The organism is Corynebacterium guangdongense, from assembly GCF_030408915.1.
Taxonomy (GTDB): domain Bacteria; phylum Actinomycetota; class Actinomycetes; order Mycobacteriales; family Mycobacteriaceae; genus Corynebacterium; species Corynebacterium guangdongense.
Window position 1 is genome coordinate 1,528,528 of sequence record NZ_CP047654.1, and the last position, 55,591, is coordinate 1,584,118.

The window sequence follows — 55,591 nt, forward strand, 5'->3', positions numbered from 1 at the left end:
ACGTGTGCGCGTGCGTGAGAAGGCCAGGCGTTGCTTCTTCCAGGCCACGGCGGTGTCCGGCGATGTCGTGTTCGGGGCCGTCGCGGATTCTCGGGCATAGGAGCAAGCATGGTATCCCGGGCGGTCATGGGGTTCGGCGCAGATACAGCGCGGCGATGCGGGTGCGGAACTGGTGGGCGATGAGGTTCCCGTCGTCCTGGTGGAGCATGCCCGGCGCGACGTAGTCCACCAGGGTCGCGAAGCCGGCGGCCCGGTTCCCCCGGGGTGTGGCGGCCATGAGGGCGACCGTCGCCTGCGAGCGTCCGCGCGGGACAGCGGCGAGCGCGGTTCCGGCTCCGTTTACACTCCCTGGTTGTCATGAGCGGTCATTGTGCCAGAGCCGCGGGCACGGACCTGGCTAACCTGGGCGCCATGAGTGAAACCCCCATCAACCGGGCGGTGGCTTTCCTGGCCGCCTACAACGACATCGAACAACACCTGCGTGACTACGTCGACGGCAAGAACTGGGTGAACTTCCCGAGCCTGGTGAAGATCGCCAAGAAGAAGAAGTTGATCAATAACGCCCAGGGCGACGATCTGCTCGAGTTCAATGAGCTGCGCAACGCCATCAGCCATGGCGAGTACCGGGACCTGCGGCCCATCGCTGAGCCGCTGCCGGAGACCGTGGCCGAGATCGAGGCGATTCGGGACGTCGTTCTGCACCCGCCCCTTGCGACGGAGGTGCTCGGGCACCAGGAGGTCAAGACCTTCGACGTCGGCGACGACGTCCGGGAGGCGCTCAAGCTCGTGCGCTCGACGCTGATCTCCCAGTTCCCGATCTATCACCGGGGCCGCTACGTCGCCCTGCTGACGACCAACACCATCGCCCGGTGGGTGGCGGCGGATCTGGACGACAACGACCATCTCGACGCCCGCACCATCGGCGAGGTGCTGCGCTTCGCGGAGGACAACGACCGGGCGGTCTTCCTGCCCCGGACAGCTACGGCGCTGGAGGCGATCGACGCCCTCACCCACCCCGACGGGAACGGGGCCATTCCGCGGGCGGTGATCGTCACCGAGCACGGCACCCACGAGCAGCGCCCCTTCCGCGTGATCGGCGGCTCCGACATCGTGGCGCTGCTGGCGGCCGTCGGCAGGCACTGACGGGACAGGGAACCCCCGCCGCCACTTTGTTGACACGTCACTATGGGGGTGGCAGAGTGTTCAGGGAACACGATTAGTTGGACACAGGCACACACAGGAGCAGACCATGCAGTTCGGCATCTTCACCATCGGTGACGTCACCACGGATCCCACCACCGGAACCACCCCCACCGAGGGCGAGCGCATCAACGCCATGACCCAGATCGCCCTGAAGGCCGAGGAGGTCGGACTCGACGTCTTCGCCACCGGCGAGCATCACAACCCGCCGTTCGTGCCCTCCTCCCCCACCACCCATCTGGCCTATATCGCGGCACAGACCAAGAACCTGAAGCTCTCGACGGCCACCACCCTGATCACGACCAATGACCCGGTGAAGATCGCCGAGGACTACGCCTTCCTGCAGCACCTGTCCGGCGGGCGCGTCGACCTCATGATGGGCCGGGGCAACACCGGCCCGGTCTATCCGTGGTTCGGCAAGGACATCCGCCAGGGCATCCCCTTGGCCATCGAGAACTACCATCTCCTGCGCAAGCTGTGGCGTGAACCGGTCGTCAACTGGGAGGGCAAGTTCCGTACCCCGCTGCAGGCCTACACCTCCACCCCCGCCCCGCTCGACGGGGTGCCGCCCTTCGTGTGGCACGGTTCCATCCGCTCCGTGGAGATCGCCGAACAGGCCGCCTTCTACGGAGACGGCTTCTTCCACAACAACATCTTCTGGAACAAGGAGCACACGGCGAAGATGGTGGGCATCTACCGGCAGCGCTACGAGGCCTACGGCCACGGCCGGGCCGATCAGGCCGTCGTCGGCCTGGGCGGCCAGTTCTACGTCGCCGAGACCGAGGAGCAGGCCAAGAAGGAGTTCCGCCCCTACTTCGACAACGCCCCGGTCTACGGCCACGGGCCGTCGCTGGAGGATTTCTCCGAGATGACCCCGCTGACCGTGGGCACAGTCGAGCAGGTCATCGAGCGCACCATGCAGTTCGCGGACTGGGTGGGCGACTACCAGCGCCAGCTCTTCCTCGTCGACCACGCCGGCCTGCCCCTCGAGGTCGTCCTGAAGCAGGTGGAGATTCTCGGCACCCAGATCGTGCCGGAGCTGCGCGAGCGCATGGAGGCACGGCGCCCTGAGCACGTCCCCTCCGAGCCGCCGACCCACGCCTCCCTCAAGGAGAACCGTTCCGCCCCGCACTTCCGCGTCACCCCGGGCGAAGACGGCACCTCCGCCGAGTACCGAATCTAGGCCCGGACCCACGTCAGACAGTCCCGTATATGACGCTTAGACCACTTGGTCTATGCTGGGCTGGATACCACGCTCGCCCATTTTCAAGAAGGTGAAGATTTCATGCGCACTCTGGTCGTCGTCACCGCTGGCCTGTCCAACCCGTCCAGCACCCGCAATGTCGCTGACCGCATTGCCCAGGCAGTCCAGACGGCCGTGAGTTCGCGCGGTGAGGCCCTGCAGGTCAGGGTCGTCGAGGTCCGCGAGTACATCAACGACCTCGCCCACGTGATGTCCACCGGCATGTCCACGGAGAAGCTCGACAAGGTCAAAACCGAGCTCTCCGACGCCGACGCCCTGATTGCCGTCACCCCCGTCTTCCAGGCCAGCTACTCGGGCCTGTTCAAGATGTTCTTCGACGTCCTCGACACCGAATCACTCAACGGCATGCCGACCATCATCGCCGCCACCGCCGGCAGCTCCCGCCACGCCCTGGTCCTGGAATACGCGCTGCGCCCGCTCTTCGTTTACCTGCGCACCCGCCTGGTCACCACCGGCCTGTTCGCCGCCACCGAGGACTTCGGCAGCTCGGAGGGCGCGGCCTTTGAAAAGCGCGTCCAGCGCGCGGCCGGCGAGCTCGCAGACATGATGATCACCTCCGACAGCTACACCCCCGGTTTTGGCGGCGCCACCGTCGAGGAGACCCGCCGGCCGCGCAAGAGCGGCGTCGACGTGACCGAGAACCTCACCCCGTTCTCCCAGCTGCTCAAGGGGCTCGACGGCTCCGGGAAGTAGCCCCCGGGGGCTTGTCGACGCCCGGTAAATCAGGATAAAACACACAGCGGCCCGCCCCCGGACACCCGGGGAGCGGGCCGCTGCACCTTTTCCGCCGGGCTACACCGACAGCGCGGCGCGGACCGCGGTGACCACCTCAGCCAGCGGCACCGGCTGCTGGGACTGATCGGCCATGTTCTTGACGGAGACGTTGCCGTCGGCAAGCTCCTGGTCGCCCAGGACGAGCGCGAGGCGCGCGCCGGCACGGTCGGCGCCCTTCATGGCGCCCTTGAGGCCACGATCGCCGTAGGCCATGTCGCAGGCGACGCCATTGGAGCGCAGCTCGTCGATGAGCAGCGCCATGCGGCGCTTGGCCTCGGCGCCCATGGCAACCCCGTAGACGTCGACGCGGCGCTCGGTGCCGTCAAGGACGACACCCTCCGCCTCCAGGGCGAGGACGGTGCGGTCGACGCCGAGGCCGTAACCGATGCCGGAGAGATCCTGGCCGCCGAGCTGTCCCATGAGACCGTCATAGCGGCCGCCGCCGCCGATGCCCGACTGCGCACCGAGGCCGTCGTGGACGAACTCGAAGGTCGTCTTGGTGTAGTAGTCCAGGCCCCGGACCATGCGCGGGTTGATGACGTACGGTACGCCCATGTCGTCGAGCAGGCCGGTGACGGTCTCGAAGTGCTCACGGGCCTCGGCGCTGAGGTGGTCCTTCATCAGGGGCGCGTCGGCGGTCATCTCCCGGACCTCCGGGCGCTTGTCGTCGAGCACTCGCAGCGGGTTGATCTCCGCCCGCCGGCGGGTCTCCTCGTCCAGGGGGAGGTCGAACAGGAACTTCTGCAGCGCCTCGCGGTAGGCCGGCCGGCAGGTGTCGTCGCCCAGGCTGGTCAACTCGAGGCGGAAGTCCCTGAGGCCGAGGCTGCGGTAGGACCGGTCCGCCAGGGCGATCACCTCCGCGTCGAGCGCCGGATCATCGACGCCGATGGCCTCGATGCCGACCTGCTGGAGCTGACGGTAGCGGCCGGCCTGCGGGCGCTCGTAGCGGAAGAAGGGACCGTAGTAGTTGAGCTTGACCGGCAGCTGGCCGCGGTCCAGGTTGTGCTCGATGACGGCCCGCATGACGCCGGCGGTGCCCTCCGGACGCAGGGTGACGGAACGGTCACCGCGGTCGGCGAAGGTGTACATCTCCTTGCTGACCACGTCGGTGGACTCACCCACCCCGCGGGCGAAGAGGTTGGTGTCCTCAAAGACCGGCAGCTCGATGTGCTGGTAGCCGGCGAGATGGGCCTGACGGACGAACTCGTCGCGCACGGCGAGGAAGGTCGCCGAGACGGGGGGAACGTAGTCGGGCACGCCCTTGGGCGCCGACAGGGCCTGGAATTTCTTGTTCTCGCTCACGAGCGATCAGTTTAGCGCCTGGCCTATCGATCGTGGTTGGCAGCCTTGAGGAAGGGGTTGCCGGCGCGTTCGGCGCGCATCACCGTCGTGGGCCCGTGGCCGGGAAGCAGGGCGAGGGCGTCGTCAAGATCCCAGACGGGCCCGCGCAGGGTCTCGTCCATGGCGGCGGGGTCCGCGGTCGGGAAATCGGTGCGGCCGATCGAGCCGCGGAAGATGACGTCGCCGACGATCGCGAAATCCTCGGCGACCAGCAGGACCGATCCCGGCGAATGACCCGGGGCATGACGGACGGTCAGCTCGGTCTCTGCGAAGGTGTAGGTCTCGCCGTCGCGCAGGAAGCGCAGATCGGCCGGGTGGATCATCTGGTCGGCGGAGAAGAGGAACTGCGTCTCCGCGGCGCCCCCCTTGCCCTTCTCGAGCATGAAAGCGTCGTCCTCGTGAATCCAGACCGGCACGGAATGCGCGGCCGCGAGATCGCCCGCCTCACGGGTGTGGTCAAGATGGCCGTGGGTCAGGACGATCGCCTCCAGGGCCAGGCCCTTGTCCGCCAGGAACGCGTTGACCCGGTCGGCGGCGTGCAGACCGGGGTCGACGACGACCGCGCGGGTGTCCGTCGCCAGGAGATAGGTGTTGGTTTTATAGGGCCCGGCCGCGAATCCAGAAAGCTGCATGGCGGAAAAGTCTAGCGCCCGCCGGGAAGAAAGCACGCTTCTCGACGGGCGCCCCAATACCGGGCTTAGGAGTTGAGCGCGGCGACGGCGGCGTCGTAGTCCGGCTCGGTCTTGATTTCCTCCACCAGCTCCGCGTGGACGACCTCATGGTTTTCATCGGCCACCACGACGGAGCGGGCCAGCAGGCCGTTCAGCAGCCCGCCCTTGGCGTGCTCGCCGTTGAGCACGACCCCGTAGTCCTCACCGAAGGAGGTGCGGAAGGCCGAACCGACGGTCACGTTCTCGATGCCCTCGGCACCACAGAAACGCTCCTGGGCAAAGGGCAGATCCTGGGAGACGCAAATGACGACGGTGTTGTCGAGATCGGCGGCGAGCTCGTTGAACTTGCGGACCGAGGCCGCGCAGACGCCGGTGTCCATGGACGGGAAGATGTTCAGGACGACTCGCTTACCCGCGAAATCCTCGAGGGAGAACTGGTGGAGGTCGGTGCCCGTCAGCTCGAACTCCGGAAGTTTGCTGCCGGGGGCCGGCAGTTCACCGGTGGTGCTGGTCGGGTGACCTGAAAGAGTTACGTTAGCCATGCCGACCAGCATAGGCACAGAACCCGGCTCCGTGGCGCCGCGTCACCCCTCCCGGTGGGTGCGCGGGCGGGGCGTTAGACTGTTCCGGAATTGTCAGAACACCCGAGCAACGAGTGAGGAAGTACCCCCGGTGAGCGACAACAAAGAGCGTGGTGAGCAGGCGCTGAGCCGGCTCGACAAGGAACTCAAGGCCCGCGACCGCAAAAGGAAGCGGGGCCCGGCCATGGTGGCGGTGGCCTCCGCCGTCGTCGTCCTGGCTGCCGCCGGCGGCATCATCTTCGCCTCCACCCGCGGGGGCGAGGAAACCGTCACCGCCCAGGACGAGACCGCCACCACTGAAACCACGCCGGAGCTCCCGGAGGCCCAGCCCCTCGCGATGCAGCGTGCCGAGGCCCTGCCGTCGACCGTCACCTGCGAGTACCCCGCGGATGGCCGCGAAGCCAACGGCGCCACCGTCCCGCCGACCGAGGACATCTCCACCGAGGGCACCGCCACGGTCACCCTCGAGACCAACCGCGGTGACATCGGAATGGAGCTCGACCGCGCGGTGGCCCCCTGCACCGTCAACGCGATCACCCACCTCGCCGCGGAGGGTTATTACGACGACACCGTCTGCCACCGCATGACCGACCAGGGCATCTTCGTCCTGCAGTGCGGCGACCCGACCGGCACAGGTTCCGGCGGCCCAGGCTTCCAGTTCGCCAACGAGTACCCGACTGACGAGGCCACGGCCGAGACGATGAACACCCCGGTCCTCTACCCGCGTGGCTCCATCGCCATGGCGAACGCCGGCCCGGACACCAACGGCTCCCAGTTCTTCCTCAACTACGAGGACTCCCCGCTGCCTCCGCAGTACACCTACTTCGGCCAGATCAGCGAGGAGGGCCTGACGACGCTCGACGCCATCACCGAGCCGGGCGCCATCGCCTCCCCCGAGGTGCCCAACCTGACGACCCCGTCGGAGGAAGTCCGCATCGAGAAGGCCACCGTCTCCTAACCACCGGCGACGGGGGCACCACCGCGGTCACCGCGAACCCGGAACGTTTCTCAGGAAAAGTTCCGGGTTCTCTTCTGCCCCCGTTAACTAGGAATTCACCAGGTAACGATTGATTCTTGCGGAGACCTCCGGCTAAACTGCCGATAGTCTTCAATACACCTTTTGATTGGATTGGAATCCCATGAAGAACATGCGCAAGGGCCTCGTCGCCGCTGCTACCGCCCTGACCGTCTCTTTCGCAGGCGTCTCTGTCGCCAACGCCCAGGACGCCCCCGCCGGTGAGATCTCCATCACCACCACCGTCGACGCCGATACGAACTCCGAGGCCCCGGCGGCAGATGAGAACACCGACACGGAGCCGGCTGAGGACTCCTCCCTGTCCTCCATGTCCTCCGACATGGAGCCCAAGGAGATCCGCGACTGGATCGCCGTCTTCACCGCCATCGTCGGTGCCCTGAGCACCCTCTTTGCCTTCGTGAACAGGATCTAAGGCTGCGCTGACCCGCTCAGCACACCGGACATTCGCCCGTCGCCCTGCCCGCCGCAGGCCGACGGGTTGACCGTCTTTCTGGGCCGTGTCCTGACCCACCACACGAAAATATTCACAGTAAACCCATATACTGGGGTGCGTTTCCTGGAGAGCGCCACCACCGCTCTTCGCAACTTCTCCCCAGATTGGATCGTGCTGACAATGAACTTCCGGAAGACCCTTCTCGCGGGAACCGCCGCCACCGCCATCGCTTTCAGCGGCGCCCCCGTGGCTTCCGCAGAGTCGGAACCCATGGTCGTGGACTCCCAGATCACCACCGCCCCTACTGAGGAAGAAGTGGACACCTCCTCCGATCCGGCGGAAATCCGGGAATGGATCAGCGTTTTCACCAGCGTCATCAACGCCATGACCACGACCTATAATTTCGTGGACCGCTATGTCCTGGACTAGGACTCCTGGACCAGGGCGGAGAAACAGGTCGTGATTCGTTTCCCACCCGCCCGGGCAACCACAGGACCCCGGCCCACCGAGCGAATGCGCGGTGGGCCGGGGTCCTGTGGTCGGTGGGTCAGTCCCGCTGAACCCTCCGGAGCCTAGAAGCGGCTGACGAAGGCATTGAGCTCGGCCGGGAATAGGTAGGCGACGGCACCACCGATGGCCGCCAGGATGGCGGCGACGGCGGCGACCAGGCCGAAGTTGTCGGAACCGGTGGAGGACCCGCGGGAATCAGCCCCGGGAGTCTGCCCCTCGGCGACAGTGACCGGAATGGAGACATTGGTTCCGGCGTCGGTGGTGATCGTCAAGGTCTGAGCACCAACCACGTCGGCCGGCATGTCCAGGGTGACGGTGGCGCGGCCGTTCTCTCCGAGGCCGTTGTCGGTGTCAGTGAGCGAATTGTCGATCTCAGCGGTCTGGGTGACGCCGCCCAACCTGACGGTGACGGTCGTTGCCATCGGTTCGCCGGCGGAGGAGTAGTTGAGGGAGGAGAGGTCGAGGGTGACCTCCTCGCCAGCCTTGAGGTTCTCCAGACCGACGACGCCCACCTCCGCCTGACCCTCGCGGAGTTCGGCGCTGTCGGACGCGAGGAAGTCGCTGAACGCGGTGACGTCAAGGTAGCCCACGTCTGTCAGGTCGCGGACGTCAGCGGGGTCGATGAAGCCGTCGCCGCCCTCGAAGAGAAACGTCGCGGTCGCGACCTGGTAGTCGGCGGCCGGGTCGAGTGCCTCACCGTCGATGGTGACGTTGATGATGCGCTCCCCCTTTGGCTGGGACGGGTCGTAGCTGTAGCTCACGTTGTCCGAGACACCCAGCGACAGGCGCGGGCGGGAGTTGCCGGTGCCCTCGGTCCACTGGTTCTCGAGGGCGTCGATGATCGCCTGACCCGACAGGGTGGCGTAGGCGAGGTTGTTGCCGAAAGGCTGCATGTCCTTGGCGTCCTGGACGGTGACCTTACCGGCAGGCAGGTCGGAGCGGACGCCGCCGGCGTTCATCAGGCCCAGGTCGATGACGTCGCCGCCGAGGAATTCGTCCATCGCCCACCGGTTAGACTCGGCCAGCATGTTGTTGGCGGTGGATTCGACGCCACGGTTCGAGCCTGGTTCTGCGCCCGGGTTGGAGCCGCGGTAGAAGGAGTCCTCCGTGGTGGCGAGGACCTCGGACCCCAGGGCCGTCGCTTCGGCCGTCGCAACGGCCACGGTCTCGGTGACGGTGGCGTCCGGGACCAGGGCGGCGATCGCCTCGTCGGAGTAGTCGAACTGGCTGATCGATTCGGAGCCCTCGACGATCTCGCCGGTGCCGGTGTCGAAGGTGAACTCGTACTCCGAGATGACCTTGCCGTAGTCCTGGGACTGGGCGGTGAAGGTGCCGTTGTCGTCGCCCTGCGGGTGGCGGGCGTGGGAGTCACCGCCGAATGCTGCGTCGACGTGCTCGTTGAAGCCCTGGACGTTCTCGATGTCGTCGTGCTGCAGGACGATGACCACGTCGGCTTTATCCGTCGTCTTCAGCTCCTCGGCGTAGGAGTTGGCGGTGGCGACCGGGTCAGCGAAGGTCAGACCCTCGACACCGGCCGGCGACACCTTGTTCGGAACCTGGGTGGTGTTGGTGCCGATGACGGCGACGCGGACACCATCACGCTCGAAGATCTCGTACGGCTTCAGCGCCGGGTTGTCGTCTGCGTCGAGGACGTTGGCGTTGAGGATCGGGTAGTCGGACTTGACCTGGATGCGGTTGACCAGGTCGTCGTAGCCCCGGTCGAACTCGTGGTTGCCGGCGGTGGAGACGTCGATGCCCATCTCGTTGAGCGCCTTGAGCGTGTACTCGTCGTCCGAGATCGCGGAGACGAAGGCGGAACCGCCGACGTTGTCGCCGCTGGTGGTTCGGATCTGGTGGTCGTTGTCCTCGCCGACGAAATCCATGATGGCCGCCATCAGTGCCGCGCCCATCTGGGTGTTGGCCGGGTCATCGGCGTCGACCGACTGTTCCAGGTACCCGTGGAAGTCGGTGAAGTTGGTGATGGAGAAGGAGACCTGGCCGGCCTCGGCCGCGCCAGCCACCGAAGCGCCGGAGAAAACGAGTGAGGTGGCGGTGGCGGCAGCGAGCAGCTGGCCCGCGCGACGGAACTGGAACACGAGAGAACTCCTGAAAAGGTGACGGAAGAATAACGATCCTGTCCAGATGTAGTGCAAGAACGCTGAGAGTTCTCTGTCATAATTTTTCCGGCGCTGGGGCTTTACCGGTTCGTGGGCAGAAATTCATGGTGACGTAACCACCATGTAGTTGGGCGGACACCCCGGCCACCGGGCCGACACCTGGGCGCCGCAGACTGCAACAGGGATCGCTATCCGGCGTCGAGAAGCCCGCACGCCCGGAAGAAGCCGACCATTTCCCCGGCGATACGCTCGCGGCTGGCCGGTTTGACGAACTGATGCCCCTCCCCCTCCAGCAGCAGCGTGACCGGGTCCTGCCCCCTCGCCCGCAGCGCCTGCGCCATCTGTTCGGACTCGCTGGGCGGGACGTTGGTGTCGCCGTCGCCGTGAATGAACATCACCGGCGAATCCAGATGCTCGACCTGGTTGAGCGGCGAGATCTGGGCGAGCAGCTCACGGTCCTGCATCGGGTAGCCGTACTCCGGGTACGCCGCGGAGGCCAGCCACGGCTCCGTCGCCTGGAAATAGGTGTCGAAGCTGGTCATCCCGCAGGCGTCGACCACGGCGGCGAACATCCCGGGGGCCAGGCAGCCCACGAGGAGCGAGAGGTAACCGCCGTAGGAGCGCCCGCCCACGGCGACACGGGCCGGATCGGCGATCCCCGCCTCCACGAGGAAGGCGGCGGTGTCCGCGACGTCGCGGGCCGCGGCGAAGCGGCCGTAGCGGTCGTCGGCGTGGTGGAAGGAGCGGCCCTGGCCCTTGGATCCGCGGATATTCGGGGTGAACACCGTCATCCCGTGATCGACCAGGAACTGGAGGATGTCGTGGTGGACCGGCCGGGACTGGTTCTCCGGTCCCCCGTGCAGATGGATGTAGACCGGCTGGGGGCCGTGCAGGCCGTGGCCGTCCTCGGCGAGGGCGTCCGTCCCCAGATAGAGCCAGCCCGAGAGCTCCAGTCCGTCGCTGGCCGTGTAGTACACCAGCTCCGGGCCGCGGGCGGTCTGGGCCCGGTGCACGAGCTGGGCGCTGCGCTCCGGGTCAAGGGATTCGGCCTGACCGAAGTCGGTACGCAACACCTCGACGTGGCGCGGCAGGTTCGGCCCCTGCACGGTCAGCGCGACCAGGGTGCCGTCGTCGGTGATGCTCAGGTCGGAGGCAACCATGCCGGGCAGCTCGACGCTGCGCCGGACGTGGACGTTGAGGTCCTCGTCGAGCGAGAGCAGCTCCAGTGCGGAGATGCCGCCCTGGTTCCACAGCACGGCGGCGGTGGAGGCGTCCTCGCTGATGACGAACTCCTCGACGTCGGCGTCGTGGTTGGCGATGATCTCGGTGGCGGTGGCCTGCTCGCCGTTGACCCCGAGCCGGACGACCCGGGTGCGCTCGCCGCTGTGGTCGGTGCACACGATGATGGCGAGTTCGTCGTCCCCGGATCGATTGGACGGCAGGATCACCCCCCGCTCCGTCATGGAACCCGGATCCGGCGACTGGAGCGGAACCCAGCGCCCGTCCGGGGCGACCAGAAGCAGCTCGCGACCGCCGCGGGGACCGACGCGCATGAGGGCGTGGCCGCCTTCGGCGGCGACGAGCAGGGCGTCGGTGCGCCGATCCAGCACGCGGTAGGTGTTCGTGCGCGGATCGATGGATCGCGCCTCGGTCACCCCGTCCGCCATGACCGCGTCGACGGCGAGGTAACGCCGGTCCCACTCCACGAGAGTGGTCTTGACGTCCGCGTCTATGTGCAGCCGGCGGGGTGCGGAGTCCGGGGCGAGCGGGGAAACGATCCAGGTCTCGGTCCGCTCGGAGCCGCGGGGGGCGATCTCGCAGGCGATGAATTCGCTCGAGGGTGAGTGCAGGACACGCGTGACCGGGCCGTCGACCGGCAGCGGGATTGGTCTGGGCTCCCCCAGGACCCCGCCGTCGAGGATTTCCCTGCGCATCGCGTAGGGATAGTCCCCGTCACTGACGATGTAGGCGATCGCGGCACCGTCCGGCGCGAGCGAAGGTCCGAAGGTCTCTCTCAAAGCCATGGGAGATCGGGGAATCTTTCCGGTCGGAGGCGGGCGGGGTCAGGCGGTGACACGGTAGACGTCGAAGACGCCCTCGGTGTTGCGCAGGGTGGTCATGAGCTGGCCCAGCTGCTTGGTGTCGGAGACGGTCACCGAAAGCCGGATGGTCGCGATCCAGTCCTCCGATATCTGCGAGGACAACGCCGTCACCGAGAGCCTCTGCTCGTTGAGCACCTTGGTGATCTCGAACAGCAGCCCCTGCCGTTCCAGGGCCTCCACCTGCAGCGTCGCGGTGAAGGCGCCGGAGCTTCCGTCGCTGGCCCAGGACACGTTGATGAGGCGCTCCGGCTCATCGCGGAGCTTACCGGCGTTGGTGCAGTCCGCCCGGTGCACCGAGACGCCGCCGCCGCGGGTGACGAAACCGAAGATCTCGTCGCCGGGCACGGGCTGGCAGCACTTGGCCAGCTTCGCCATGACGTCGGGGCTGCCTTCCACGAGAATGCCGGCGCCGGCGTCGGCAAGGCGCGTCTTGGTGCCCATGATCTCCGAGAAGGGGGTGCGATCCGCCAGGGCGTCCGCGGCGTCCTCCTCCCCGCCGAACATCGCCATGAGGCGGTTGGCGACATGCTGCGCGGAGACGTGGCCGGCGCCGATGGCGGTGTAGAGGCCGTCGACGTCGGGATAATGCAGCTGCTTGGCCACCTGCTTCATCGAGTCCGGGGTGAAGAGGCGGTGCATGGGCAAGCCGCCGCGCTGGACCTCGGCCGCGAGCGCGTCGCGGCCGGCCTCGAGGTGCTCCTCCCGCCGCTCCTTGGCGAACCACTGGCGGATCTTCGCCTTGGCGCGCGGGGAGACGACGAACTCCTGCCAGTCCCGCGAGGGGCCCGCGTTCTCATCCTTCGAGGTGAAGATCTCGACGCGGTCGCCCGAGTTGAGGGTGGTCTCCAGGGCGACGAGCTTGCCGTTGACCTTGGCGCCGATGGTGCGCTGGCCGACCTCGGTGTGCACGGCGTAGGCGAAGTCCACCGGTGTCGAACCCGCGGGAAGCGTGATGACGTCGCCCTTGGGGGTGAAGGCGAAGATCTGCTTGCTGGACAGGTCGTAACGCAGCGAATCGAGGAACTCGTTAGGGTCGGCCGCCTCCTTCTGCCAGTCGAGGAGCTGGCGCATCCACGCCATCTGGTCGACCTCCGCCTGTTCACCCTTGTGGGATCCCTTCGACTCCTTGTAGCGCCAGTGCGCCGCGACCCCGAACTCCGCGTTGTAGTGCATCTCGTGGGTGCGCACCTGCACCTCCAGCGGGCGCCCGCCCGTCGACATCACGGTGGTGTGCAGCGACTGGTAGACGCCGAAACGCGGGTTGGAGATGTAGTCCTTGAAACGCCCGGGCAGCGCCGCGTAGATCGAGTGGACCACGCCGATCGCGGCGTAGCAGTCGTTGACCGAGTCGACGAGAATCCGGATGCCGACGAGGTCGAAGATCTCGTCGAAGTCGCGCCCACGAACGATCATCTTCTGATAGATCGACCAGTAGTGCTTCGGCCTGCCCTGCACCTCCGCGGCGATGCCGTTCTCCCGCAGCGCGCCGGTCACCTGCTGGTTGATCTCCGCCAGCGCACGGTCCCGCGAGGGGGCGCGGTCGGCCACGAGACGGACGATCTCGTCGTATTTCTTCGGATACAGGATGGCGAAGGAGAGATCCTCGAGCTCCCACTTGACCGAGGCCATGCCGAGGCGGTGGGCCAACGGCGCGATAACCTCCAGGGTCTGGCGGGCCTTCTTGGCCTGCTTCTCCGGCGGGAGGAATCGCATCGTGCGCATGTTGTGCAGGCGGTCGGCGACCTTGATCACCAGGACGCGGGGGTCGTTGGCCATCGCCACGACCATCTTGCGGATGGTCTCGGCCTCCGCCGCGGCCCCGAGGGCGACCTTGTCCAGCTTGGTGACCCCGTCGACGAGCCGGGCCACCTCGGGCCCGAATTCCGCGGTCAGGTCCTCGAGGCCGTAGTCGGTGTCCTCCACGGTGTCGTGCAGCAGCGCCGCCACCAGCGTAGTGGTGTCCATGCCGATCTCCGCGCAGATGGTCGCCACCGCCAGCGGGTGCGTGATGTAGGGCTCGCCGGACTTGCGGCGCACCCCCTCGTGGAGGCCCTCCGCACGCTCATAGGCGCGGGTGAGCAGCTCGGCGTCGGCCTTGGTGTGGAACTGGCGGTGCACCGACAGCAACGGGTCCAGCACCGGGTTGGTCCTGGTCCTCGATCCGGTCAGGGAGCGGGCCAGCCTGGCGGACATGCTGCGTAGACCGCTGCTGTTGCGGTTCTGCTGCCTTCCATTGTCCGTTTTCTCGACGGTCATGGTCCTGCGACCTCCCTCTCTGTGGAGTCTTGCCTCTCAAGTCTACGCGGGCAACCGCTCGCCCCCGCGCCTGTTCGGGCTCATTCCGGCTTGTTGAGCACGACCAGCGGCGCGTCGTGGAGATGCTCGCGCCCGCCGAGCCCCTCCACCTCGAGAACAACCACGTAGCCGGTCACTTCCGCGCCCACGGACTCCACCAGACGGGTGGCGGCGAGGAGGGTGCCGCCGGTGGCCAGGACGTCGTCGACGAGCACGATGCGCTTGCCGCCGAGCGCCTCGCCGTTGGCCGGGATCTCCAGTGCGGCGGTGCCGTACTCGAGGTCGTACTCCTGACGGTAGACCGGCGGCGGCAGCTTGCCCTGCTTACGGATCGCGAGGATGCCGAGGCCGAGCTCGTAGGCGACTGCGGACCCGAGCAGAAAACCACGGGCGTCGAGACCGCCGATCATGTCGGCGCCCATCTCGCGGCAGGCGTCGGCAAGCGAGCGCACGAGCATGTTGAAGGCATCGGGGTCGGCGAGCACCGGCGTCAGGTCCTCGAAGAGGATGCCCTCCTCCGGAAAATCCTTGACGTAGCGAATCTTGTGCTCGATGGCCTCCCGGGCGGTCGTGTACTTGTTCTGTTCAGCCCTGCTCTGCGGGTTCTGCGGTGCCATCGGCGGTCTTTCCATTCTCATTCCGTACGTTCCAACGATCCATGTTCCAGCCGATGCCGGCCAGGCCCGTATACGCCACCACGTTACCCACCCGGTCGTCGATGACGAACGAACGGGGCTGCGCCGCCAGCGGGATGTAGTTGAGCTCCTCCCAGGCACGGGTCTCGGCCTCGCGGATCTCGCTGACGTCGGAGTCCCGGGCGCTGACCGCGCCGTACTCCGACATCGGGTCGACCGCCCCCAGGAAGGCGTCGATCGTGCCCTCGCTGTAGACGTCCTCGCCCCACTGGCCGGTGGTGATCCGGCCGAGGTCCTTGACGCTGGTGCCGTCGCTGGCGGCGTCCTCGACAGTGATCCCGGCGTCGCCGCAGCTCGCGGCGATGACGTCGACCATCGCCGCCTTGCGCTCGTCCGGGCCGTTGTAGCCGATGCGGATGGTGGTGCCGTTGAGGGCGCGCGCCTTGTCGTGGTCGATGGCCAGGTGCGTGTCCGAGATGTCGGCGACGTGGCGGCGCATCGGGTCGAAGTGGGTGACGACCTGCGTGGCCACCGGCGGGACCTCGACGCCGGAGAGCTGGGAGGACACCGCGGCGGCCCAGTTCTGGTCGACGCAGGCGGCGAAGGCCTCCCGGGCCCACGGCTGTCCGAGCACGCCGGTCTGCGAGATCTTGAGCGACTCGGTGAGATCGCCGACCCGCGACTCGACGGTGTACGGGTTGCTGGCGTCGTCGCGGTCGATGAACTCCGGCTCCGCGTTCTCGACGTCGGCGATGCGCAGCGCCCCCAGCTCGGCGAGCTCCCGGGAGTCGGCCGACTCCGGCCACACGACGATCGTGTCCTGGTGCGCCGGGTCGCCGTAGTAGTTCTGGTTGCGGGTGAGCACGGCCTCACCCTGCGGCCCGACCTCGCTGAGGACGTAGGGGCCGGAGGACACCTGCAATTCCGGATCGAAGGAGTCGAGCGCGAATCCCTCATTCCAGATCCGGGCGACCTCCGCCAGGGCGGCGGCGTCCCGGGCGTGGAGTGCGTCGCTGAGCTCCGCCAGGCTCATCCCGGCCTTCCGGGCGATGGTGTGGGCGGGCATGACGGTGCCCGGGCCGAAGACCTGGCGCCAGCGGCCGCCGTCACCCGGGGCGAAAACGGCGGTGAACTGCCGGTCGCCCGCGTCGCAGTCGATGCGCTCGATCTGCTGCATCATCGGCAGGTGGGAGTCGAATAGCGAGGTCATGGTTCCGGCGGTGTGCGCCAGGAGGAAATCGACGCAGGTGATGGGCTCACCGTCCGAATAGGACGCGTCCGCGTTGAGCGTGTAGACGACCTGGCGCTGCTTGCCCGGCAGCGCCTGGGCGGTGGCGAGGTCGGTGTTGGGGATCATCTCCCCCGCCGGCCCCGGCACGTAGACCGAGGGGTAGAGCCGGCCGGCCAGCACCTCAGCGTTGTTGGCGACGCCGTCGATGGAGCCGGCGTTGGTGGTCACCAGACGCTGGTTGACCTGGTAGCCGAAGTACTGGGTGTTGGCCGGCTGCTCCGGGGTCGCGGGCGCCTCGGTCCCGGACTCCCCGGGTGAGCAGGAACTGAGCAGCAGGGCGGCGGCGGTCAGCGCCGCGACCGCCCTCCCCCGTGTCCTTCTGGTGGTGGCTGTGCGGGGCGTACGGCGGGATTCTCCCACGGTGGCCTCCTTCAGGCGTCGGGCTGACGTGGTCGGTGGGTGTGTCGTGTTATCGCTGATTGGGTCGCCAGGTGGAGCCGGTGCTGCGCGGTGGCAGCGGCGACTGGGCGGGCGCAGTGGGCTGGGTGGCCCGGGGGGCCGACACCGTGCGCTTGCCGACGCCCTCGTCCTCTTCACCGGCCTGCGCGGCGGACTCCTCGGTGGCCGACTGACCGGTCTTTGCCGCCCGGTACTCGGCGACCTGCTGGTTGTGTCGCCGGATGTCCTTGCGTCGGTTGACGATGGTCACCAGCAGCGGGGTGGCCAGGAACAGCGAGGAGAAGATGCCGACGAGGACGCCGATCAGCTGGATCAGCGCCAGGTCGCGCAGCGTGCCCACGCCCATCAGCCAGACCGCGACCACCAGCAGGGCGATGATCGGCAGCGCCGAGATGACGGAGGTCGACAGGGAGCGCATGACCGTCTGGTTGACGGCCAGGTTGGCCTGTTCCCCGTAGGTCGAGCGTCGGGAATCGAGGATCCCGGTCGTGTTCTCCTTGACCTTGTCGAAGACGATGACCGTGTCGTAGATGGAGAAGGTCAGCACCGTCAGCAGGCCGATGATGACGGCCGGGGAGACCTCCAGCCCGAACAGGGAGTAGATGCCGCCGATGACGATGCCGTCGATGGCCAGGCCCGCCATGGCGGCCACGGCCATCTCACGTTCCAGGCGCAGCGCCACGTAGAGGGCGGCGGCGATGAGGAAGACGACCAGCGCGAGGAGCATGCGCTCGGTGATCGTCGAACCCCAGGACTCGGAGACGGTGGTATCGCCGATGGCGTCCGGGGAGGGATCGCCGGCGGAGTCGAGCGGCTGGTGCTCGACGAAGATGGCCTCGCGCGCCGCGTCGATCTGCTCCTGGCTCAGGTGCTCGGACTGGAGCTCCAGCGTGCGGGAGTCACCGGAGCCGACGATCTGGGTCAGTTCCGGGGTCACGCCGGTAGCGTCGACGAAGGTCTCCTCCACCTGCTCCGCGACGAGGTCGCCTGCCTGCATGGACAGCTTGGTGCCGCCCTCGAAGTCGATGTTGAGGTCGAAGCCGCGAAACAGCATCGAGCCGATCGAGATGAGCAGGAGGACGACGGTGGCGGCGTACCAGAGCTTCGAGCGACCGATGAAGTCGACGCCGCCGACGCCGGTGTAGAGCCGGTCGAAGGTGCTGATTTTCTTGGTGGTGGTTGCGGTCGTGCTCATCGTTATTTCTCCTCCCCGTTACCGGAGTCGGTGGGGGTCTCGGTCGGTGCGGAGCCGACGGAGGCGAACACGCGGTCATCGGCGTCCTCGCCCAGTCGACGCTGTTCAGCGCGCATGAGGTCGGAGACTTCCTGCGTCTTGCCCATGCCGTTGACCGACGGTCGGGAGAAGAACGCCCGCCGCGACGCCAGCACCATCAGCGGTGCGGTGATGGTGAAGGTCACCAGCAGATCGAAGATGGTCGTCAAGCCCATGGTAAAGGCGAAGCCCTTGACCTCGCCGACGGCGAGGAAGTAGATGACGACCGCACCGATGAGGGTGACCATGTTGCCGGTGACGATGGTGGAACGGGCACGCTCCCAGCCGCGCTGCGTGGCCGAGCGGAAGGTGCGGCCCTCCCGCACCTCGTCCTTGATGCGCTCGTAGAGGACGACGAAGGAGTCCGCCGTCGCGCCGATGCCGATGATCAGACCTGCCACGCCGGACAGATCCAGCGAGTAGCCGATCCAGCGGCCCAGCAGGACCAGCATTCCGTAGACCAGGAACCCGGAGGCCACCAGGGTGAGCAGGGAGATGACGCCGAAGAGACGGTAGTAGACGAAGACGTAGCCGGCGATGAGGATGAGGCCGACCAGACCGGCGATCATCGCGACCTGCAGTGCCGCCTGGCCCAGGGTGGCCGGCACCGTTTCCGCGGTGCCGCCCGGCTCGCCGTTCTCACCGGCGAAGGACAGCGGCAGGGCGCCGTAACGGAGATTGTTGGCCAGCTCGGTGGCCTCGTCCTGGGTGAAGTCGCCCGTGATGGACGTGGCGGAGCCGAAGGGCGTCGGGCTCTGGATGACCGGGGCGGAGATGATCTGCGAGTCGAGGGTGATCGCGATCTGCTGGCCGACGGAGGCGGCGGTGAGATCCGCCCACGTCTGGGAGCCGTTGTGCTCTCCCTCGGTGGAGAAGGCGAAACTGATCTCCATCTGCGCGGTCTGCGGGTTCCAGCCGCCGGTGACCGGGCGGTCGGTGTCGATTTCCTCACCGGTCAGGCGGGGGCCCGCCGGATCGGAGACCCCGGTCAGCAGCGGAGCCGGCTGCAGCAGGTGGACCTGGCCCAGGGAGGGATCGCAGGTGACCAGTGGCAGAGCGGCGTCATCGGCGCCGGCCAGCGGGTCGAGGTTTTCCGGGGTGCACTGCAGCAGCGCGCTGGCCGCCGACTGGACGGTGGGATCGGCGGACTGGCGGTCGGCGAGCAGCATGTCGAGCTGTTCCTGGCGCAGTTCGGCGGCCTCGAGGGAGTTCTCAGCCTCGATCGGTTCCGCCTCGATGGCCGGGGCGTCGATCTGCGGGGCGTCCGGGTTCTGGGAGGCCTGCGTCTGGTTGATGGCCTGGATGATGCCGTCGACCGACTGCTGGGCCTGCTCCTGGGTGATGACGTCATACTCGACCCACCGGTTGGCCATGTCGGTGATGAGCTCCGGCAGGGTGATCATGTCTGGAATCGCCGGCTGGGCCACCGGGCGGAAGAGCAGCTGCGAGGTCTGGCCGACCGCCCGGGCCTCGGAGGTGTCCTCACCCGGCACGGTGATCACCAGGGTGGTGCCGTCGACGACGACGTCGGCGCCGGAGACGCCCAGGCCGTTGACGCGGTTCTCAAGGATGAGCCGCGCCTGGGACAGCTGCTCCTGGGTCGGCTGCTCGCCCTGCGGCACCAGGGTCACGCGGGTGCCGCCCTGGAGGTCGATGCCCAGCTTGGGGGTGTTGGCGCCCGGGGTGAAGAAGACCAGGGCGTAGACGGCGGCGAGCACGAGGAAGAACAACGCAATCGCCCGCATGGGCCATTTACGCGTGTTCCCTCCCCCGGTGCGTCGGGATTCAGCGGACAATGCGGGCACTCCTATTCGGGATCACGATGATATCCGGGTATCCCCTGCACGGGACCGGACCCGCCCCGGGGCGGTGATTCTGGCACAGACGATCATGGTAGATGATGGCGGCCCGCCTGCCCCGCCTGGCCCCGGAGGTGAACCGGAGGGGGCGGGAGCACGCGGGCCGCTGCTGCGTCCGTATGGTTTAGCGCCGGTTCTCCGGGTGCTGGAAGCCGTCGTCCTCAGGCTGCTCACCGTAGGGTCGCGGTTCCTCCAGTCGGGGCTCGACCGGGGTGTCCGTGACGGAGGCGCCGAGGGCCGGATCGGGGTGCTGGGCCGGGGTCTGGTGACGGACGATGACCGAGCGTTCGAGGGTGGCGACGACGCCCGGGGCGATCTCAAGATCGACGGTGGCTTCTCCCAGGGCCACGATCTCGCCGTGCATGCCGCCGGCGGTGACGATGCGGTCGCCCGGCTGCAGGGCGGACTGCATCTCGACGACCTGCTGCTGGCGCTTCTTCTGCTGGCGGCTCAGGAAGAAGGTCGGCAGGAGAAAGACGCCCAGAAGGAGAATAAGTAGAAGGAAATCCATAGGGGCCAAGTGTGCCAGACCGGGATTGGCCTGTCATGTCGGTCGCACGGCGCGCCCGCGGGCAATCCGCCCAGCTAGATCGTCCTGGCGCGGGCCGCCTAGTGCAGGCCGATGGTCCCCTCCGGCGGGGTGAGCCCGAGGTGGAGCCAGGCCGAGGCGGTCGCGACACGGCCCCGGCCGGTGCGCGCCATGAGGCCGGCGCGCACGAGGTAGGGCTCGCAGACCTCCTCCACCGTCGCGGGTTCCTCCCCGACGGCGACCGCCAGGGTGTTGACTCCCACGGGCCCGCCGTTGTGTCCTCTCACCAAGGCGTCGAGCACCGCCCGGTCCAGCCGGTCGAGGCCCATCTCGTCGACGTCGAAGACCGCCAGGGCGCCCTGGGCCTCAGACAGGGTGATGTTGCCGTCGGCGTTGACGTCGGCGAAGTCACGGACGCGGCGCAGCAGCCGGTTGGCGATGCGCGGCGTGCCCCGGGAGCGCGACGCGATCTCGACGGCGGCCTCCGGGGAGACCTCCACGTTGAGGATCCGGGCGGCCCGGGTGACGACCCGCGTGAGGTCCTCGACGTCGTAGAACTCCATCTGCGCGGTGAAGCCGAAGCGGTCCCGCAGCGGGCCGGTGAGCATGCCTGCCCGGGTGGTGGCGCCGACCAGGGTGAACGGCGGGATGTCGAGCGGGATGGAGGTGGCGCCCGGACCCTTGCCCACGATCACGTCGATGCGGAAGTCCTCCATCGCCATGTAGAGCATCTCCTCCGCGGGACGGGCGATGCGGTGGATCTCGTCGATGAAGAGGACGTCGCCCTCGATGATGTTGGACAGCATCGCGGCCAGGTCACCGGCGCGCTCGAGCGCCGGGCCGGAGGTCATGCGCAGGCTCGTGCCCAGTTCCTGGGCGATGATCATCGCCATGGTGGTCTTGCCCAGGCCGGGCGGGCCGGAAATGAGAATGTGGTCCGGGGTCACGGCGCGCCGTTTGGCCCCGGTGAGCACCAGCGAGAGCTGCTCGCGGACCTTGGGCTGCCCGATGAATTCCTCGATCGATTTAGGTCGCAGCGACCTTTCGACATCGTGCTCGTCGGCGGCCGCCTGGGGGCTGACGGGGGCGTCGGGCCGGCGGCCCGCCGCCTGGGGCTGCAGGTCCGCGGGAAGCTCGAATTCGGTGCGTTCGATGTCTGACATGCGCGTGTTTTCCTTCCCGCTACTTGACCCGGCCGAGTTCGCTCAGTGCGGCGCGTAGAGCGGTGGCGACGTCCAGGTCCCCCTCCGCCGCCAGGATCCCGTCGACGACCGGCTTGGCGATTCGATCCGTGAAGCCGAGGCCGACCAGCGCCTCGGTGACGTCCTCTGCCACGCCGCTGGCCTGGGCCGGGAGCGCCGGGACGAGTTCCTGTTCCTCGGCCGAAGGCAGGTAGAGGTCGAATTTCCCGGAGAGCTCGACCACCATGCGCTCCGCCATCCGCTTGCCGACGCCGGGCACCCGCTGCAGTGTCTTGGTGTCCTTCTGAGACACCGCCTGCGCCAGTTCCGGGGTTTTCAGCGTGCCGAGGATCGCCATCGCCAGCTTGGGGCCCAGCCCGGAGACGGTCTGCAGCAGGGTGAATACCTGGCGTTCGTCGTCGGTGAGGAAACCGTAGAGCAGCATCGCGTCCTCCCGCACGACCATCGTGGTGAGGATGCGCGTCTCCTCGCCCCGCCGCAGGCGACCGAGGGTGGGCGGAGTGGCCAGCACCTGGTATCCGACGCCGCCGCATTCAAGGACCACGTGGTCGAGGCCGATGCTGAGGACTTCGCCACGCAATGAAGCAATCACAGTAATGAATTCTCCCGGTTAGTTGTTTGATGCCGCCCGGCGACGCTGCGTCGCCAGTGCTTCCCATTCCTTCTGCTTCGCCGCGGCGCGCTCCTGCGCCTCCGCGGCCCGCGCAAGCGCAGGACCCCGCCAGCAGTGGCAGATCGCCAGGGCCAGCGCATCGGCCGCGTCGGCGGGCTTGGGCGCCTCGCTCAGGCCGAGGATACGGGTGACCATGGAGGTCATCTGCTTCTTGTCCGCGCGCCCGTTGCCCGAGATCGCCTTCTTGACCTCCGAGGGGGTGTAGTGGTGAACGGGAATCCCCCGCTGTTCAGCGGCCAGAACCAGCACACCCACGGCGTGGGCGGTGTACATGACGGTCGAGACCTCGCCGCGCTCGAAGACCCGCTCGATGCCGACGACGTCGGGCCGGTAGTCGTCCATCCATTCGCTGACGGCCTCGAAGAGCCGGTGGAGACGCTCCCCGAGCTCGGCGCCGCTGGGGGTGCGCACGACTCCGACGGCGACCGGCAGGACGGCGCGCCCGCGCCCGGCCTGCACCACGGAGAGCCCGCATCGCGTCAGGCCAGGGTCGATGCCCATCACCCGCATTCCCTCGAAGTTCATGCTCGCCAAGTCTAGACCGGGTGGCACACATATTCGAATGGGCGCGCCCGGAAATAGACGACACCCCGGCCGCGCGTGGGCCGGGGTGCGGGGCGGGAGGTCTAGGCGTGCAGCGCCTCAGCGACCTCGTCGGAGAGATCCATGTTGGTGTAGACATCCTGGACGTCGTCGGACTCCTCCAGGGCGTCGATGAGCTTCTGCACCTTCTGGGCGTCGGCCAGCTCGAGGGCGACGGTGACGCCGGAACGGAAGTCCTGGCCGGAGTCCTCAACTTCGTAGCCCTCGGCCTCCAGCGCCTTGCGGATGGCCGGGACGTCGGTCGGGGCGGAGGTGATCTCGAAGAAGTCGCCCTGGTCGGTGACCTCCTCGGCGCCAGCGTCGAGGACAGCCATGAGGACGTCATCCTCGGTCAGTTCACCCTTGGGGATGACGACGTAGCCGATGCGGCTGAACATGTAGCCCACGGAACCGCTCTCCCCCAGGTTGCCGCCGTTCTTGTTCATCGCACCGCGGACCTCGGCGGCCGCGCGGTTGCGGTTGTCCGTCAGACACTCGATGAGCATGGCGACGCCGTTGGGGCCGTACCCCTCGTAGGTGACGGACTCCCAGTTGGAGCCGCCCTCCTCCTCGCCGGCGCCGCGCTTGCGGGCGCGCTCGATGTTGTCGTTGGGGACAGAGGCCTTCTTGGCCTTCTTGATCATGTCATCGAGGGTCGGGTTACCCGCCGGATCGCCGCCACCGGTGCGGGCCGCGACCTCGATGTTCTTGATCATCTTGGCCCATTCTTTGCTGCGCTTGGCGTCGTTGGCGGCCTTCTTGTGCTTCGTGGTCGCCCACTTTGAGTGCCCTGCCATGGGGAGCCTCCCTTTCCTCGTTTACGCTACTCGACGGTGCTGACTGGTTTCTGCGCGCTCTACCTCCGCGTTACCCTTCCCAGGGACCTGCGTGGGAGCCGCGCAGTCTCACGACGACCTACCGGTGGTCCGTGAACTTTGACCAGTATACGCAGTTGGTCAAGCCTCCGGATCCAGGGTGCGCGTAAGACCCTCCTGCGTGACGATCGCGACCAGGTCGCCCTGACGGTTGAAAATCCGGCCGTGGGTCAGACCGCGGGCGCCGGAGGCCGAGGGCGAGATCTGGTCGTAGAGCAGCCAGTCGTCGGTGCGGAACGGACGCAGGAACCACATCGCGTGGTCCAGGCTGGCCATCTGCACCTTGTGCCCCGGGTGCGGGACCAGCGCGGAGTACAGCAGGGTCATGTCCGACATGTAGGCCAGCGAACAGACGTGGAAGGTGTCGTCGTCGGGCAGCGTCTTCTTCGATTTGAACCACAGGACCTGCTGGCTGGCCGTGTAGGTGTTGTGGTCGTAGTCCTTCGGGTTGACCAGCCGCAGGTCCCAGCCCGCCCACTCCTCCATGAGCACCGGATCGCCGTAGAACTCCTCGGCGGTGACGGGCTTGAGCTCCTCCGGCTGCGGTACCCGGCGCATCGCATCCGAATGTTCCGGCCCCTGGTCGCCGCGGACGTGGAAGCTGGCCTGCATGGAGAAGATGGTCTCGCCGTTCTGGACGGCGCGCACGCCCCGGGTGGTGAAGCTGCGCCCGTCGCGGATGCGGTCGACGAGGTAGATCGTTGGCTGGTGCGGCTTGCCGCCCCGGAGGAAGTAGCCGTGCAAGGAGTGGACGTGCTTCTCGGGATCCACGGTCTTAACCGCGGCCACCAGCGCCTGGGCCGCCACCTGGCCGCCGAAGGTCCGCCTCCGGGGAGTCTCGACGGCGGCGCCCCGGTAGATGTCGTCGTCGATCGTCTCCAGCGAGAGGATGGATTCGATGTCGTGCATGATCAGCGCCCACCTTGTCTGGTTTCCCGTGCGCCCGGACTTCGGGCGCGCCGGGGACCAGGTTACCTGCACCCCGGCCGGGGCCGATCCGTAGGATGACGGCCATGTCACCCAAGAAGCTGCACCGTCTGGCCGCCTGGCTGGAGATGGCCACCTGGACCCTGCTCATCCTCGCCATGATTCTCAAGTACTCGGGCGTTTCCGACGCTTTCGTGCCGGTCGCCGGCCCGATCCACGGCTTCGGGTTCCTCTGCTTCGCCGCCATCACGGTGATCCTGTGGATCAACAATCGTTGGCCCTTCTGGCTGGGCGTGCTCGGACTCATCGTCTCTGTCATCCCCTACGGTGCGCTGCCCTTCACCGTCTGGGCGGATCGCGCCGGACGACTGGAGGGCGATTTCCGCTTCCGGGACACGACGGCCGAGGAGCAGCCCACCACGCTGCCGGACCGGGCGCTGGCCCAGCTGATGCGTCACCCGGTGCGCATGATCATCATCATTCTCGTGGTCCTGGCGATCATCTTCACGGTACTGCTCAACCTGGGCCAGCCCTACGATCCGGACGCCCTCGTCGACCAGGTGTCCTAGCACCGGGTACGCCCGTGCGCTTGCCGACGGGTGGGCGTTCCGGAAGGGCCGGTGGTGCTCAGAAGTCGAAGAACTCGGGCAGCTGCGCCGTGCCCCCCAGGCGCAGCAGCCGCACCGGCAGTCGCGTTCTCAGGGCCCGGGTGTCGGCGACGGCGTCGTTGTAGAAGCGGTGGGCCAGCTCCACGCGGACGCCGGCGTCGACAAGCTCGGGCGGGATCCCCGGCCGTGCCTCGATGGCGGCGGTGACCTCGCGTTCGACGCTGGCGCGGCGCTCGAAATTGCCGTAGTCGAGGACGATCGCCTCGGCCCGGCGGGCCGGGGCAGCCGCCTCCGGGAGCAGCGCGGCGGCGACGGCGGCACGCCTGTCGAGCATGGACTGCAGCGACGCCCGGGCGGCGTCGGTGCGGATGTGCAAGCGGTTGAGACGCTGCGCCGTAAAGTACGCCCACAGCGCCAGCATCACCAGCGCGACGATGAGGACGACGAGCCAGGACTCCAGCATCTACACCACCCCCACCGTCGTGCCGTCGACGACGGTCTCGTAGACCGTGCGCACCTTCTTCGCGACCGTCGACCAGTCGTAGTCCAGCGAGCGACGGTCGCCTGCGTCGATGAGGCGTCGGCGCAACTGTCTGTCGTCGACGAGCAGGGTCAGCTTCTCGGCCAGGTCGGCGTCAGAACCGGTGCGGAAAAGCAGGCCCGCCGGGGTCTCCGAGTCCGCCCCGACGACCGCCGCGAAGGCCTCGAGGTCGGAGGCGACGACGGCGCAGCCGGCGGCCATCGCCTCAACCAGGACGATGCCGAAGGACTCGCCGCCGGTGTTCGGGGCGACGTAGACGTCGGCCCCGCCCAGGATCCTGGCCTTCTCCTCGTCACTGACCTTTCCGACGTAGGAGACCCGGTCCGCCTCCCGCTGACGGCCCGCGCCGATGACCGTGACGTGGACGTCGCGGTCGACGCGGGTCAGGGCCCGCAGAAGGATGTCGAGTCCCTTGCGCGGTTCGTCGAGGCGGCCGAGAAACACGATCTCGATGGGACCACCCTCCCCGTGGGGGACCCGGGCCTCCCGGAAGAGCCGGGTGTCCACCCCGTTGGGGATGAGCACGGGGTCCCCGCCGAGCTGCTCTACCTGCCAGCGCCGCGCCATCTCGCTGACCGCGATACCCGCCCGAATCTTCTCCAGCCAGGGGGCGAGCATCGGCCGGAACACCGTCAGCGCCCGCGAGCGGGTGGCGGAAGTGTGGTACGTCGCGACGATCGGCCCGCTGGCCATGGCCAGTGCGTGCATCGAATAGCTCGGCGAGTTGGGTTCGTGGATGTGCAGGACGTCGAAACGCCCGTGCTCGATGAACTGACGCATCCGGCGCTTCGCCCATGGGCCGAAGAGCAGCCGGGCGACGGAACCGTTGTATCGCACCGGCACGGACCGCCCGCCGCGGGTGACGAAATCGGGGAGATTCGTCGTTGCCCGGGCCGGCCCGATCACCTCGACGTGGTCGCCGCCCTCGATGAGGACACGGGAAAGATCAAGGATGTGGGCTTGAACTCCGCCGGGTTCGTCGAAGGAGTAGGGACAGACGATGCCGATACGCACGCTCGCTCCCCCGCTACTTTCCGGCCCCGTGGCGGGCTGAACCCCGAGCCCCGCGCCGGGCCCGCCGCTCCTGAATGTCGACCGTCCACTGCGGCTGGAGCAGATGCCAGTCCGTCGGGTGCGCGGCAATGTTGGCGGCGAAGAGATCCGCCACGCGCTGCATGGTCTCCCCGAGGGTGGTGACCTCCACCTCGTCGGAGACGCTCAACCCCCAGCCCGGGCCGTCGGCGTCCTCGTAGAACCACGAGTGCGCGACATGCAGCGCCGCCCCGGTGTCGATGGCCAGCTGCGCGGACCCGGCCGGCATCGTCGTTCGCTCACCGAAGAAGTCGACGCTCACGCCGGTCTGCCTGAGGTCGCGCTCCCCCATGAGGCACACGATGCCGCCCTGCTCGAGAACCTCCCTGAGCCTCTGGAAAGGCGGTTGCGCGCCGCCGGTCAGCGGGAGCACCTCGAAACCGAGGGACTCGCGGAACCCGACGAACGCGTCGAACAGGACCGCAGGCTTGACCCGCTCGGCGACGGTGGTGAACTGCCCGTAATTGTTGACCAGCCAGAAGCCGGCCATGTCCCAGTTTCCCGAGTGCGGCAGCGTGAAGATGACACCGGCGCCTTTCGCGACGGAGGCGTCCAGCGCCTCGCGTCCCACCATGCCCTCGGTGAGTCGGGCCAGCAGCTTCTCATCCCTCGTCAGGGCCGGCAGACGGAAGGCCTCGCGCCAGTAGCGGGCGTAGGAGCGGACCGAGTCTCGGACCAGTTCGCGGGTGACGTTCTCAGCCCCGACCACGCGGGTGAGATTGCGGCGCAGCATTTCCATTCCGCGGCCATTGTCCGAGGCGCGGTCGGCGCCCCAGTCAAAGAGGCGGCGCACGAGCGGCTCCGGCAGCAGTCGAACCACCCGCCAGCCGGTGAGGTAGCCCAGGGCGGCGAGCTCGCGGTCACGGATGAGCTGGAGTGTCCGCTTCATTCAGGCCGCTCCTGCCGGCGGCGCGATCCCCTCGCCGGCCTTCGGGTCGTTCCAGGCCATGACGACGCGCTGGACAACGGTAGCGATGCTGCCGGCCGCCAGCACCCAGATCGCGACGTCGATCGCGTAGGGCACGCCCAGGCCCTGCAGCCCGACGCCCGTCAGACCGATGATGAGGCGCTCCGGGCGCTCGATGAGGCCGCCGACCATGGTGAAGCCGGAGGCCTCTCCCCGGGCCTTGACGTAGCTGATGACCTGGGAGGCGATGAGGACGATGAAGGAGGCGGCGACCAACGGCGCCCCCGCGTCGTAGGAGTAGATCAGCCACCAGGTGATGGCGGCGAAGGTGGCTCCGTCGGTGATGCGGTCGCAGGAGGCATCGAGGGTCGCGCCGAACTTCGTGCCGCCGCCCCGCAGCCGGGCCATGGTGCCGTCGACCATGTCGAAGGTGGTGGCCAGACCGGCCAGCGCCGCCGCCCAGACCAGGTGCCCGCTCGGGATGAGCGTGACGACGAGTACGACGGAGAGCGTCGCGGACAGCAGCGTGACCACGTTGGGGGTCAGGCCCAGCCTGAGCAGCCCCGCAGCCAGCGGCTCCAGCACCACGGCGGCCGGTTTGCGTCCGTGGACGCTAAGAAGCCGTGCCATCCGCGTCCTCCTCGTCGAGCTTCGCCCACTCGTCGTGGAGCAGCTGCCATGTGCGCTTGAGCGTCGCCGGCATCACCTTGGTGCCGGCGATGATCGGCATGAAGCTGGTGTCGCCGACCCACCGGGGCACCACGTGCATGTGCAGGTGGTCGCCGATGGAACCGCCGGCGGCCCTGCCCAGGTTCATGCCGATGTTGCAGGCGTCGGGTCGCGACACCCGCTTGATCACGCGCACGGCCCTTTGCGTGAAAGCCATCAGTTCGTTGGCTTCGGCCGTGGTGAGATCCTCCAGGTGGGCGACCTTGCGGTACGGGATCACCATGAGATGGCCCGTGTTGTAGGGGTACAGGTTGAGGATGACGTAGACCAGCTCACCGCGGGCGATGATGTGGTTGTCCTCGTCGGGGTGCTTCGGGGCGTCGACGAACGGATCGGCCACGGCCTCCTCGGCCGGTTCCTCCTCACCGTTGGTGCTCTCCGGCGCCACGGTGAAATATTCCTGGCGGTACGGGGCCCAGAGAATATCCAGCCGATCGGCGGCGTCGTTGCCGACGACGCCGCTGTCGACGAAACGCTCCGGTCGCTCGTTAGCGTCGTGCGGCAAGACGTTCCTCGTTCGGCTGCTCGTTGTTGCGTTCGGTGACCCAGGCGGTGACGATCTCGATGGCCTCGGCTACCGGCACTCCGTTGACCTGGGAACCGTCCAGGAAACGGAAGCTGACGGAGCCGGCCTCGACGTCCTTGCCGCCGGCGATGAGCATGAAGGGGATTTTGCCGGTGGTGTGGTTGCGGATCTTCTTCTGCATGCGGTCGTCGGAGTGATCGACCTCGGCACGAATGCCCCGTGTCTTGAGCTGGTCGACGATCTCCTGCAGGTAGCCGCCGAACTCCTCGGCGATCGGGATACCGACGACCTGGGTCGGGGCGAGCCAGGCCGGGAAGGCGCCGGCATAGTGCTCGAGCAGCACCCCGAAGAAACGCTCGATGGAGCCGAAGAGCGCGCGGTGAATCATGATCGGCTGCTTCTTGGTGCCGTCGTTGGCGGTGTACTCCAGGTCGAAGCGTTCGGGCATGTTGAAGTCGAGCTGGACGGTCGACATCTGCCAGGTGCGCCCGATGGCGTCGCGGGCCTGGACGGAGATCTTCGGGCCGTAGAAGGCCGCGCCCTCCGGATCCGGGACCAGATCCAGACCGGAGCGGTCGGCCACACGCTGCAGAATCTCGGTGGAGGTCTCCCAGATCTCGTCGGAGCCGACCGACTTCTTCGGATCGCGGGTCGACAGCTCGAGGTAGAAGTCGTCCAGCCCGTAGTCCTTGAGCAGGGAGATGATGAACTCCAGGACGGTGGTCAGCTCCTCCTCAAGCTGGTCCTCGGTGCAGTAGATGTGCGCGTCGTCCTGGGTGAAGCCGCGGGCGCGGGTCAGACCGTGGATGACGCCGGACTTCTCGTAGCGGTACACGGTGCCGAACTCGAAGAGGCGCAGGGGCAGCTCGCGGTAGGAGCGGCCGCGCGAGTCGAAGATCAGGTTGTGCATCGGGCAGTTCATCGGCTTGAGGTAGTAGTCCTGGCCGGGCTTGGTCTCGTTACCCTCCTCGTCGTACTCGGCGTCGACGTGCATCGGCGGGAACATCCCGTCCTTGTAGAACCCGAGGTGACCCGACTTGTGGTACAGGTCCTCCTTGGTGATGTGCGGCGTGTTCACAAAGGAGTACCCGGCCTCAATGTGACGGCGCCGGGAGTGGTCCTCCATCGCGTTGCGGACGATGCCGCCGGCCGGGTGGAAGACCGGGAGACCGGAACCGAGCTCGTCCGGGAAGGAGAAAAGGTCCATCTCGGTGCCCAGACGCCGGTGGTCGCGCTTCTCCGCCTCGGCGAGCATGAGCTGGTGCTCGTCGAGCCTCTCCTTGGACTCCCAGGCGGTACCGTAGATGCGCTGCAGGCCGGCGTTGGCCTGGTCGCCGCGCCAGTAGGCCGCGGAGGAGCGGGTCAGGGCGAAGGCGGGAATGTAGCGGGTGGTCGGCAGGTGCGGGCCGCGGCACAGGTCCGACCACTCCACCTCGTTGGTGCGCGGGTTGACGTTGTCGTAGGCGGTCAGGTCACCGGCGCCGACCTCGGTGGCTTCGTCGGAGTCCGGGTCAACGTTGCCCTTGTCCTGGACGAGCTCGAGCTTGAACGGCTCGTCGGCCAGCTCGGCGGCGGCGGCCTCCGCGGACTCGTAGACGCGGCGCTCGAAACGCTGGCCGGACTTGATGATCTTCTTCATCGCCTTCTCGAGGGTCTTGAGGTCCTCCGGGGTGAAGGGCTCCTCGACCTGGAAGTCGTAGTAGAAGCCGTCCTTGATGGCCGGGCCGATGCCCAGCTTGGTGCCCGGGAACTCCTTCTGCACTGCCTGGGCCAGGACGTGGGCGGCGGAGTGGCGAATGACGGCACGGCCCTCCTCGGTCCAGGCCGGGACGGCGGTGAAGACGGATTCCTCATCCGGGACGTGGGACAGGTCGCGGAGGGTGCCCTCGGCGTCCTTGACGACGACGATCGCTTCCTCGCCCTTGTTCGGCAGATTCAGCTCGCGCATGGCGGCCCCGACGGCGGTGCCGGCGGGCACCGTGAAAGGGGCCGGAATCTCGTAGGAATGGGCGGAGGTGACGTTCTCGGCGGTGGTCATCAGATGGCGCTCCTTTTGCGCTCACGCCGGTGGCGGCATACCTGGCCGCCCCGGCTTGGTCGATATCTCCACGTCCACTGCCGCCGTGACGGCGCGGGCGCTGCGGACCAATCCTAGCGCCTTATCCCCGCCGCACAGGGCTTGGGCCACGCAGAACTACACCGCCAGGAAACGCTGCGCCCAGAAGGCGTCCTCCGTGGTTCCGGGCGGAATCCAGTACACGGCCGATCCGATGTGGGTGATCCAGGTGTTGAGTCGGTCCAGGTCATCCAGCCGCTGCTGGACCGGCGTGAACTGCTCGTCCGGGTCCCGCTGGAAGCAGATGAACACCAGACCTGAATTGCTCAGCCCGTCGGCCTCCGGCGGCAGGTCGTAGTTGTAGGCGCGGCGCAGCATGCGCTGCTCGGGATGCCCTTCGGCGGGCCGGGCCCGCGCCATGTGGCTGGCCGGATCGATGACCGGCAGCCCGTACCGGTCGGTCGCCCCGTAGTCGGGGGCGTCGAATTCTCCCCCGCCGCTGAGCGGCGCACCCGTGTCGAGGGTCCGACCCATCGACTCCTCACGGGAGGTGCGGTCGAGCATTTCCCATTCGTCCATGTCCATCCTGATACGGCGCACGACCATGACCGTGGAACCGTCCTCGCGCCAGACCTGTTCGTCCTGCTCCCCGGCCGTCCTCGGATTGACGGTGCCGTCGAGCTGGCCGAAGAGGTTGCGTGGGGTCTCCCCCGGCCGGCGGGTTCCGGAGGCGTGCAGGAAACCCTGCTGCATCCAGGTGGGCGTGGCGTAGGTGGGGCTGGTGCGCACCATGTGACGGGTCGCGTGGCTGACCGTCAGCGGGTCGTCGCCGCAGATCTGCAGGACCAGATCCGTTTGCCCCCACTTCTCCTCGAGCTGGTCGCGGGAGAAGGCGGGGATCTCGGCCAGGGGGGCGGCACCGGCAAGCTCGACGGCGCGCGGACCGAAGCCCACGGTGAACGTCAGGTTGGCGGGCGCCCGGACCATTTCCGGCTCCAGGCTGCCCACCGGCGCGGCGCCGCCGGTGAGCCGGCGGGCGTCCTCGGTCCAGGAGCGCATGAGCCGGGTGAGCCCCTCCCTGTCGACGCCGCCCTCGACGAAATTGAACCCGACGAGGTTGAGGTGGGCCTGCGCGGGGGTGACCACGCCCGCCTGATGAACGCCGTCAAAATCGACGGTGGCCTCCCCCAGCGCGGGCGTAACGGTTCCCTCCGATCCCTCCTCGCCAGCGGGAGTACCGGAGGCCCCGCTCGGCACCGGAGCCGTGGAGCAGGCCGTCAGTGCCCCGGCGGCTGCCGTGGCAGAGGCGCCGGCGAGAAATTTCCGCCTGGCGATGTGTGTGGCGAACCCAGTCATGTCCTCTATCCTCAGTGACTCCGGGGGCCGGCTAGCGGGCCGTCTGCGCGGACGTCTCCCCCGCGGACTCCGGGCTGTGGCCCTGGAGGCCGCCGTCCGCGCCATAGTTCTCCTCGCCCGCGAGGACGGTGCGCACCGGGACCTCCGGAACGTCGACGGTGGAGCCGTCGGCGAACTCGAGCGTCAGGGTGACGACGTCACCGGCCGGAATATCGCCCTCCACGCCCATGATCATGAGGTGGTCGCCCCCCGGAACGAGCTCGTAGGTGCCGTCGGCCGGGATGATCATGGGATCGCTCTTCGGTCGCATGACCCCGTCGACGACCTCGTGAATCTCGTTGGTGCCGGAACCGAGGTCCGTCTGGAATCCGACGAGCTCGAGAGCCTCGCCGGTGTGGTTGGTCAGGGTGCCGAAGACCCCGGTCATCATCGAGTCCGCGGCCTTCTCACGGACGAAGCCGTCCTCCAGGGTGACGACTGGCGCCACGGCGTCCGTCGACGCCGCAGTGGTTTCCGCCACGCCGGTCGCGCTCGTGCCGGCGGCGGTGGTCTCGCCCGGCGTGTCCGCGTCGTTCGAGGTGCAGGCGCCGAGCAGCAGGGCGGTGGTGGCGAGGGCGGCGATGATGCCGGTGGTGCGGATGGTCATGGGAGGTCTCCTCAGGATGGGGGTGGGATTACTGCTCGTCGAGGGTGCCACGCAGGTTGTCGCGCCTGCGGCTCTTCGCGACGGCGGCCACGGCGGCCGCGGCAAGTGCCAGGACCGCGACGGCGGCCACGGCGATCTTGGCTCCTGCGCTCATTCCGGTCTCGTCGACCTGTTCGGGCCGGGAGGCGCCGTCCGTCCCCTCCGCCGGGGCGTCCTGCGGCTGGGTGGCCGCGGCGTCGCCGGCGACGGTGAAGGTCGTCATGCCCCGGGTGGAATGGCCGTCGGAGGAGGTGATCTGGAAACCGATCCGGTACTCCCCCGGACCCGCGTCCACCTCCTGGGGGACCCGGAGGGAAACGTTGCGGCCCTCGACGGTGGGTTCGCCGGTGAACAGGACCTCGCCGGAGTCCGCCGCGGAGACGGCCAGGGTGTTGAAGCCCTCCTTCGGAATTCCGGAAAACTCCAGAACCACTTCCTCCGGGAACTGCTCCACCGTCTCACCGTCGGCGGGATTTCCGCCGAGCACGACGTCATGCGCCAGCGCAGCCGGCGTGGCCAGTGCAGCGAGACCGAGGGCGCCCAAGGTGGCGACGGTGCGACGAAGTGGCAGTGGCATCAGATGGTTTCCCCTCGACGAGTGAGTTGGTGCGGTGGGTGCGCGAGCACCTCATGAACGGCAGTTTACGTGGGCCGAAGCATTCGGCCCTGTAGCATTAGTCGCCTGTCACCCTACGAAAGTTCCAGACGAACCACACCATTGGATGGAATCACCCCGCACAGGGGTAGACGGTCCAGGGGCGACTCTTTCCCGTCGGCCGGTATGGCGACAGTGCCGCGCCCCACGCATCAACGTCGCACGCCGGAAACGACGAAAAACCGCCCGGCGTGAGCCGGGCGGGAAATGAGAGCGGATGACGAGACTCGAACTCGCGACCCTCACCTTGGCAAGGTGATGCGCTACCAACTGCGCTACATCCGCGTAAGCCCCGAAAGGAACTTGGTGCGCGATACAGGGATTGAACCTGTGACCCCTACCGTGTCGAGGTAGTGCTCTACCGCTGAGCTAATCGCGCAAGTATGTGGTTGAGAGGTGAGAACGGGAATCGAACCCGTGTAAACGGTTTTGCAGACCGTTGCCTAACCACTCGGCCATCCCACCGTTGAGGTTCAGCACCCTTCGGGCCCCTCAGGAGGTACTTGTTTAAGGTACCAGAGCGGATGACGAGACTCGAACTCGCGACCCTCACCTTGGCAAGGTGATGCGCTACCAACTGCGCTACATCCGCATTGTTGAGGCTTAACCCTCAGTGCGCGATACAGGGATTGAACCTGTGACCCCTACCGTGTCGAGGTAGTGCTCTACCGCTGAGCTAATCGCGCGGAACATTTCAACCGCGACCTTAACAGATCGTGACCCGGTGAAATGAGAGCGGATGACGAGACTCGAACTCGCGACCCTCACCTTGGCAAGGTGATGCGCTACCAACTGCGCTACATCCGCATTCTTTATTCTGTTGTTTCTGCTTTGCCCCGTTGCCGTGGCCAGCGAGACAAAACTTTATCCTGATCGCCGAGCCACATACAAATCGCCAGCTAAACGGTGGTTTTGGGGAGATCTCACCACCCGGTGACGAATGACAACGATGTCATTCGGCTGGTCGCGGACCTGAATCGGGGGACTAAAAGGACCGCGGCGGCGGATACCTCTTTTATACCGCGGGAGGGATGAGCGCGATTAGGAATGCCGGATGCGCCCGTGCTAACTTTGTCCGAGCAAGGTCCTATAGCTCAGTGGGAGAGCGTTCCGTTCACACCGGAAAGGTCGCTGGTTCAATCCCAGCTAGGACCACCACTTCAGGCCCGCCAGTAATGAGCGGGCCTGTTTTTCTTTGCCCCGGCAGGTGCCCGCCCGGAGCTTTTCGACGGCGTTCACCGAACTCCCGCACCCGCCGCGGTCCTGCCGGTGGGGCCGTGCCCCGCCGACCGAACAGGAGCATCACATGACCGAGCGCATCGACGTGGACGAGCTGATCGGACCGCTCGAGCCCGGGACGGTCCGCGCCATCCTGGCCACCACGCTCAACGGCTCCGCGGCCACCCCGGAAGGAACCTCTGGGGGGCTCGGCAACCGAACCGACACCGAGCTACTCCTGCGCGTGCGCGAGGTCGTCGACGTCATCATCGTCAGCGCCGGCACCGTCCGGGCGGAGGACTACGGACCGGCCCACACCGGAACTCCCATCGCGGTCGTCTCCCGCAGTCTCGACTTCGACACGTCGACGCGTTTCTTCAGCGGAGCCGGCCCCATCGTCCTCACTCCGCAGACGTGCGTCGACGACCCGGCGCTGGCGAGCAGACGTGAAGAACTTGCCGACGCCGGAGCGCGGCTGCTCAGTTCAGGTGACGGCTCCCCCGCCGCGATGCTCGAGGCGCTGCGCACGATCGGTCTCGAAGACGTCAGCCTCGAGGGCGGCCCGAGCCTCTATGAAGCGTTCCTCAGCGCCGGACTCATCGACGTCTGGCACGTCACCGTGGACCCCAGCGTCGTCGTCCCCGTTGAAACCCCCGTCCTGGCGAACACCGACGCGGCGGCGGCCCGCCACCGGCTCATCCTCGAAAGCGTGCGCGGCACCGACGACGGCTGCCTCTTCCTGCGCTACCGGCGCGCTTGAGGCCGGTCCCCGGCGGGCGTCGGCTAGCGTTGGTCAGCGTGTCCAACGTCTTGAGCCAGCTTGTCGCCACGCCCCCGCAGCACCTTCGGCCCGACGCCGCCCGCATCGCCACCGTCGCGCTGTGGCCGATCGCGGTCATGGTGGTCCTGCACAGTGTCCTCGTCCTCGCCTTCAACGGTTCGGTCACCGACGACTTCACCACCGTCTACTCCGCCATCCGGCGCATGCTCGGCGGGGTGCCCGTCTACAACGAGAACTACGCGACCGTCGACCCGCATTACCTCTACAACCCGGGGGCGACCCTGCTGCTCGCGCCGATGGGGTTGTCAGGCGACCGTGAGCTCTCCCGGGCGGTCTTCATCGTGCTCAACGCCGCGGCCATCATCGCCGCGCTGGCCGTTCTCGTGCGGCTGGTCGGCCACCGGCTCACCTCCTGGCTGTTCCCCGGGGCCGTCACCGTAGCCTTTCTCACCGAGAGCGTGCGCAACACCCTCATCTTCTCGAACATCAACGGCATCCTCCTGCTGGCGCTGTCCGGGTTCCTCTGGCTTCTGCTGCGCGGACACCGCTGGTGGGCGGGGCTCGTGCTGGGGCTCGCGATCGTCGTCAAGCCCATGTTCGCACCCCTGCTGCTGTTGCCGCTGATGAAATTCGACTGGCGCACCATCCTCGGCGGCGTCGCCGTACCGGTACTGGCCAACGTCATCGCCTGGCCGCTGGTGCCCGGAGCCGGCGACTACCTCACCCGCGTGGTGCCCTACCTCGGTGAGACCCGCGACTACGCCAACTCCTCGCTGGCCGGCTTCGCCGTCTACTTCGACATGCCCGGCTGGCTGGAGGCCGTACTGTGGCTGACGCTCGGGGTCTTCGTCGCCGTCGGGCTGGCGGCGCTGTTCTTCTACCGGGACTCCGCGCCCCTCTTCTGGGCCACGACCACCACCGGACTGCTGCTGACGGGCGTGTTCGTCATGAGTTCGCTGGGCCAGCAGTATTACTCGATGATGCTCTTCCCGATGATCCTCACCGTCGCCACCCGCCTCTCCGTCTTCCACGTGTGGCCGGCCTGGCTGGCGGCGTTCCTCTTCCTCTGGCCCGGTGACTGGCACTCTGTCCACGCCCCCGATGCGGGCCGGTGGGCCAGCTACTTCACCGCGACCGCCGGCTGGTCGATGCTCGTCGTCGTCATCGCCGTCACCGCAGTCGTCTACCTGCGCCGCGACCGGAATATTTTAACGTCCGCTACGGTTGCAGCACAGGAACCAGTGGCAGCAAATGGGAATGGAGAGACACATGTCTGAGATCGACTTCAAGAACCTCCCCGATCAGGAGTGGCGTCAGCGACTGAGCCCGGAGGAGTACTTCGTCCTTCGCCAGGCCGGCACCGAACCGCCGCACGTCGGCGAGTACACCGACACCACCACCGAGGGGGTCTACGCCTGCCGCGCCTGCGGGGCGGAGATCTTCCGCTCCACCGAGAAATTCGAGTCGCACTGCGGCTGGCCGTCCTTCTTCGACCCGGCCGCGACCGACGCCGTCTACGAGAAGGTCGACACCTCCCACGGCATGGTGCGCCGCGAAGTGCTGTGCGCCAACTGCGACTCCCACCTGGGCCACGTCTTCGAAGGCGAGGGCTACAACACCCCCACCGATCTTCGCTACTGCATCAACTCACTCAGCATGACCCTCAAGCCGGCCGAGTAACACCCCCGGCCGACCCGTGGGCGCCCGCACCCTCCCCCGGGGGTGCGGGCGCCCCGCTTTCCGGGTACCCCGGGTCCGTCTGTTACGGGAGGGCGTTGATGGCGTCACCGACGTCGGCGACGCGGCGGCCGGAGATGAACGGGGTCTCCTCGCGCACGTGCAGGCGGGCCTCGGTGTAGCGCATCTTGTGCATCAGGTCGACGATGCGTCCGAGTTCGTCGGCCTCGAAGGACAGCATCCACTCGTAGTCGCCGAGCGCGAAGGCTGCGACGGTGTTGGCACGGATGTCGGCGAACTCGGCGGCGGCCATGCCGTGGTCGCGCAGCATCGTGGAGCGCTCCTCCGGGTCGAGGATGTACCACTCGTAGGAACGGACGAAGGGGTAGACCGTGATCCAGTCCTTCGCCTCCTCGCCCATGATGAAGGACGGCAGGTGACGCTTGTTGAACTCGGACGGGCGGTGCACGCCGTTGCCCAGCCAGGAGATCTCCAGGGACTGACCGAAGGTGGTGCGGCGGAAGCCGTTGAGCGCGTCCTGGATCTGGTCGAACTCCTCGGCGTGCCACCAGATCATGAAATCGGCGTCGGCGCGGGAGCCGGAGACGTTGTAGATGCCGCGGACTTCGACGAGGCCGGCGTCGGCGAGCTTCTGGAAGTAGGCGCGCGCCTCCTCGACGACGTCGGTGCGGTCGTTGGCCAGTGCGCCGGGCACGGACTGGAAGACGGCGTACTGGAGGTAGCGCTGGACCTTGTTCAGCTTCTCGTAATCGATCTCGGTGTTGTCCGACACTGCGGTTCCCTTCTTTGACGATCAGTGACGAAGTCCATCATAAGTTGGATCTATCCCCGATGGCCATCAGTCGGGGGCACGGCGTGGCAACCACGCTGCACGCGCGCTGATCGTTAGCTTGGATTCCGTGATCAACTCCGATTCCCGCCCCACCCCCGTCGACGCTGAAATCGACGCAACCTCGCAGGGCAACACGACACCACCCGAGTTCACTGCCGCGGTGGAATCCATGCACGCGGCCCGTCTCCGCGGCGAGTTGACTCTCGGGACCATCCGTTCCCCGCAGAAGCTGGCGCCGTTCAGCCATGCCATCGGCCTGGAGGTCGACCGCGGGGACAACGACACCGAGGATCTCGAGAGCGTGCCGGTCGACGCCGCCGGCGACGCTTTCGGCCGGCTCATTCTGCTGCACGACCCCGGCGCCGAGGACGCCTGGGACGGCTCCATGCGTCTGGTGGCCTACATCCAGGCGGACATGGACGACGAGGTGGCCAATGATCCGCTGCTGCCGGACGTGGCCTGGCAGTGGCTGACCGAGGGCCTAGACGAGGCCGACGGTTACACCAACCTCGGCGGCACCGTCACGGCGACGGCCAGCGTGCGTTTCGGCGAGATCGGTGGCCCACCGCGTTCCTACCAGCTGGAGATGCGCGCGTCCTGGACCGCCGAGGGCACGGACCTCACCTCCCATGTCGAGGCTTTCGCAGCCGTCCTGGCCAATGTCGCCGGCCTGCCGCCGGAGGGCGTGACCTCCATCGGTGGTTAGGCTCAACTCACCGCGCGGGGGCCTGCCTGAACTCGCGGACACCCCCGACGCCATCCGTTTTGCCGCCGACCGCCTGGCCCGTGGCCTGGGGCCCGTCGCCGTCGACACCGAGCGCGCCTCCGGCTTCCGCTACGACGACCGCGCCTTCCTGCTGCAGATCCGGCGCGCCCGCTCAGGCACCGTGTTGATCGACCCCGAGGGCCACCGCGAGCTGATCACCGAGGTCCTGGCCCCCGTCCTCAACCCCGAGACCTGGGTGCTGCACGCCGCCGCCAGTGACCTGCCCTCCCTGGCGATGCTCGGCCTGCACCCGGCGGGACTCTTCGACACGGAGCTGGCGGGTCGCCTGGCCGGGGTCGAGAAGGTTAATTTGGCGGCCATGATTGAGGAGGTCTTCGGCTACGAACTGGCCAAAGGCCACGGCGCCGAGGACTGGTCCACCCGCCCTCTGCCCACCCCCTGGCTCGCCTACGCCGCCCTCGACGTCGAGCTGCTGTTGGAGCTCGCCGAAGCAATGGCCGAGATCCTCGACTCCCAGAACAAGCTAGGCATCGCGCACGAGGAGTTCGAGCACCTCGTCGAGACCCACCGCCAGCCCCCCGGCCCCCAGCACTGGCGCGACCTCAAGGGCGTGGGGATTCTTCGCCGGCCGGAGCAGCTGGCCGTCGCGAAGCATCTCTTCCGGGTACGAGACGCCCGCGCCCGCGAGAGCGACACCGCCGTCGGACGCATCCTGCCCAACAAGGTGCTGGTCGAGATCGCGCGCGCCCTGCCGCCCACCGCGTCGGACCTGGCGCGGGTCCGCGGCGTTCCGCGCCGGGCCGCCGGCTTCTGGTTCAGCGAGCTTGTCGACGCCCGCAACTCCGACCCCGCGACCTGGCCGCGACGTTCCGAGCGGGCCGAGATCGCCCCGCACAAGAGCACATGGCAGTCAAACTATCCGGAGAGCTGGGACGCCTACCAGCTGGTGCGCGCGGAGGTCGCGGAGCTGGCCATGGACATCGACATTCCGCTCGAGAACGTGCTCAAGCCCGCGCTGCTGCGTGACGCGGTGTGGATGCTCACCGAAGAGGCGGCGTTGAGCAGCATCGACGCGGTCGGCCACTATCTCGCCGACCGCGGAGCCCGCGAGTGGCAGATCGCCGCCACCGCGCCGATCATCTGGCGGCTGGGCGCCTAGCCTCTTTTAGTCCTCTTCCCCGAATAGCGTCTCCAGCCAGCCAAGGACCGACCCGGCGACGCCGTCGACGTCGAGGCCGGCCTCGGCCAGGACCTGGCCGCGGGAGGCGTGCTTCGGGAAGACCTGCGGGAAGGCCAGCTGACGCTGCGGGGTGTCGACCTCCGCCGCGGAACAGGCCAGCGCGACGAGACTGCCCACGCCGCCGACGAGCATGCCGTCCTCGAGCGTGACGACCAGGTCGTGGTCATCCGCCAGGGCGACGAGGGACTGCGGGACGGGGACGACCCAGCGCGGGTCGGCGACGGTGACGCCGACGCCCTCCGCCGCCAGCCGCCCCGCCGCGGCCAGGGCGGTCTCGGCCATGGCGCCGATGGCGACGATGAGGACGCTGACCCCCTCCTGCTCGTCATCGGAATCGGAGTAGCGGAGCACGTCGACGCCATCACTCATCCGGGTCTGCGCCTCGATCGGCTCGGGCAGACCGCCCTTCGGGAAGCGGACGAGGGTTGGCCCGTCGTCGACCGACAGGGCTTCCCGGAACTGGGCCGTCAGCTCCACCCCGTCGCGCGGCGCCGAGATGCGGATGCCCGGGATGACCGAGGCCAGGGACATGTCCCAGACGCCGTTGTGGGAGGCGCCGTCGGTGCCGGTGACGCCCGCACGGTCAAGGACCAGCGTGACCGGCAACTTCAGCAGCGCCACATCCATCAGCAGCTGGTCGAAGGCGCGGTTGAGGAAGGTCGAGTAGATGGCGACCACCGGGTGGTAGCCGCCCAGCGCCAGCCCGGCCGCGGAGGTCACGGCATGCGCCTCGGCGATCCCGACGTCGTAGAAGCGCTCGGGGTACTCGTCGGCGAAGGCCTGTAGTCCGGTCGGGCCGGCCATCGCTGCGGTGATGGCGACGATGTCCTCGCGCTCCGCGGCGGCGTCGAGAAGCTCGCGGGAGAAGACGCTGGTCCAGCCCGGGGCTGACGTCGAGGTCGGCGCACCGGTGACGGGATCGATGACGCCGGTCGAGTGCATCTGATCGCGGACGTCATTGACCGCCGGAGCGAAGCCGTGGCCCTTCTCCGTGACGACATGCACCAGCATCGGGCCCTCGTACTCGCGGGCGTAGCTCAGCGCGTGCTCCAGCGCGCGGGTGTTGTGGCCGTTGACCGGGCCGACGTACTTCATGCCGAGGTCGGAGAAGAGCTCCGTCGGCAGCACCTGGGACTTGACGCCCTCCTTGAAGGCGGCCAGCGCCTCGTAGGCCCGGTCCCCGATCCAGCCCATCTGGCGCAGGCGCTTCTTCGAGTGCTCCATGAGCTCGTCGTAGCCGTGATGCGCGCGGATGGCGGAGAGGTTCTGGGCGAAGCCGCCGATGGTCGGCGAATAGGAGCGTCCGTTGTCGTTGACGACGACGACCACGTTGCGGTCGCCCTCGGCGATGTTGTTGAGCGCCTCCCAGCACATGCCGCCGGTCAGGGCGCCGTCGCCGACGACGGCGACGACGTTGCGCTCGGGCGTGCCCGAGAGCTCGAAGGCCTTGGACAGACCGTCGGCGTAGGACAGGGCCGCCGACGCGTGGGAGGACTCGGTCCAGTCATGCTCGGATTCGGCGCGGTCGGTGTATCCCGACAGACCGCCCTTCTGCCGCAGGGAGTCGAAGGCGTCGGCCCGTCCGGTGAGCATCTTGTGCACGTAGGACTGGTGGGAGGTGTCGAAGATGACCGGCTCCTCCGGCGAATTGAACACGCGGTGGAGCATGATCGTCAGTTCGACGACGCCGAGGTTGGGACCGAGATGGCCACCGGTGGCGGACACCTTCTGGACCAGCAGTTCACGAATTTCCTCGGCCAGCTCGCCGAGGGCGTCCTCCGGCAGCGCCTTCAGGTCCGCCGGTCCGGACACACCACTGAGAATTCCCATCGGTGGCTATCTCACTTCCTTCACCTTGCCAGGCGACCTGTCGACGGCCGCCTCGATCCCGTCCGCCCCATGTCGGGGTGGAAATCACGTGCGGCCGGGGCCGTTGATTTCTGTCCACCGTACCCGTGGTCGGTTAGTTGTCGGCAATCTTCTTGTTCAGGCGCGCCATGACCTCAAAGTGGTGCGTACCGGGGAAGGCGTTGATGACCGCGAGATCGGTGATCCCGTACCCGGCCTCATCCCAGGCGGCGACGTCCCGGCTGAAAGTCGCCGGATCGCAGCCGACGTGAATGACCGTGACGGGCTGCGCGCGGGCGCTGAGCTCAATGACCTTCTTGCCCGCGCCGGTGCGCGGCGGATCCAGGACGATGACGTCCGGGGCCGGCAGGTTGCCGACCGCCTGGTCGACGCGCTTGTTGACGCGCACGACGTCGTAGCCCTTCAGCCCGGCCTGCTCCGAGGCGGTGGCGGCCGCGGAGTAGTCGACGGAGACGATCTGGCTCTTCTCCCCCAGGCTGTCGCCCAGCGCCGGAACAAAGAGACCGACGCCGCCGTAGAGGTCCCACGCCACCGGGCGCCGGGTCTCCACCGCGGACACCCATTCGCGAACCAGGCCGGTGTAGAGGTCCGGGGCGGCGGTGTGCGCCTGCCAGAAGGCGGTCGGCGGGAAGCGGAACTCGACGCCGTCGGCCCGTTCCACGACCTCCCCGTCACCCTCGATGACCTCGGTGTAGTCCTCGACGCGCTCGCCGCGCGGGGCCTTGCGGGTCTCCACGATGTGGCGGTTGCCCTCGGAATCCAGCACGGCGATGACCTCCGCGCCCGGGGTGAAGGTGCGTGCCCCCTCCCCGACGACGCCGGCCGCGAGCGCGGGCGCGACCTGGGTGCACGCGACGTCGGTGACCAGCTCATGGGAACCGAGCATGCGGGTGCCGGCGCGACCCTGACCGTCGACGCCGAGACGCACACGTGTGCGCCAACCGCGGTGCGGGGTCAGGTCGATGAGGCGGGCGTCGGGAAGCTTCTCGACGTCGATGACCCGGCGGAGCTGGCCCAGCAGGATGTCGTGCTTGAGCTCAACCTCGCGGCCGTAGTCGATGTCGCCGAAGTCGCAGCAGCCGGCGCCCCGCGCGGCGGCCGGGCAGGACTGCTCACCGTGGTACTCCCCGGCGGTGACGATGCGGGTGGCATCGGCGCGGCCGAATCGCTTCTTGACCTCGGTGACGGTCGCCTCGACGACGTCGCCGGGGTAGGCGCCGCGGACGAAGACCACGCGGCCGTCAGGGCCGGTGGCGATGCCCTCACCGCCGTGGGCCATCCGGGTGATCGTCAGGGTCGGGGTTTGGCCGACCTCAAGGGTGGTGTCGCTCATGCGGTGTTTCCTTTGTTTCTGCTTCTGATTCTGCTTCAGTTTGTGCTGCTGCGGGGTGGTCGGCGTCGTCCCCGACCACCAGAGTGGTCGGCACGAGACCTGCCGTCTCCGCCTCCTCGACCGCGGCGTTGGCGCGGCGGACCATCCAGACGGTCAACAGCAGTACGACACCGGTCAGCGGCCACCCCATGAGGATACGGGCAACGGCCAGCGCATTGGTCGCGTCGGAGTTGTAGAAGGCGTTCTGGACCAAGAAGCGGGAGATGAAGACGGTGGCCCACCCCAGCGTCGCCCAGGCGAAGGAGCGACGGGCCTTGACCACCCGACGCCAGACCATGTCCTCGCCGTTGAGGCCCTTCCAGATCACCCCAACGATCGGCCAGCGCACCAGCACCGACCCGATCGCCACCACCGCCAGCACCAGCGAGGCCCAGATGCCGTAGAGGAAATAGCCCTTGGCGTCGCCGACGAACCAGGCGATCGCCGCACCGAAGAGCACGCCGACCAGGGCGTTGACCGCCGGCTGCAGCGACTCCCGGCGGAAAGCGCGCCACAGGAAGATCAGGAAGGCGACGCCGAGGGCTGCTCCCAGGGCCCAGCCCAGCCCCAGGTAGTTGTTGACGGGAACCAGGACGAGAACGGGCAGGGTCGAGGCGATCAGCCCGGTGACGCCGCCCATCTGCTCCAGCAGGGTGGGTTCCGTGCCGGTACTTTCGGATGTGGAGGTCATCGCCGGGTTACTTCTGCTCCGTGTCTGCGCCGGTGTCGGTGGGGCCGTCGGCGGGGTTGTTCTTGAGCTGCTTGTTGATCGCTTCGCGGAAGGCGTCCATCGCCGCGCGCGCTTCGGCCGCGGACTCGGAGTTCTGTGCGGTGGCGACGGCCTGCTGGTTCGCCTGGGCCTGCTCCTGACGACGCTTCATCTCCTCCTGCACCTGCTGCACCAGCTGCGGGGGGATCGACACCGGCAGCGAGTTGCCCGCCAGAATCGGATCCTGGCCACGATAGACGAAGGTGCGGGCGGCCAGTTCCCGGCCGATCGAGGCCAGTTCCTCGGTCTTGTCCAGCGGGGCGGTCAGGGTGAAGCGCAGCATCCACCGCGGCCCCTCGATCCCGACGATGCGGATGGCCGCCTGCGGGCCGGAGCCGACGATCTCGCGACCCCACGGCCCCTGCTCGTAATGGACGTCCGCCATTCCCTGGGAGCGCATCCCCTCGAGAACTTCGGCGGAGGCCTGCTCCCACTGGCCGGAGGCCTTCGGCGCGGCGAAGGCGACCGGGGTGATGCGGCCGGCGGTGGTGACGATGTGGATCATCTTCGGGCCCTGCTCGCCCATCTCCACCTGAACCTGGGAGCCCTTCGGCAGGGGCAGCCTCATCGAGCCGAGGTTGAGGATGCCCGTGGAGTAGTCGGTGAAGTCGAAGTCCTCGATGGCGACGTTGTCGCCGTCGAAGGGACCGGCGGTGCCGTCGACGGCGTCATGCTCGACGACGGCCCGGATGCCCTCCCCCTCGGTCGTGGCCTGCTCCTGGACCGCGTCATCGACGGGAGTGTCCTGCTGCGCTGGGGCGGCGTTGACGGATCCGTCCTCGACGACGGGTTCGTCCTTCTTCTTTCCGAATGGCCACAGTGCCATGTTCTCTCCTCCGAAGTGTCTCTCAGTTGGTGCCGGTCGAGCCGTGCCCGCCCATGCCCCGCTCAGTCTCGTCCAGGTCGGTGACTTCCTCGACCTGAGGCAGGAGCACCTCCTGGACCAGCAGCTGGGCGATGCGCATGCCACGGGTGATCTCGATGGGCTCGGCCGGATCAAGGTTGATGAGATTGACCTTAATTTCTCCACGGTACCCGGCGTCGATGGTGCCCGGGGCGTTGACGATGCTCAATCCGTTCTTGGCCGCCAGCCCCGAGCGTGGGTGCACGAGACCGACGGTGCCGACGGGCAGGGCCATCGCGACGCCCGTGGAGACGAGGGCACGCTGTCCGGGGGCGAGGGTGACGTCCTCCGCCGCGTGGAGGTCGATGCCGGCGTCATCGGGGTGGGCACGCACCGGGAGGGGCACGTCGGGGTCGAGTCGCTTGATCTTGAGAGTCTCAGTCACCCGGACCAGCCTACGCACCCGGGTGTCACCCGGGGCAGTCGGGAGGCATCGACATCGTGTCGTCCCCGTCATCCATTAGACTGAAGTGCCGTGACTGAATCATCGAGCTCCCCGTCCCGCCCCGAGTCCGCCCCGGCTTCTCATGACGGCGGTGTGACAGAGACCGCGACTGAGGTCATCTACCGCGAACGCCAGTGGGTGCCCTGGTACTGGTGGCTGCTGGCCGCCGGTGTCGTCGCACTGATTTCCGTCCAGTTGGCCAACAACCGCAACGGGTGGTGGCTGGTCGGCTCCGCCCTCGTCTTCGGCGCCCTCGCCGCGTGGCTGCTGACCCACTGGTCCAGGACCGTCCTGCGGGTCGAGCTCGACTCCGACGGCACCCGCTGGCTGGTGGCCGGCGAGGCCAACCTGCCCGCCGACGTCGTCTCCCGCTCCTTGGCCGTGCCGGCCACCGCCAAGCGCAACGCGATGGGCCGGCAGCTCGACCCGGCGGCCTTCGTCATCTCCCACGGCTGGGTGCCGGAAATGGTGATGCTGGTTCTGGACGATCCGAACGACCCCACCCCCTACTGGCTGTTGTCCTCGCGCAACCCGGAGGCACTGCTGCAGGCCTTCCTGCCCGATCAGGCCGACGCGGCCCTCAAGCACATGCCGCGGACGTAGCCAGCCCGGTCGATCGCCCGCCGATGACGCCGACGCCCCCACGGAGAACGTTCTCCGTGGGGGCGTCGGCGTGGCGCTGTCCCGGTGGTCGCGTCAAAACGCGCTAGGCGCAGTCGCGGCAGATGTCCACACCGTTCTCGGTGTAGGCGAGGTGCTTGCGGTCCTGGACGATGAAGCACTCGCCGCAGGTGAACTCCCCCTCGCGGCGCGGGACGACCTCGACGTTGAGCTCCTCGCCGGAGATGTCGACGGACGGAGGCTCGAAAGCCTCGATGATCTCGCCGTCGTCATCCATGCCGTTGCTGTTGGAGTCAGCGGCCTTCAGCGCGTCGAGGGAATCAGTCTCGAGTTCGGCTTCCGCACCGCGGCGCGGCGCATCGTAATCAGTGGCCATGGGATCCCCAGTCTTCCTAGTGGTAGTGCCTGCGTGACATTCTCCTACGCGACATCACCCGCCCAGCGAAATCTGGACCGTGTGCCTGTATTGCGACGGATGATAAACCAGACTGGACACCTTGTCATATCCCCTGGTCAAAAGGGGTTATTCAGTCAGTGCGGAAGAGTCGGCAACGGCTGGTGGACCCCGGCAGCCTCAAGCACCGGGTCAATGACGCCCCCCAACCCCGGGGCGTAGCCGACGACGGGGCGGAATTCCTGCCCCGTCACAGACAGTGGCGGGTGAGTCACCACGGCCCCCGCCTCCCGGGCGATGATCACCCCGGCGGCGTAGTCCCAGGAGTGGATTCCGTGCTCGTAATAGAGGTCGACATGGCCCGCGGCCAGGGCGCACAGGTCGAGCGCGGCCGAGCCCATGCGGCGCACGTCGCGCACCCGGGACATGAGCCTGCCCAGGATCTCGACCTGCTGCGCGCGGCGCGCCGCGGAGTAGGAGAAGCCGGTGGCCAGCAGCGTCGTTTCGACGTCGACGGTGGCGCTGGCCTGCAGTGGAACGGTCTTTTCGCCGACCGTGACGGTCGCGCCCTCCCCCTCCGCCGCCGAGAAGATGGTTCCGGTGGCCACGTTGACGACCGCGCCGGCGACGGGGCGGCCGTCGACGGCCGCCCCGACGGAGACGGCGTAATGGGGCAGTCCGTAAAGGAAGTTGACCGTGCCGTCGATGGGATCGACGATCCAGGACACCCCGCTTGTCGACGCCCCCTCGTTGCCCTCCTCCCCCACCAGCCCGTCGGCCGGACGCAGCCGTTCCAGCTCGTCGGAGATGAAGGCCTCCGCGGCGGTGTCGACCACGGTGACCGGATCGACGACGCTGGACTTGGTGCTGACATAGGCGCGCAGATCACCGAGCTCGGCCCTCCTGGCGTTGATCTTCTCGGCGGTGCGGGTCGCCAGATCGACGGCGAGGGTGCGAAGGACGGCAGGGGTGTTGTGGCTCATGCCCCTATTGTGCCCGGCTTTTGTATTGTTGTGCCCATGGCTACCCAGACCCCCAGTACTCCCACCCCGCTCACCGCAGGAACGGGCACCGCTTTCGGCGTGGACGTGGGGGGTTCCGGAATCAAGGGCGCGCTCGTTGATCTGGCGACCGGAGAGTTCATCGGCGACCGCCTCAAGATCCTCACCCCGCAGCCGGCCACGCCGGACGCGGTGGCGGCGACCGTCGTCGAACTCGTCCGCCGCTTCGACTGGGAGGGGCCGGTCGGCCTCACCCTGCCCAGCGTCATCCGGGGGCAGACCGCCTTGTCGGCGGCCAACATCGACCCGTCCTGGATCGGCACCGACATCACCGAACTTTTCCGACGGCACCTGCCGGGTCGCGAGGTCGTGGCCCTCAATGACGCCGACGCAGCCGGTCTCGCCGAGGTCGCCTACGGCGAGGAGGCCTCCCGCCACGGGTCCGTCATCTTCCTCACCTTCGGAACCGGCATCGGCTCGGCTTTCCTGCTCGACGGTCGGCTCTTCCCCAACACCGAGGTCGGGCACATGTTGGTCAACTACCAGGGGACGGTCGACGAGGCCGAACACCTGGCTTCCTCTGCCGCCAAGGACCGGGAGGAGCTGTCCTACAAGAAGTGGGCCAAGCGCGTCGACGTCGTCCTCGCCGAGTTCCAGGCGTTGTTCAACCCGCAGCTGTTCATCGTCGGCGGGGGCATTTCCCGCAATCACGACAAATGGCTGCCGCGCCTGGAGATCGCCACCCCCGTCATCCCGGCCAAGTTGCGCAACCGTGCGGGCATCGTCGGCGCGGCCATGGCCGTGACCGACCACCTCGCTCCCTAGGGCCGAGTGCGGCCCCCGGTGCTGCGTTGACGTACACTGGGAGGCCGTTCAACACAAGGGCCAGCATCACCCCTGCTGAAGTGTTCTCCGGCCGGTCGACGACGACGGCGCGGAAGCATGACTAGGGTGGATTCAGACCTTTACAACGCGGTTCGACTGCGCTAGGCGGTCGAACACAGTGCATCCGCGCACGGGTGGAACATTTTCCCCCTCCGTCCGGTTGTACCCACAGTAAGACGAGCAACTCTGCGAAAGGGCGTACGTGGCAGCCACAGATACCTCTGGCCAGGACTCAACCGGGGCCACCGCCGAGTCGGCGACCGCCGGAACTCCGGCGAAGAAGACCGCGCGTAAGGCTCCGGCGAAGAAGACCGCGAAGAAGACGGTCGCGAAAAAGACCGCCAAGAAGGTCGCCAAGCGGACCCCGGCCAAGAAGACCACCGCCGCAGCCAAGAAGACGGTCGCGAAGAAGACGGCGAAGAAAACCACCGCCAAGAAGGCTACCAGCCCGGCGACCGCCTCGGAGGCGGCTCCGCTCGAGGACGACGAGCTTGAGACCACCGGCGTCGAGATCGAGGCTGATCTGGAGGAGGACGACGAGGACTTCGATCCGGAGATCGCCGACGGCGAAGACGACTTCATCGAGGATGAGGACGTCGTCGAGGACGAGGAGGACGACGAGGACGAGGAGGAGAGCTCCTCCGTCTGGGACGAGGACGAGTCCGCGACCCTGCGCCAGGCTCGCAAGGACGCCCAGCTGACCGCCTCGGCCGACTCCGTCCGCGCCTACCTCAAGCAGATCGGCAAGGTCGCCCTCCTCAACGCCGAGGAGGAGGTGTCCCTGGCCAAGCGCATTGAGGCCGGCCTGTACGCGCAGCACCGTCTCGACGAGATGCAGAAGGCCGTGGATTCCGGCGACGCCGGCGCGAAGCTGTCCCCGACCGTCAAGCGCGATCTGCGGGCCGTCGCCCGCGACGGGCGCAAGGCGAAGAACCACCTGCTGGAAGCCAACCTCCGTCTGGTGGTCTCCCTGGCCAAGCGCTACACCGGCCGTGGCATGGCGTTCCTGGATCTCATTCAGGAGGGCAACCTCGGTCTCATCCGCGCGGTGGAGAAGTTCGACTACTCCAAGGGCTACAAGTTCTCCACCTACGCCACCTGGTGGATTCGTCAGGCCATCACCCGCGCCATGGCCGACCAGGCCCGCACCATCCGCATCCCGGTGCACATGGTCGAGGTCATCAACAAGCTCGGCCGCATCCAGCGCGAGCTGCTCCAGGACCTGGGCCGCGAGCCCACGCCGGCGGAGCTGGCCAAGGAGATGGACATCACCGAGGAGAAGGTCCTCGAGATCCAGCAGTACGCCCGTGAGCCGATCTCCCTGGATCAGACCATCGGTGACGAGGGCGACTCCCAGCTCGGCGACTTCATCGAGGACTCCGAGGCGGTCGTCGCCGTGGACGCGGTCTCCTTCACCCTCCTGCAGGATCAGCTGCAGGACGTGTTGAAGACGCTGTCCGAGCGCGAGGCCGGCGTCGTCCGCCTGCGTTTCGGCCTGACCGACGGCATGCCGCGCACCCTCGACGAGATCGGCCAGGTCTACGGGGTCACGCGTGAGCGCATCCGTCAGATCGAGTCGAAGACCATGTCCAAGCTGCGCCACCCCTCGCGCAGCCAGGTCCTGCGCGACTACCTGGATTAGCCAGGCGATGCCCTCCGGATGCTCGGAGGGCATTTCTCATTTCCCCGGTCCCCGCCGCCCGTAGGCCAGGCGTCGGTGGGCGGACTCGGCGGGGCCGGGCCTGCCGACGCGCGCCGTCAGCTGGGCCGCCAGCAGCGTCACCGCCCACACGGCCAGAGCCAGCAGCAGTAATCCGGCAGCCCCGGCCCCCTCCCCCAGTCCGAGCAGGAAGGGCATGGTCAGCGGAACAAAGAGCAGCGACTGGGTGACGTATCCGCTCATGGAGCGCTGCCCCAGCGCCTGCACCGGCGCCAGCGCCGGGGGCAGGCTCGCTCCCCGGTCAAGGCGTTCCTGCAGCCTCCGCGACGCCAGCAGGACGCCCGCGCAAATCCCGGGGCCGGTGAGATAACCCAGCATCTGATTGAGATTCATGAGGACGTCCTCCCACGCGCCCGGCAGGGCACCGATAGCGGACAGCCCCCACGGCAGACCCACGGCGAGGATGATGGCGCCGGCGACGAGCACCCAGACCGTGAGGATGCGCAGGTGTGCCATCGGGTCCCGGTGGACGCCGCGCCGCGCGGCGACGTACCCGAGGATGGCCAACGGCAGCATGCTCGTCAGCGCGATCGGCGCGGACAGGAGGTAGCCGGTCGCCCAGGCGGCGTTGTAGGAGACGTACTCCGCGTAACCGCCGAACTCGGGGACGGACAGGGCGACGTTCTCGTCACCGAGCGTGCGGGCACTGCCCAGCAGGTGGAGGGCGAAGAGGGCGCCGGCCATCCCCAGCAGCGCGCGGTCACTGAGCGTGAACGCCAGGGCCAGAACCATGCCGATGACGCCGTAGAGGATCATGATGTCGCCGAAGAAGAGCAGCAGGCAGTGCGCCAGGCCGAATACCAGCAGCGCACCGTAGCGACGGAGCAGGGAACGCCGGATCCGCCCTGCCCCGTAACCGCGGCGGGCCAGGCCGGCAGCGACAAGCCCGACTCCGAAGCCGAGCAGCGTGGTGAACATCGGCAGTCCCCGGACATGGGCGAACATGGCGGCAAGGACCACGACCACCCGGTCCGCGGCCCCGTGGACGACCCCGCCGAAGTAGGCGGCGGGCACGGAATCATCGGTGATGACCCAGGCCGTGGACACGTTCGCCCAGGCAATGCCCAGCAGGGCGATGCCACGGGCGAGGTCCGGGGCGAGAATGCGCCGGGGCTGGACGGTGTGGCGGGCCGGGCCGGGTGACTCACTCATGCTCAGACACCCTAGCGGGTGGCCTACCAGTCCCGGAGATACGCGATGCGGTCGCGCAACTGCTCCGCGGTGCACAGGGCCGTCGGCGGTCCGCCACAGGCCTTGCGGGCCTCGGTGTGCACGGCGCCGTGCGGCCGGCCGGTGCGACCGGAAACGATCGAAACGATCGTGTTGAGCTCCTTACGCAGGCGCGGGATCTCCTCACTGGCGACCTCCGCCGCCGCCTCCGCGCCCCCGCTTCCCCTGGGGGTGATGGTCGTCGGCACGCCGAGCACCTCACGCTTGTGCGCCTCCTGCGCTTCGCGTTCCTTGCGGGCCCTGTCCTGGGCCTCCCGTGCGTCGAGCTGCTCCTCCTGTCGCTTGCGCAGCAGGGCCTTGACCTGGTCGGCGTCGAGAAGCCCGGGCAGGCCCAGGTACTCCTCCTCCTCTGCGGAGCCCGTGAAGGTTCCGGTGCCGTAGTGGGAGCCGTCGTAGATCAGCGAGTCGAGTTCGGCCTCGGCGCCGAGGGCCTCATAGGAGGCCGGCTCGTCGGGCTCATTCTGCTCACGGTTGGCCTCGGCGAGCAGGTCGTCGTCCCAGCCCTCCTTAGGCCGGTCCGGCTTGCCCAGCACATGGTCGCGCTGTTTCTCCAGGTTCTCGGCCAGGCCCAGCAGGACCGGGACCGAGGGAAGGAAGACGCTCGCGGTCTCGCCCTTGCGCCGGGAGCGCACGAAACGACCGATCGCCTGGGCAAAGAACAGCGGGGTCGAGGCCGAGGTGGCGTAGACGCCGACCGACAGTCGCGGAACGTCCACGCCCTCGGACACCATGCGGACGGCGACCATCCACTCGTCGGTGGACTCGCTGAACTCGTCGATGCGCTCGGAGGAGCCCGGTTCGTCGGAGAGGATCACCGCCACCGGGGTGGACGAGATCTGACGCAGGATGCGGGCGTAGGCGCGCGCCGTCTTCGTGTCCGTCGCGATAACCAGTCCACCAGCGTCGGGCACGTTGCGCCGGATCTGCAGCAGACGCGTGTGGGCGGCCTGCAGCACGGCCGGGATCCAGTCGCCCTTGGGGTCCAGCGCGGTGCGCCAGGCGCGGGCGGTCTGCTCAGCGTTGAGCGGTTCGCCCAGCCGGGCGGAGTACTCCTCCCCGGCGGAGTCGCGCCACCGGGCCTCACCGGAGTAGGACAGGAAGACCACCGGGCGCACGACGCCGTCGGCGAGCGCACTGGAATACCCGTAGGAGTAATCCGAGCAGGAGACCAGGTGCCCCTCCCCGTCCTCCTCGTAGCGCACGAAGGGAATCGGGGAATCGTCCGAGCGGAAGGGCGTACCCGTCAGCGCGAGGCGGTGGGTGGCGTCGGCGTAGGCCTCCTTGACGCCGTCGCCCCAGCTCTTCGCGTCGCCGGCGTGGTGAATCTCGTCCAGAACGACCAGTGTGCGACGGCTGGAGGCCACCGCGTGGTGTTTGAAGGGATGCATGCCGACCTGGGCGTAGGTCACCACCACTCCGTCGTAGGCGGGGTTGACCGCCGAGGAGTTGGTGAACTCCGGGTCCAGGGAAATCCCCAACCGCGCGGCCGAGCCCGCCCACTGGTGCTTGAGGTGCTCGGTGGGTACCACGACGATGACGCGCTGGACGGTCTTGTCCGCCAGCAGCATCGAGGCCATGGTCAGGGCGAAGGTGGTCTTACCGGCGCCCGGGGTCGCCACCGCCATGAAGTCCTGCGGGCGGGTCGCGTTGAACTTGTCGAGGGCTGCCTGCTGCCAGGCGCGCAGCCCGGAACTAGGCGTCGTCACTTCTTGCGCAGCCCCCTGTAGATGCGCTCGCAGTCCGGGCACACCGGGGAGCCGGGCTTGGCCTGCTTGGTCACCGGGAAGGTCTCGCCACACAGGGCCACGACCATCTTGCCGGTCACGGCGGACTCCGTCATCTGGTTCTTCTTGACGTAATGGAAGAACTTCGGGGTGTCGTCACCGGTGCTCGTGGTCGTCCGGGTGTCGGGACGCTCGATTGTCTTGGTCGTCGTATCCGCACTCATGTTCATCCCTTCCTCTTCGACTTCAGTCCCCCATCATGCACCAGAACCCGCGCCGCCTGCGAATGAGGCAGGCAGTCACGGTTCTTCGGGGCAGGGTCTACGCTTGAGGTCGATGAGCGATCACAACCACCCCCAGGATGAGCCCGTCGAGCATATCGACGGCGAGGCGGTGGAGCGTCCCCCGAAGCGGATTCGCCCATGGGTGGGCCGCACCCCCGCCGCCCTCATCACCGATGCGACCCAGACCGTGTCCCAGCACCGTCACCAGCGGGAGGTCGTCTACACGATCCTGCAGGTGCTGCGTATTCCGCTCCTGGCGTTGGCAATGGTGATGTGGGGGGTCTACGGCCAGTGGGGGGTGGGTCTGCTGCTGCTGATGATCTCGGTGCCGCTTCCGGGACTGGCGGTGGTCTTCGCCAACGAGAAGGCCAGCAAACGTGACCGGCGTTCCCAATCGGTGTACAAACCGGGCCAGGCCCGCCTGGCGCAGCAGCGGCACCAGCAGCTCAGCGCCCCCACGCAACCGGAGCTCGAGGCCCCGGAGACGATCGACGAAGTTAAGGATGAGGATGAACGACCTGAACATCACTGAGGCGGCCCGCGCGATCGGCGTGGCTTTTCGCCGGGCAGGCTTGACGACGTCCGGCCTGGCGTCCGCCCTGGGCCCGGGGCCCCTGGCGGCCCTGCACCGCGGCGAGCCCGGCGCCGTGCGCTGGGCCCTGGGCGCCCGCACCGACGGGCAGGCCGGGCTCATCCGCGCCTTCATCCTGCGCGACCCGATCGCCCCCGCCGAACTCGACCGCCTGGTCGGCACGCCCGTCGTGGAACAGCTCACTGACGTCCTCGCGACCGAGGGCGAGCGGGTGCGTCTGCTCATCGATGTTCGTCCACACGTCATCGACGGCGTCGAGCGCCTGGTGGTCTCCGACGCCGACGCCTCCATGACCGCACATGTGCCGGGTCCCGAGCACGTCCTGGGCGTCGGGGCCGCCAGCCTCAGCCTGCTGGGTTCGACCCCGACCTCGCCGGTGGACTCCGTGCTTGATCTCGGCACCGGTTCCGGGATCCAGCTGCTCGGCCAGACCCGCGCCGCCGCCTCGTTGACGGCCATCGACGTCCATCCCCGGGCCATCGCCCTGGCGGAGGCGACGCTGGCGGCCAACGAACTTGACGGTGTGGAGCTGCTGACCGGCTCCTGGTTCGAGCCGGTGTCCGGCCGCCGCTTCGACCGCATCGTCTCCAATCCTCCGTTCGTCGTGGGGCTGCCGGAGGTCGGCCACGTCTACCGCGACTCCGGACTCAACCTCGACGGCGCCAGCGAGCTGGTCGTCTCCTCCGCGCCCGGGTACCTCGTCGAGGGTGGCACCGCGCACCTGCTGGCCGCCTGGATCCATCCGACTGACGGCTCCTGGCGCCAGCGCCTGGCGTCCTGGATCCCGGAGCGCGGGGTCGACGCGTGGATTCTCCAGCGGGACCTGGCCGATCCTCAGCTCTACGTGGGCACCTGGCTCAAGGACGAGTCCCTGGATCCGCGCTCCCTCGAATCCGCCGCGCGCGCCGAGGCCTGGCTCAACCACTTCGCCGAGCACGACGTCGCCGGCATCGGCTTCGGCTTCGTCGCACTGCGCAACATCGGCGATCGCCCCTCCGAGGTCGTCATCGAGGAAATCCCCCAGCACTTCGACGATCCGCTCGGTCCCGAGGTCGAGGAGTACTTCGCCCGGACCGCCTGGCTCCGGGACGCCGACCGCGGCCACATCGCCGACACCCGGTTCCGGCTGCGCCCCGGCGTCGCCCGGGAGGAGATCGCCGTCACCGACGAGGAGACCGGGATGGGCTTCGCCCCGGCCGCGCTGCGCCTGACCCGGACCGACGGCCCCCGCTTCACCCACGAGGTCGACGAGGCGCTGGCCGCCATCGTGGCCGGACTCCACCCGGACGGGCTGCCGTTGGCCGAGGTCGTCGGTATTTATGCGGCCGCCTGCGGACTCGACGACGACCGCGCCGAGGAACTGTTGGAGCAGGCCGTCGGCGCGGCCGTCGACCTGGTGCGCCACGGATTCCTTATCCCGGCCGAGCTGATGGAGGACTGATGAAGGCGGTGCTGATGCGGGTCACCGAGGCCACGGTGACCGTCGACGGCGAGATCGTCGGAGCGATTACGGCTCCCGTGACCGGTGGACTGCTCGCTCTGGTCGGGGTGCACCGCGAGG

The 55,591-nt window shown here is 67.9% G+C and carries 55 protein-coding genes and 7 tRNA genes (1 of these 62 cut by a window edge); 19 read left to right on the top strand and 43 right to left on the bottom strand.

Annotated features, from left to right (window positions below; genetic code table 11):
- Positions 1-124: 124 nt before the first annotated feature.
- Positions 125-277 carry a hypothetical protein gene (locus CGUA_RS07230; protein WP_290194197.1) on the bottom strand — a complete coding sequence of 51 codons (153 nt, stop codon included), beginning with the start codon at positions 275-277 and terminating at the stop codon, positions 125-127.
- A gap of 134 nt (positions 278-411) precedes the next feature.
- Between CGUA_RS07230 and CGUA_RS07235 the strand changes: the two genes are divergently transcribed.
- The 3 genes from CGUA_RS07235 to CGUA_RS07245 all read left to right on the top strand — a co-directional run bounded on the left by CGUA_RS07235 (position 412) and on the right by CGUA_RS07245 (position 3,157).
- Positions 412-1,143, top strand: coding sequence for a CBS domain-containing protein (locus tag CGUA_RS07235; protein WP_290194199.1), 732 nt, complete (start codon positions 412-414; stop codon positions 1,141-1,143).
- 106 nt (positions 1,144-1,249) lie between these two features.
- Positions 1,250-2,383, top strand: coding sequence for an LLM class flavin-dependent oxidoreductase (locus CGUA_RS07240; protein WP_290194201.1), 1,134 nt, complete (start codon positions 1,250-1,252; stop codon positions 2,381-2,383).
- A 102-nt stretch (positions 2,384-2,485) separates the two neighbouring features.
- Positions 2,486-3,157 carry an FMN reductase gene (locus CGUA_RS07245; RefSeq protein ID WP_290194203.1) on the top strand — a complete coding sequence of 224 codons (672 nt, stop codon included), beginning with the start codon at positions 2,486-2,488 and terminating at the stop codon, positions 3,155-3,157.
- A gap of 99 nt (positions 3,158-3,256) precedes the next feature.
- Here the strand turns inward: CGUA_RS07245 and hisS are convergent, their stop codons facing one another.
- The 3 genes from hisS to tpx form a co-directional block, all read right to left on the bottom strand.
- A complete protein-coding gene (gene hisS / locus CGUA_RS07250; RefSeq protein WP_290194205.1) occupies positions 3,257-4,540 on the bottom strand; it encodes a histidine--tRNA ligase in 1,284 nt (427 codons plus the stop codon).
- A 23-nt stretch (positions 4,541-4,563) separates the two neighbouring features.
- Positions 4,564-5,211 carry an MBL fold metallo-hydrolase gene (locus tag CGUA_RS07255; protein WP_290194207.1) on the bottom strand — a complete coding sequence of 216 codons (648 nt, stop codon included), beginning with the start codon at positions 5,209-5,211 and terminating at the stop codon, positions 4,564-4,566.
- 65 nt (positions 5,212-5,276) lie between these two features.
- Entirely contained in the window at positions 5,277-5,792 is a 516-nt protein-coding gene (tpx, locus tag CGUA_RS07260) for a thiol peroxidase (RefSeq protein WP_290194209.1), read from the bottom strand.
- A 130-nt stretch (positions 5,793-5,922) separates the two neighbouring features.
- Here tpx and CGUA_RS07265 point away from each other — a divergent pair, with 130 nt between their 5' ends.
- The 3 genes from CGUA_RS07265 to CGUA_RS07275 all read left to right on the top strand — a co-directional run bounded on the left by CGUA_RS07265 (position 5,923) and on the right by CGUA_RS07275 (position 7,729).
- A complete protein-coding gene (locus CGUA_RS07265) occupies positions 5,923-6,789 on the top strand; it encodes a peptidylprolyl isomerase (protein WP_290194211.1) in 867 nt (288 codons plus the stop codon).
- A gap of 181 nt (positions 6,790-6,970) precedes the next feature.
- Positions 6,971-7,279, top strand: coding sequence for a hypothetical protein (locus tag CGUA_RS07270; RefSeq protein WP_290194213.1), 309 nt, complete (start codon positions 6,971-6,973; stop codon positions 7,277-7,279).
- Between the two features lie 201 nt (positions 7,280-7,480).
- On the top strand, positions 7,481-7,729 hold the full coding sequence (locus CGUA_RS07275) for a hypothetical protein (protein WP_290194214.1): 249 nt from the start codon (positions 7,481-7,483) through the stop codon (positions 7,727-7,729).
- Positions 7,730-7,872: 143 nt separating this feature from the next.
- Here CGUA_RS07275 and CGUA_RS07280 read toward each other — a convergent pair whose 3' ends face one another.
- From CGUA_RS07280 to CGUA_RS07340, 13 genes are all read right to left on the bottom strand, one after another.
- Positions 7,873-9,906, bottom strand: a complete 2,034-nt coding sequence (locus CGUA_RS07280) for a bifunctional metallophosphatase/5'-nucleotidase (RefSeq protein ID WP_290194216.1) — start codon at positions 9,904-9,906, stop codon at positions 7,873-7,875.
- A 209-nt stretch (positions 9,907-10,115) separates the two neighbouring features.
- Positions 10,116-11,951 (bottom strand): alpha/beta hydrolase family protein, encoded by a 1,836-nt coding sequence (locus CGUA_RS07285; RefSeq protein ID WP_290194218.1) that lies wholly within the window; start codon positions 11,949-11,951, stop codon positions 10,116-10,118.
- Between the two features lie 39 nt (positions 11,952-11,990).
- A complete protein-coding gene (locus tag CGUA_RS07290) occupies positions 11,991-14,285 on the bottom strand; it encodes a RelA/SpoT family protein (RefSeq protein WP_290194220.1) in 2,295 nt (764 codons plus the stop codon).
- An 80-nt stretch (positions 14,286-14,365) separates the two neighbouring features.
- Positions 14,366-14,941, bottom strand: a complete 576-nt coding sequence (locus tag CGUA_RS07295; RefSeq protein ID WP_290194222.1) for an adenine phosphoribosyltransferase — start codon at positions 14,939-14,941, stop codon at positions 14,366-14,368.
- Positions 14,910-16,610, bottom strand: a complete 1,701-nt coding sequence (locus tag CGUA_RS07300; protein WP_290194224.1) for an ABC transporter substrate-binding protein — start codon at positions 16,608-16,610, stop codon at positions 14,910-14,912. The genes CGUA_RS07295 and CGUA_RS07300 overlap by 32 nt, the downstream gene beginning before the upstream one ends.
- Positions 16,611-16,659: 49 nt before the next feature.
- On the bottom strand, positions 16,660-17,844 hold the full coding sequence (gene secF / locus CGUA_RS07305) for a protein translocase subunit SecF (protein WP_290194227.1): 1,185 nt from the start codon (positions 17,842-17,844) through the stop codon (positions 16,660-16,662).
- A gap of 2 nt (positions 17,845-17,846) precedes the next feature.
- Entirely contained in the window at positions 17,847-19,667 is a 1,821-nt protein-coding gene (secD, locus tag CGUA_RS07310; RefSeq protein ID WP_435383364.1) for a protein translocase subunit SecD, read from the bottom strand.
- A gap of 238 nt (positions 19,668-19,905) precedes the next feature.
- Positions 19,906-20,292 carry a preprotein translocase subunit YajC gene (gene yajC / locus CGUA_RS07315; protein ID WP_290194232.1) on the bottom strand — a complete coding sequence of 129 codons (387 nt, stop codon included), beginning with the start codon at positions 20,290-20,292 and terminating at the stop codon, positions 19,906-19,908.
- Positions 20,293-20,390: 98 nt separating this feature from the next.
- Positions 20,391-21,473 (bottom strand): Holliday junction branch migration DNA helicase RuvB, encoded by a 1,083-nt coding sequence (ruvB, locus tag CGUA_RS07320; protein WP_290194234.1) that lies wholly within the window; start codon positions 21,471-21,473, stop codon positions 20,391-20,393.
- A 19-nt stretch (positions 21,474-21,492) separates the two neighbouring features.
- Positions 21,493-22,104, bottom strand: a complete 612-nt coding sequence (gene ruvA / locus CGUA_RS07325; RefSeq protein WP_290194236.1) for a Holliday junction branch migration protein RuvA — start codon at positions 22,102-22,104, stop codon at positions 21,493-21,495.
- Between the two features lie 18 nt (positions 22,105-22,122).
- Positions 22,123-22,710 carry a crossover junction endodeoxyribonuclease RuvC gene (gene ruvC / locus CGUA_RS07330; RefSeq protein ID WP_290194238.1) on the bottom strand — a complete coding sequence of 196 codons (588 nt, stop codon included), beginning with the start codon at positions 22,708-22,710 and terminating at the stop codon, positions 22,123-22,125.
- Between the two features lie 101 nt (positions 22,711-22,811).
- On the bottom strand, positions 22,812-23,564 hold the full coding sequence (locus CGUA_RS07335; protein WP_290194240.1) for a YebC/PmpR family DNA-binding transcriptional regulator: 753 nt from the start codon (positions 23,562-23,564) through the stop codon (positions 22,812-22,814).
- A 159-nt stretch (positions 23,565-23,723) separates the two neighbouring features.
- Positions 23,724-24,551: an acyl-CoA thioesterase gene (locus tag CGUA_RS07340; protein WP_290194242.1), complete on the bottom strand. Its 828-nt coding sequence runs from the start codon at positions 24,549-24,551 to the stop codon at positions 23,724-23,726.
- 104 nt (positions 24,552-24,655) lie between these two features.
- Here CGUA_RS07340 and CGUA_RS07345 point away from each other — a divergent pair, with 104 nt between their 5' ends.
- Positions 24,656-25,138: a DUF3817 domain-containing protein gene (locus CGUA_RS07345; protein WP_290194243.1), complete on the top strand. Its 483-nt coding sequence runs from the start codon at positions 24,656-24,658 to the stop codon at positions 25,136-25,138.
- 58 nt (positions 25,139-25,196) lie between these two features.
- Here CGUA_RS07345 and CGUA_RS07350 read toward each other — a convergent pair whose 3' ends face one another.
- The 15 genes from CGUA_RS07350 to CGUA_RS07420 all read right to left on the bottom strand — a co-directional run bounded on the left by CGUA_RS07350 (position 25,197) and on the right by CGUA_RS07420 (position 34,531).
- Entirely contained in the window at positions 25,197-25,640 is a 444-nt protein-coding gene (locus tag CGUA_RS07350) for a hypothetical protein (RefSeq protein WP_290194245.1), read from the bottom strand.
- Positions 25,641-26,732 (bottom strand): glycosyltransferase family 4 protein, encoded by a 1,092-nt coding sequence (locus tag CGUA_RS07355; protein ID WP_290194247.1) that lies wholly within the window; start codon positions 26,730-26,732, stop codon positions 25,641-25,643.
- A 13-nt stretch (positions 26,733-26,745) separates the two neighbouring features.
- Positions 26,746-27,699 (bottom strand): phosphatidylinositol mannoside acyltransferase, encoded by a 954-nt coding sequence (locus tag CGUA_RS07360; RefSeq protein ID WP_290194249.1) that lies wholly within the window; start codon positions 27,697-27,699, stop codon positions 26,746-26,748.
- Entirely contained in the window at positions 27,700-28,347 is a 648-nt protein-coding gene (gene pgsA / locus CGUA_RS07365; protein ID WP_290194251.1) for a phosphatidylinositol phosphate synthase, read from the bottom strand.
- The gene (locus CGUA_RS07370) at positions 28,331-28,951 is read right to left on the bottom strand and encodes an HIT family protein (RefSeq protein ID WP_290194253.1); all 621 of its coding nucleotides are present in this window, start codon (positions 28,949-28,951) and stop codon (positions 28,331-28,333) included. Before CGUA_RS07370 ends, pgsA begins: the two co-directional genes overlap by 17 nt.
- Positions 28,935-31,010 carry a threonine--tRNA ligase gene (gene thrS, locus CGUA_RS07375; RefSeq protein ID WP_290194255.1) on the bottom strand — a complete coding sequence of 692 codons (2,076 nt, stop codon included), beginning with the start codon at positions 31,008-31,010 and terminating at the stop codon, positions 28,935-28,937. The genes CGUA_RS07370 and thrS overlap by 17 nt, the downstream gene beginning before the upstream one ends.
- A gap of 156 nt (positions 31,011-31,166) precedes the next feature.
- Positions 31,167-32,384, bottom strand: coding sequence for a Dyp-type peroxidase (locus CGUA_RS07380; protein ID WP_290194257.1), 1,218 nt, complete (start codon positions 32,382-32,384; stop codon positions 31,167-31,169).
- Between the two features lie 31 nt (positions 32,385-32,415).
- Positions 32,416-33,030 (bottom strand): copper chaperone PCu(A)C, encoded by a 615-nt coding sequence (locus tag CGUA_RS07385; protein WP_290194259.1) that lies wholly within the window; start codon positions 33,028-33,030, stop codon positions 32,416-32,418.
- A gap of 28 nt (positions 33,031-33,058) precedes the next feature.
- Complete coding sequence (locus tag CGUA_RS07390; RefSeq protein WP_290194262.1) at positions 33,059-33,646, bottom strand: copper resistance CopC family protein; 588 nt, start codon at positions 33,644-33,646, stop codon at positions 33,059-33,061.
- Between the two features lie 290 nt (positions 33,647-33,936).
- A tRNA-Gly gene (locus CGUA_RS07395) sits at positions 33,937-34,009 on the bottom strand.
- 19 nt (positions 34,010-34,028) lie between these two features.
- Positions 34,029-34,103: transfer RNA gene (locus CGUA_RS07400), tRNA-Val, on the bottom strand.
- A 15-nt stretch (positions 34,104-34,118) separates the two neighbouring features.
- A tRNA-Cys gene (locus CGUA_RS07405) sits at positions 34,119-34,189 on the bottom strand.
- Between the two features lie 54 nt (positions 34,190-34,243).
- A tRNA-Gly gene (locus CGUA_RS07410) sits at positions 34,244-34,316 on the bottom strand.
- 22 nt (positions 34,317-34,338) lie between these two features.
- Positions 34,339-34,410: transfer RNA gene (locus CGUA_RS07415), tRNA-Val, on the bottom strand.
- Positions 34,411-34,458: 48 nt separating this feature from the next.
- Positions 34,459-34,531: transfer RNA gene (locus tag CGUA_RS07420), tRNA-Gly, on the bottom strand.
- 276 nt (positions 34,532-34,807) lie between these two features.
- Between CGUA_RS07420 and CGUA_RS07425 the strand changes: the two genes are divergently transcribed.
- From CGUA_RS07425 to msrB, 4 genes are all read left to right on the top strand, one after another.
- Positions 34,808-34,882, top strand: a tRNA-Val gene (locus tag CGUA_RS07425).
- Between the two features lie 148 nt (positions 34,883-35,030).
- Positions 35,031-35,702, top strand: coding sequence for a dihydrofolate reductase family protein (locus CGUA_RS07430; RefSeq protein ID WP_290194264.1), 672 nt, complete (start codon positions 35,031-35,033; stop codon positions 35,700-35,702).
- 38 nt (positions 35,703-35,740) lie between these two features.
- Positions 35,741-37,000, top strand: a complete 1,260-nt coding sequence (locus tag CGUA_RS07435; protein WP_290194265.1) for a glycosyltransferase family 87 protein — start codon at positions 35,741-35,743, stop codon at positions 36,998-37,000.
- On the top strand, positions 36,993-37,403 hold the full coding sequence (msrB, locus tag CGUA_RS07440; RefSeq protein ID WP_290194267.1) for a peptide-methionine (R)-S-oxide reductase MsrB: 411 nt from the start codon (positions 36,993-36,995) through the stop codon (positions 37,401-37,403). Before CGUA_RS07435 ends, msrB begins: the two co-directional genes overlap by 8 nt.
- A gap of 82 nt (positions 37,404-37,485) precedes the next feature.
- Here msrB and hemQ read toward each other — a convergent pair whose 3' ends face one another.
- Positions 37,486-38,193, bottom strand: coding sequence for a hydrogen peroxide-dependent heme synthase (gene hemQ / locus CGUA_RS07445; protein WP_290194269.1), 708 nt, complete (start codon positions 38,191-38,193; stop codon positions 37,486-37,488).
- A gap of 169 nt (positions 38,194-38,362) precedes the next feature.
- On the opposite strand from hemQ, the gene CGUA_RS07450 reads away from it, so the two are divergent.
- Entirely contained in the window at positions 38,363-38,959 is a 597-nt protein-coding gene (locus tag CGUA_RS07450) for a DUF3000 domain-containing protein (protein WP_290198342.1), read from the top strand.
- The gene (locus CGUA_RS07455) at positions 38,952-40,139 is read left to right on the top strand and encodes an HRDC domain-containing protein (protein WP_290194270.1); all 1,188 of its coding nucleotides are present in this window, start codon (positions 38,952-38,954) and stop codon (positions 40,137-40,139) included. The genes CGUA_RS07450 and CGUA_RS07455 overlap by 8 nt, the downstream gene beginning before the upstream one ends.
- A 6-nt stretch (positions 40,140-40,145) precedes the next feature.
- Here the strand turns inward: CGUA_RS07455 and dxs are convergent, their stop codons facing one another.
- The 5 genes from dxs to dut form a co-directional block, all read right to left on the bottom strand.
- Positions 40,146-42,050, bottom strand: coding sequence for a 1-deoxy-D-xylulose-5-phosphate synthase (dxs, locus tag CGUA_RS07460; RefSeq protein WP_290194272.1), 1,905 nt, complete (start codon positions 42,048-42,050; stop codon positions 40,146-40,148).
- 133 nt (positions 42,051-42,183) lie between these two features.
- Positions 42,184-43,422, bottom strand: coding sequence for a class I SAM-dependent RNA methyltransferase (locus tag CGUA_RS07465; RefSeq protein ID WP_290194274.1), 1,239 nt, complete (start codon positions 43,420-43,422; stop codon positions 42,184-42,186).
- A complete protein-coding gene (locus CGUA_RS07470) occupies positions 43,403-44,152 on the bottom strand; it encodes a DUF3159 domain-containing protein (RefSeq protein ID WP_290194276.1) in 750 nt (249 codons plus the stop codon). The genes CGUA_RS07465 and CGUA_RS07470 overlap by 20 nt, the downstream gene beginning before the upstream one ends.
- A 7-nt stretch (positions 44,153-44,159) precedes the next feature.
- Positions 44,160-45,056 (bottom strand): DUF3710 domain-containing protein, encoded by an 897-nt coding sequence (locus CGUA_RS07475; RefSeq protein ID WP_290194279.1) that lies wholly within the window; start codon positions 45,054-45,056, stop codon positions 44,160-44,162.
- Positions 45,057-45,078: 22 nt separating this feature from the next.
- Positions 45,079-45,519: a dUTP diphosphatase gene (dut, locus tag CGUA_RS07480; protein WP_290194281.1), complete on the bottom strand. Its 441-nt coding sequence runs from the start codon at positions 45,517-45,519 to the stop codon at positions 45,079-45,081.
- A gap of 90 nt (positions 45,520-45,609) precedes the next feature.
- On the opposite strand from dut, the gene CGUA_RS07485 reads away from it, so the two are divergent.
- Positions 45,610-46,182 carry a DUF3093 domain-containing protein gene (locus CGUA_RS07485; protein WP_374725032.1) on the top strand — a complete coding sequence of 191 codons (573 nt, stop codon included), beginning with the start codon at positions 45,610-45,612 and terminating at the stop codon, positions 46,180-46,182.
- A 103-nt stretch (positions 46,183-46,285) separates the two neighbouring features.
- Here CGUA_RS07485 and CGUA_RS07490 read toward each other — a convergent pair whose 3' ends face one another.
- Positions 46,286-46,576 carry a DUF4193 domain-containing protein gene (locus CGUA_RS07490; protein ID WP_290194283.1) on the bottom strand — a complete coding sequence of 97 codons (291 nt, stop codon included), beginning with the start codon at positions 46,574-46,576 and terminating at the stop codon, positions 46,286-46,288.
- A gap of 155 nt (positions 46,577-46,731) precedes the next feature.
- Complete coding sequence (locus CGUA_RS07495) at positions 46,732-47,577, bottom strand: inositol monophosphatase family protein (RefSeq protein ID WP_290194285.1); 846 nt, start codon at positions 47,575-47,577, stop codon at positions 46,732-46,734.
- Positions 47,578-47,613: 36 nt separating this feature from the next.
- Between CGUA_RS07495 and ppgK the strand changes: the two genes are divergently transcribed.
- Both ppgK and CGUA_RS07505 read left to right on the top strand, forming a co-directional pair.
- Positions 47,614-48,420, top strand: coding sequence for a polyphosphate--glucose phosphotransferase (ppgK, locus tag CGUA_RS07500; protein ID WP_290194287.1), 807 nt, complete (start codon positions 47,614-47,616; stop codon positions 48,418-48,420).
- A gap of 262 nt (positions 48,421-48,682) precedes the next feature.
- Positions 48,683-50,122 (top strand): RNA polymerase sigma factor, encoded by a 1,440-nt coding sequence (locus tag CGUA_RS07505; protein WP_290194290.1) that lies wholly within the window; start codon positions 48,683-48,685, stop codon positions 50,120-50,122.
- A gap of 36 nt (positions 50,123-50,158) precedes the next feature.
- Here the strand turns inward: CGUA_RS07505 and CGUA_RS07510 are convergent, their stop codons facing one another.
- From CGUA_RS07510 to CGUA_RS07520, 3 genes are read right to left on the bottom strand one after another with little or no spacing between them, the layout of a single operon-like run.
- Positions 50,159-51,352, bottom strand: coding sequence for a DUF418 domain-containing protein (locus CGUA_RS07510; RefSeq protein WP_290194292.1), 1,194 nt, complete (start codon positions 51,350-51,352; stop codon positions 50,159-50,161).
- Between the two features lie 23 nt (positions 51,353-51,375).
- Entirely contained in the window at positions 51,376-53,136 is a 1,761-nt protein-coding gene (locus CGUA_RS07515) for a DEAD/DEAH box helicase (protein ID WP_290194294.1), read from the bottom strand.
- On the bottom strand, positions 53,133-53,378 hold the full coding sequence (locus CGUA_RS07520; RefSeq protein WP_290194297.1) for a DUF3039 domain-containing protein: 246 nt from the start codon (positions 53,376-53,378) through the stop codon (positions 53,133-53,135). The genes CGUA_RS07515 and CGUA_RS07520 overlap by 4 nt, the downstream gene beginning before the upstream one ends.
- Before the next feature lie 112 nt (positions 53,379-53,490).
- Here CGUA_RS07520 and CGUA_RS07525 point away from each other — a divergent pair, with 112 nt between their 5' ends.
- The 3 genes in view from CGUA_RS07525 to dtd are tightly spaced (each overlapping or abutting the next) and all read left to right on the top strand, a layout consistent with a single transcriptional unit that may run on beyond the window.
- Complete coding sequence (locus tag CGUA_RS07525; protein WP_290194298.1) at positions 53,491-53,970, top strand: DUF3099 domain-containing protein; 480 nt, start codon at positions 53,491-53,493, stop codon at positions 53,968-53,970.
- On the top strand, positions 53,942-55,471 hold the full coding sequence (locus CGUA_RS07530) for a DUF7782 domain-containing protein (protein WP_374725033.1): 1,530 nt from the start codon (positions 53,942-53,944) through the stop codon (positions 55,469-55,471). Before CGUA_RS07525 ends, CGUA_RS07530 begins: the two co-directional genes overlap by 29 nt.
- Positions 55,471-55,591 carry the 5' portion of a D-aminoacyl-tRNA deacylase gene (gene dtd, locus CGUA_RS07535; protein ID WP_290194303.1) on the top strand. 317 nt of this gene lie beyond the right edge of the window, so 121 of the gene's 438 nt are visible here — the first part of the coding sequence; the start codon lies at positions 55,471-55,473; its stop codon lies off the right edge, out of view. The genes CGUA_RS07530 and dtd overlap by 1 nt, the downstream gene beginning before the upstream one ends.

Bases quoted from the DNA above. Each gene is read 5' to 3' on its own strand.
- CGUA_RS07255 (WP_290194207.1), bottom strand. From the start codon at position 5,211: ATGCAGCTTTCTGGATTCGCGGCCGGGCCCTATAAAACCAACACCTAT.
- CGUA_RS07270 (WP_290194213.1), top strand. From the start codon at position 6,971: ATGAAGAACATGCGCAAGGGCCTCGTCGCCGCTGCTACCGCCCTGACC.
- CGUA_RS07385 (WP_290194259.1), bottom strand. From the start codon at position 33,030: ATGACCATCCGCACCACCGGCATCATCGCCGCCCTCGCCACCACCGCC.
- CGUA_RS07335 (WP_290194240.1), bottom strand. From the start codon at position 23,564: ATGGCAGGGCACTCAAAGTGGGCGACCACGAAGCACAAGAAGGCCGCC.
- CGUA_RS07470 (WP_290194276.1), bottom strand. From the start codon at position 44,152: ATGACCTCCACATCCGAAAGTACCGGCACGGAACCCACCCTGCTGGAG.
- secD (WP_435383364.1), bottom strand. From the start codon at position 19,667: ATGCGGGCGATTGCGTTGTTCTTCCTCGTGCTCGCCGCCGTCTACGCC.
- CGUA_RS07290 (WP_290194220.1), bottom strand. From the start codon at position 14,285: ATGACCGTCGAGAAAACGGACAATGGAAGGCAGCAGAACCGCAACAGC.
- yajC (WP_290194232.1), bottom strand. From the start codon at position 20,292: ATGGATTTCCTTCTACTTATTCTCCTTCTGGGCGTCTTTCTCCTGCCG.
- msrB (WP_290194267.1), top strand. From the start codon at position 36,993: ATGTCTGAGATCGACTTCAAGAACCTCCCCGATCAGGAGTGGCGTCAG.
- CGUA_RS07285 (WP_290194218.1), bottom strand. From the start codon at position 11,951: ATGGCTTTGAGAGAGACCTTCGGACCTTCGCTCGCGCCGGACGGTGCC.
- ruvC (WP_290194238.1), bottom strand. From the start codon at position 22,710: ATGAACTTCGAGGGAATGCGGGTGATGGGCATCGACCCTGGCCTGACG.
- CGUA_RS07235 (WP_290194199.1), top strand. From the start codon at position 412: ATGAGTGAAACCCCCATCAACCGGGCGGTGGCTTTCCTGGCCGCCTAC.
- CGUA_RS07530 (WP_374725033.1), top strand. From the start codon at position 53,942: ATGAGGATGAACGACCTGAACATCACTGAGGCGGCCCGCGCGATCGGC.
- CGUA_RS07350 (WP_290194245.1), bottom strand. From the start codon at position 25,640: ATGCTGGAGTCCTGGCTCGTCGTCCTCATCGTCGCGCTGGTGATGCTG.
- dxs (WP_290194272.1), bottom strand. From the start codon at position 42,050: ATGGGAATTCTCAGTGGTGTGTCCGGACCGGCGGACCTGAAGGCGCTG.
- CGUA_RS07475 (WP_290194279.1), bottom strand. From the start codon at position 45,056: ATGGCACTGTGGCCATTCGGAAAGAAGAAGGACGAACCCGTCGTCGAG.
- CGUA_RS07230 (WP_290194197.1), bottom strand. From the start codon at position 277: ATGGCCGCCACACCCCGGGGGAACCGGGCCGCCGGCTTCGCGACCCTG.
- CGUA_RS07520 (WP_290194297.1), bottom strand. From the start codon at position 53,378: ATGAGTGCGGATACGACGACCAAGACAATCGAGCGTCCCGACACCCGG.
- CGUA_RS07525 (WP_290194298.1), top strand. From the start codon at position 53,491: ATGAGCGATCACAACCACCCCCAGGATGAGCCCGTCGAGCATATCGAC.
- CGUA_RS07510 (WP_290194292.1), bottom strand. From the start codon at position 51,352: ATGAGTGAGTCACCCGGCCCGGCCCGCCACACCGTCCAGCCCCGGCGC.
- thrS (WP_290194255.1), bottom strand. From the start codon at position 31,010: ATGACCACCGCCGAGAACGTCACCTCCGCCCATTCCTACGAGATTCCG.
- CGUA_RS07295 (WP_290194222.1), bottom strand. From the start codon at position 14,941: ATGGCACCGCAGAACCCGCAGAGCAGGGCTGAACAGAACAAGTACACG.
- CGUA_RS07390 (WP_290194262.1), bottom strand. From the start codon at position 33,646: ATGCCACTGCCACTTCGTCGCACCGTCGCCACCTTGGGCGCCCTCGGT.
- CGUA_RS07340 (WP_290194242.1), bottom strand. From the start codon at position 24,551: ATGCACGACATCGAATCCATCCTCTCGCTGGAGACGATCGACGACGAC.
- CGUA_RS07490 (WP_290194283.1), bottom strand. From the start codon at position 46,576: ATGGCCACTGATTACGATGCGCCGCGCCGCGGTGCGGAAGCCGAACTC.
- CGUA_RS07240 (WP_290194201.1), top strand. From the start codon at position 1,250: ATGCAGTTCGGCATCTTCACCATCGGTGACGTCACCACGGATCCCACC.
- ppgK (WP_290194287.1), top strand. From the start codon at position 47,614: ATGGCTACCCAGACCCCCAGTACTCCCACCCCGCTCACCGCAGGAACG.
- secF (WP_290194227.1), bottom strand. From the start codon at position 17,844: ATGAGCACGACCGCAACCACCACCAAGAAAATCAGCACCTTCGACCGG.
- CGUA_RS07245 (WP_290194203.1), top strand. From the start codon at position 2,486: ATGCGCACTCTGGTCGTCGTCACCGCTGGCCTGTCCAACCCGTCCAGC.
- CGUA_RS07495 (WP_290194285.1), bottom strand. From the start codon at position 47,577: ATGAGCCACAACACCCCTGCCGTCCTTCGCACCCTCGCCGTCGATCTG.
- CGUA_RS07275 (WP_290194214.1), top strand. From the start codon at position 7,481: ATGAACTTCCGGAAGACCCTTCTCGCGGGAACCGCCGCCACCGCCATC.
- tpx (WP_290194209.1), bottom strand. From the start codon at position 5,792: ATGGCTAACGTAACTCTTTCAGGTCACCCGACCAGCACCACCGGTGAA.
- ruvB (WP_290194234.1), bottom strand. From the start codon at position 21,473: ATGTCAGACATCGAACGCACCGAATTCGAGCTTCCCGCGGACCTGCAG.
- CGUA_RS07345 (WP_290194243.1), top strand. From the start codon at position 24,656: ATGTCACCCAAGAAGCTGCACCGTCTGGCCGCCTGGCTGGAGATGGCC.
- CGUA_RS07360 (WP_290194249.1), bottom strand. From the start codon at position 27,699: ATGAAGCGGACACTCCAGCTCATCCGTGACCGCGAGCTCGCCGCCCTG.
- CGUA_RS07430 (WP_290194264.1), top strand. From the start codon at position 35,031: ATGACCGAGCGCATCGACGTGGACGAGCTGATCGGACCGCTCGAGCCC.
- CGUA_RS07380 (WP_290194257.1), bottom strand. From the start codon at position 32,384: ATGACTGGGTTCGCCACACACATCGCCAGGCGGAAATTTCTCGCCGGC.
- pgsA (WP_290194251.1), bottom strand. From the start codon at position 28,347: ATGGCACGGCTTCTTAGCGTCCACGGACGCAAACCGGCCGCCGTGGTG.
- CGUA_RS07465 (WP_290194274.1), bottom strand. From the start codon at position 43,422: ATGAGCGACACCACCCTTGAGGTCGGCCAAACCCCGACCCTGACGATC.